General features: G+C 63.4%; 32 protein-coding genes (2 of these 32 running past the window's edge). 21 read left to right on the plus strand and 11 right to left on the minus strand.

What is annotated here, in order from left to right:
* Window positions 1-16, plus strand: the 3' end of a protein-coding gene (locus FPL22_RS03670) for an alpha-amylase family protein (RefSeq protein WP_144228748.1). Its footprint begins 1991 nt before the window's first position; 16 of the gene's 2007 nt are visible here — the last part of the coding sequence; its start codon lies beyond the left edge, outside the window; its stop codon occupies window positions 14-16.
* Between the two features lie 540 nt (window positions 17-556).
* Here the strand turns inward: FPL22_RS03670 and FPL22_RS03675 are convergent.
* Entirely contained in the window at window positions 557-6307 is a 5751-nt protein-coding gene (locus FPL22_RS03675) for a LamG-like jellyroll fold domain-containing protein (RefSeq protein ID WP_144228749.1), read from the minus strand.
* A gap of 164 nt (window positions 6308-6471) precedes the next feature.
* Window positions 6472-7710, minus strand: a complete 1239-nt coding sequence (locus tag FPL22_RS03680) for an MFS transporter (RefSeq protein ID WP_144228750.1) — start codon at window positions 7708-7710, stop codon at window positions 6472-6474.
* Between the two features lie 74 nt (window positions 7711-7784).
* Here FPL22_RS03680 and FPL22_RS03685 point away from each other — a divergent pair, with 74 nt between their 5' ends.
* Window positions 7785-8804 (plus strand): LysR family transcriptional regulator, encoded by a 1020-nt coding sequence (locus tag FPL22_RS03685; RefSeq protein WP_144228751.1) that lies wholly within the window; start codon window positions 7785-7787, stop codon window positions 8802-8804.
* Here FPL22_RS03685 and FPL22_RS03690 read toward each other — a convergent pair.
* Together FPL22_RS03690 and FPL22_RS03695 are read right to left on the minus strand one after the other, a co-directional pair.
* A complete protein-coding gene (locus FPL22_RS03690; RefSeq protein WP_144228752.1) occupies window positions 8801-10249 on the minus strand; it encodes a hypothetical protein in 1449 nt (482 codons plus the stop codon). The genes FPL22_RS03685 and FPL22_RS03690 overlap by 4 nt on opposite strands.
* Window positions 10250-10264: 15 nt before the next feature.
* Window positions 10265-13279, minus strand: a complete 3015-nt coding sequence (locus tag FPL22_RS03695) for a glycoside hydrolase family 2 protein (RefSeq protein ID WP_162525175.1) — start codon at window positions 13277-13279, stop codon at window positions 10265-10267.
* 201 nt (window positions 13280-13480) lie between these two features.
* Here FPL22_RS03695 and FPL22_RS03700 point away from each other — a divergent pair, with 201 nt between their 5' ends.
* The 7 genes from FPL22_RS03700 to FPL22_RS03730 all read left to right on the plus strand — a co-directional run bounded on the left by FPL22_RS03700 (window position 13481) and on the right by FPL22_RS03730 (window position 23356).
* Window positions 13481-14860 carry a hypothetical protein gene (locus FPL22_RS03700; protein WP_144228754.1) on the plus strand — a complete coding sequence of 460 codons (1380 nt, stop codon included), beginning with the start codon at window positions 13481-13483 and terminating at the stop codon, window positions 14858-14860.
* Between the two features lie 31 nt (window positions 14861-14891).
* Window positions 14892-15518 carry a hypothetical protein gene (locus FPL22_RS03705; RefSeq protein WP_144228755.1) on the plus strand — a complete coding sequence of 209 codons (627 nt, stop codon included), beginning with the start codon at window positions 14892-14894 and terminating at the stop codon, window positions 15516-15518.
* A gap of 22 nt (window positions 15519-15540) precedes the next feature.
* Entirely contained in the window at window positions 15541-17697 is a 2157-nt protein-coding gene (locus FPL22_RS03710; RefSeq protein ID WP_144228756.1) for a hypothetical protein, read from the plus strand.
* 37 nt (window positions 17698-17734) lie between these two features.
* Complete coding sequence (locus FPL22_RS03715; protein ID WP_144228757.1) at window positions 17735-18838, plus strand: serine hydrolase domain-containing protein; 1104 nt, start codon at window positions 17735-17737, stop codon at window positions 18836-18838.
* Between the two features lie 129 nt (window positions 18839-18967).
* A complete protein-coding gene (locus FPL22_RS03720; RefSeq protein ID WP_144228758.1) occupies window positions 18968-20914 on the plus strand; it encodes a beta strand repeat-containing protein in 1947 nt (648 codons plus the stop codon).
* A 65-nt stretch (window positions 20915-20979) separates the two neighbouring features.
* Window positions 20980-21759: a prepilin-type N-terminal cleavage/methylation domain-containing protein gene (locus tag FPL22_RS03725; RefSeq protein WP_144228759.1), complete on the plus strand. Its 780-nt coding sequence runs from the start codon at window positions 20980-20982 to the stop codon at window positions 21757-21759.
* Window positions 21760-22207: 448 nt separating this feature from the next.
* Window positions 22208-23356: a PEP-CTERM sorting domain-containing protein gene (locus FPL22_RS03730; protein WP_144228760.1), complete on the plus strand. Its 1149-nt coding sequence runs from the start codon at window positions 22208-22210 to the stop codon at window positions 23354-23356.
* A 233-nt stretch (window positions 23357-23589) separates the two neighbouring features.
* On the opposite strand, the gene FPL22_RS03735 is transcribed toward FPL22_RS03730, so the two are convergent.
* From FPL22_RS03735 to FPL22_RS03745, 3 genes are all read right to left on the minus strand, one after another.
* The gene (locus FPL22_RS03735; RefSeq protein ID WP_144228761.1) at window positions 23590-24999 is read right to left on the minus strand and encodes an MFS transporter; all 1410 of its coding nucleotides are present in this window, start codon (window positions 24997-24999) and stop codon (window positions 23590-23592) included.
* Between the two features lie 102 nt (window positions 25000-25101).
* Window positions 25102-28428: a hypothetical protein gene (locus FPL22_RS03740; RefSeq protein ID WP_144228762.1), complete on the minus strand. Its 3327-nt coding sequence runs from the start codon at window positions 28426-28428 to the stop codon at window positions 25102-25104.
* A gap of 89 nt (window positions 28429-28517) precedes the next feature.
* The gene (locus FPL22_RS03745; protein WP_144228763.1) at window positions 28518-29546 is read right to left on the minus strand and encodes a LacI family DNA-binding transcriptional regulator; all 1029 of its coding nucleotides are present in this window, start codon (window positions 29544-29546) and stop codon (window positions 28518-28520) included.
* 439 nt (window positions 29547-29985) lie between these two features.
* Between FPL22_RS03745 and FPL22_RS03750 the strand changes: the two genes are divergently transcribed.
* From FPL22_RS03750 to FPL22_RS03790, 10 genes are read left to right on the plus strand one after another with little or no spacing between them, the layout of a single operon-like run.
* Window positions 29986-33600, plus strand: a complete 3615-nt coding sequence (locus tag FPL22_RS03750; RefSeq protein ID WP_144228764.1) for a hypothetical protein — start codon at window positions 29986-29988, stop codon at window positions 33598-33600.
* Window positions 33576-34322, plus strand: a complete 747-nt coding sequence (locus FPL22_RS03755) for a hypothetical protein (RefSeq protein WP_144228765.1) — start codon at window positions 33576-33578, stop codon at window positions 34320-34322. Before FPL22_RS03750 ends, FPL22_RS03755 begins: the two co-directional genes overlap by 25 nt.
* Before the next feature lie 50 nt (window positions 34323-34372).
* Window positions 34373-35158 carry an NAD-dependent epimerase/dehydratase family protein gene (locus FPL22_RS03760; RefSeq protein WP_144228766.1) on the plus strand — a complete coding sequence of 262 codons (786 nt, stop codon included), beginning with the start codon at window positions 34373-34375 and terminating at the stop codon, window positions 35156-35158.
* Between the two features lie 10 nt (window positions 35159-35168).
* The gene (locus FPL22_RS03765) at window positions 35169-35990 is read left to right on the plus strand and encodes a sugar phosphate isomerase/epimerase family protein (protein ID WP_144228767.1); all 822 of its coding nucleotides are present in this window, start codon (window positions 35169-35171) and stop codon (window positions 35988-35990) included.
* 15 nt (window positions 35991-36005) lie between these two features.
* Window positions 36006-39554 (plus strand): heparinase II/III domain-containing protein, encoded by a 3549-nt coding sequence (locus tag FPL22_RS03770; RefSeq protein ID WP_144228768.1) that lies wholly within the window; start codon window positions 36006-36008, stop codon window positions 39552-39554.
* 20 nt (window positions 39555-39574) lie between these two features.
* Window positions 39575-40618, plus strand: coding sequence for a serine hydrolase domain-containing protein (locus FPL22_RS03775; RefSeq protein WP_162525176.1), 1044 nt, complete (start codon window positions 39575-39577; stop codon window positions 40616-40618).
* 43 nt (window positions 40619-40661) lie between these two features.
* Complete coding sequence (locus tag FPL22_RS03780; protein WP_162525177.1) at window positions 40662-43073, plus strand: alpha-L-rhamnosidase-related protein; 2412 nt, start codon at window positions 40662-40664, stop codon at window positions 43071-43073.
* 48 nt (window positions 43074-43121) lie between these two features.
* A complete protein-coding gene (locus FPL22_RS03785) occupies window positions 43122-44492 on the plus strand; it encodes a polysaccharide deacetylase family protein (protein WP_144228771.1) in 1371 nt (456 codons plus the stop codon).
* Between the two features lie 12 nt (window positions 44493-44504).
* Window positions 44505-46070 carry a hypothetical protein gene (locus FPL22_RS17645; protein WP_162525178.1) on the plus strand — a complete coding sequence of 522 codons (1566 nt, stop codon included), beginning with the start codon at window positions 44505-44507 and terminating at the stop codon, window positions 46068-46070.
* On the plus strand, window positions 46067-47725 hold the full coding sequence (locus tag FPL22_RS03790) for a sialate O-acetylesterase (RefSeq protein WP_162525179.1): 1659 nt from the start codon (window positions 46067-46069) through the stop codon (window positions 47723-47725). Before FPL22_RS17645 ends, FPL22_RS03790 begins: the two co-directional genes overlap by 4 nt.
* Here the strand turns inward: FPL22_RS03790 and FPL22_RS03795 are convergent.
* Both FPL22_RS03795 and deoC read right to left on the minus strand, forming a co-directional pair.
* Window positions 47674-48237, minus strand: a complete 564-nt coding sequence (locus tag FPL22_RS03795; protein ID WP_162525180.1) for an NUDIX hydrolase — start codon at window positions 48235-48237, stop codon at window positions 47674-47676. The two genes, FPL22_RS03790 and FPL22_RS03795, sit on opposite strands and share 52 nt — an antisense overlap.
* 16 nt (window positions 48238-48253) lie before the next feature.
* The gene (deoC, locus tag FPL22_RS03800) at window positions 48254-49033 is read right to left on the minus strand and encodes a deoxyribose-phosphate aldolase (RefSeq protein WP_144228774.1); all 780 of its coding nucleotides are present in this window, start codon (window positions 49031-49033) and stop codon (window positions 48254-48256) included.
* A 162-nt stretch (window positions 49034-49195) separates the two neighbouring features.
* Here deoC and FPL22_RS03805 point away from each other — a divergent pair, with 162 nt between their 5' ends.
* Entirely contained in the window at window positions 49196-50044 is an 849-nt protein-coding gene (locus FPL22_RS03805; protein WP_144228775.1) for a helix-turn-helix transcriptional regulator, read from the plus strand.
* Window positions 50045-50116: 72 nt separating this feature from the next.
* On the opposite strand, the gene FPL22_RS03810 is transcribed toward FPL22_RS03805, so the two are convergent.
* Together FPL22_RS03810 and FPL22_RS03815 are read right to left on the minus strand one after the other, a co-directional pair.
* Window positions 50117-52261, minus strand: coding sequence for a heparinase II/III domain-containing protein (locus tag FPL22_RS03810; protein ID WP_144228776.1), 2145 nt, complete (start codon window positions 52259-52261; stop codon window positions 50117-50119).
* Window positions 52262-52287: 26 nt separating this feature from the next.
* On the minus strand, window positions 52288-53166 hold the full coding sequence (locus FPL22_RS03815; protein ID WP_144228777.1) for a helix-turn-helix transcriptional regulator: 879 nt from the start codon (window positions 53164-53166) through the stop codon (window positions 52288-52290).
* An 85-nt stretch (window positions 53167-53251) separates the two neighbouring features.
* Here FPL22_RS03815 and FPL22_RS03820 point away from each other — a divergent pair, with 85 nt between their 5' ends.
* A protein-coding gene (locus FPL22_RS03820) for an RCC1 domain-containing protein (protein ID WP_144228778.1) crosses the window boundary here: on the plus strand, window positions 53252-57671 show its 5' portion. Its footprint extends 86 nt past the window's final position; only the first 4420 of its 4506 coding nucleotides appear in the window; its start codon is at window positions 53252-53254; its stop codon lies beyond the right edge, outside the window.

The following is a 57671-nucleotide window of genomic DNA, read 5'->3' on the forward strand; positions in this document are numbered from 1 at the left end:
GCTGAGCTATGCATAACGATCTATTATCCTATTTGACGACTCGCACGACATCATGCGGCACACGTTCATTTCCATGTTCGTCGCCAAGTTCCGCTCCATCGGAGAGGCCGCAATTCAGGAGGGCAATTCCGAGGCCGTCATTCGCAAGCATTATCTCGGCATGAAGAGTCAGACCGAGGCCGAGGTTTTTAACGCGATCATGCGGAAAAGACCGCCGGAGAGCAGGAGCCGAAAGCCCTTTCTGTCGCCGCCTGACAACTTCGCCCGACGCGGTGCCAACGGGCGCGCCACGTCGGGGCAGTGCGACACACATCGTGTCGTTTTTAGCAATCGGCCGCGGGCAGAGTGCCTGCCACTCGCTGCGTTTACACCGGTGCATGGGTATGGAAACGCAACTACCTGCATCGACTCTCCCCACGCTCACCGACATCACCGTCTGCGCATCTCGGGCCCGCTGGAGGAGAAGACCGACATCGGTAAAGCAGGAGATATATCGATTACCACCGGCTACCAGCTAGCTGAATTTGTCTATCTCATGAAGGGACTCGACGAGTCATTAGGGACGGGTAACGCGCAGGCGCATGAAACGCTTCGTCACCGACGAGAGAGATTGGGTGTCGTCCACTTTGACGGTGCCGGGGGCCGAACCGCTGTGCGTGTAGAGCGATGTCCAAGTTCCGTTAAGATCGCTGGTCGCTTCGACAACGTAGGTCACATCCGCGGCCGTTCCCGTAAAAGTATAGCTGAGGTAGTTGCTACCTTCGACCGTCTGCACTTGGAGAATCAGCCCGGCGGAGGCCGCAGTGGCGGGGAGGTTGGGATTTAGGCCGAGTGCATACTTCAGGAGATTGGCCATGCCGTCGTTGGCCGCGCTGGCGTTGTCGGCGCGGTTGCCGGTCGCGTCGGTCGTGCCGAAGTGGGTCATCCGCCACGTGTCGATGCCGGAAGCCGCCACGATGGACGCCGTGGTCTGCGCGTAGGTGGTGACGGCGCCGTCGTTGGCCGTGAGCCGCAGCGTGTAGGCGCCGGCCTGGTTAAAATTCGCCGTGGTGGTGGCGGCCGCCGCGTTGCCGAAGGCCGCGTTGCCGAGACCCGCGGACTTGCTCCAGCCGAGGACCAAGGAAGAGCCGGCCGGATTGCCGTCGTCGATCACCGATCCGGAGAGAGGGAGAAGTTCGCCGGTGTTGCCCGCAATCGCGGTGCCGGCGGAGACGACCGGCCCCATGTTGGCGGGCGTGGCAGCGGCAAGGTCCTGGATCTCCGTGAGGTCCAGCGCACGGTTGTAGATGCGGGCCTCGTCGATCGTGCCGAAGAAATTCCAGGCGTCGTTCGAGCCGATCTTGAGTGGCGCGGTGTTGTTTCGCGGGACGCTCGTCGGGGTAATGGTGCTGAATTTATCGGCGCTGCCGTTGACATAGATCCGGAGGTTGTTGGTGGCCTGCGAGCCGTCGAAAACGACGCAGAGGTGATACCATTGGCCCGCGGCCACAGTGGTGGCGGCCACGAGGGTTGTGCCCCCGGAGATGGTGACGGAGATCGTCGCGTTGCCGGTGCCGCCGCGCAGTTCGACGCGATAGGACTCTTTGTTGAAGGGGCCGATACGCTTGGTGATGATGCCTGCGTAGGCGCTGCCGCCGGAGGGGATGCTGTCGGCTTTGAACCAGAGCGAGATCGTCATCTTGCCGAGGCCGTCGAGCGGATTGGGGTTGGTGGACGAATCGGCCACCTCGACGCGCTGAAATCCGCCGCTGAAAGTGAGCCCGCCGCCGATGCGGCCCGCGGCGTTCCATGCGGGCGATTCGAAGAAGGTGCCGTTGGTGGTGGATGCCACGCCCGAGCTGTCCACGGCGGTGGTGCCGCTCGTCTCGTCGAGCGCGAGGCGCAATTTGAGGGCGCCGTCGGCCGGACCGTTGACGGGGATGGAGAGCACGCGCACCGGGATGTCGCGGCTGGACTGGTCCACGCCGTCGTTGGCCGTCAGGCGGAGGACGTAGTCGCCGGGGGAGCCGAACGTGGCGCCGGTCGAGAGGGAGGTTGCGCTCGTGAAGGTGACGGTGCCCTGACCGGAGACCTTGGTCCATTGCAGCGTGAGCGAGCCGGCGCGGGCCGGCAGCGGAGTGACTGTAGTGCTGATAAGGATACCGGAGCCCGTGTAGATGCACGCCGGGCTCGCGGTGGGAGAGATGACCGCGATGTCGGGGGCGTTGGTGGTTTCAAAAACGATATAGGGCCGTGCCGAACCGTAGGCGTTGGCGGAGCCGACGGTGACGGTCTGCTGTGTCGCGGTGAAGAAACGCAGGCTCATTTTTTTCAACGAGTCGTTGGCGAGGGTTTCGCGAACGTAGGAAGTCACGTCGAACTGCAGGAGCGTGCCGGGGGTGTTGACGCCGGAGTCGGTGAGCGTGGGGACGCCGGCGTTGTAGCTCGTGGGACGCGTGTTGTAGGTCATGCTCGTCGTAGAAACGAAGGCCAGGGCGGGATCGTAGGTCCAGGAGCCGAAGGCAACGGTGAGGAGGTCGAAGTTGTCCGCGTCCACGACGGTGAGCGCGTAGGGACCGTTGGAGGGGGCGCCGGTGCCGGTGAGGCCGGCAAGCGAGACTTGGGTGCCGTTGGTGAAGCCGTGGCCGGCACAGGCGACGCGGGTCTTGCCGGAGCCGTTGTTGCTGACGCCGGTGAAGGGTCGCGAGATGCCGCGGTCGATCCAGCCGTCCTGCGCGTCGGCGATGAGGTTGGCCTGGACGTTGGCGATGACGCCGGCGGCCGTGCCGCTGGTGACGTAGAGATGGAGCGTGGCGCGGACGAAGCTGTTGTTGAGCGCGAGGCCGGAAAGGTCATAGCGCTGGAAGGTCTCGTGCTGGTTGGCGGCGATGTTGGAAATATAGCCGACCTCGTCGGTGCCGTAGGAGCTGGTGGACCTGGCCTTGTCGGTGTAGGTGGTGGCCTCGGGATAGAGGACGGTCGCGCTGGAGGAGTTGACCGTCAGTGTGAAAGCTTGGTTGGCCGTCTGATTGAGCTGATCGGTCACTTGGGCGGTGAACGTGAACGTGCCCGTGACGGTGGGCGCGCCGGAGAGGACGCCGGCGCTGGAGAACGTGAGGCCGGCGGGCAGCGCGCCGGAAGCGAGCGACCAGGCGTATTGGGGCACGCCGCCCTGGGCGTCGAGGGAGACGGAACCGGGCGAATTCCAGTTGAAGGCCGGAAGCGTGGTGGTGGAGATCGCGACGGCGGTGGGCGCAGCGTCGAGGTTGACGGACTGGGTGGCGCCGAGGCTGGCGTTGTAGAAGGTGCCGCCGCCGGTGGTTTCGAGGCGAACGGCCCGCACCATGTAAACGTGACTGCCGGTCGTGACGATAGTGTCGGTGTAGGTGGTGCCCGTGATCGGAGTCGCGGTCAGGCGGGTGAACGGAGCGGAGGCGTGGGCGGCGCGATAAACGTGGTAACCGATGACGCCGGAATCGGGCGAGGCAGTCCAAGTGAGGACGGGGTTGCCGGCGGTCTTGACCACGCTCAGGCCCGTGGGCGGCTCGAACATGAAGAGGCGCAGCGCGGGGTCGCCCATATGGTTCATGTAGAGCGAGCCGTGGTAGTCGCCGTTGTTTTGGGCGTTGAACTTGTAGGTGTAGGGGCCGCCGTCGGAGCCGGTGGTCCAGCCGCGGTTGTTGATGCTCTGTTTCATCATGTCGCCCGCTTCGAGGCCCATGCCCATGCGATGGTAGATGTAGCGCAGGCCCCAGATATTCCACGTGTAGCTCAGCGTGAAACTATCCTCGGAAAGCGACTTCAGCATGATGTTCGCGCTGTTGGTTATCCGGGTGGCCTCATACCAGTAGCCCCAGTGGCTCTGCATGCCGGTCCAGAAAACGGCGCGACCACCGACACCGCTCATCGGTCCGCTGTTGCCTTTGAAGTAAAACAGGTAGGGGCCGTTTTGGATGGTGTAGAGCTGGTCGGCGTCCTCTCCGGTCCTCGTGCGCGGAAGTGCGGCGTTGGTGATGAACTCGACATTGTTCATGCCGACGACGCCGGGCATGGATTGAAGCTGGGCGTCGCGCTCGTTGGCATAGAGCAGGCGATCAACAACGCGACGGCCGGGCCGGAAATCGGGGCTGGCCACCTTGTAGCGGTGGAGCTTCCAGAAGTAAGTGCGCAGGGCCTCGGTCTCGGTCTGGATACCGTGGGAGAGGTCAATGCGGCTGAAGCCGAGCTCGACGCGTCCGTTGGGGCCCACCTCGGAGATCTTGCGTTGGTCGAACTGGCCGTCGCCCGGGATGTTGTTGATGGCGCTCGAGCCGTCGTTGGAGCCGGTGTCGGTCCAACCCATTCCAATCGCCCCGTCGGTGTCGGCGTAGAAGGCGTCGGTGCCGTAGGGGGCGACACTGCCGTGGCCGTCGGCGCCTGCTCCATCGCTCAGGCCGCTGCGGGCGACCGGCACTTTGCCGATCAGGGCGAGATTTTTCAGTTCGCCCGGGTAGGCGTTGTTGACCGCCAGGACGGCGTCACGAATGAGCAGGTGGTAATTGTTGAGTGCGGAACCCGCGGTCGCAGTGGCGCCGCTTCCACCGGATGCGGGCGCGAGCGTGAGCGCCTCGTTCGCGCCGAAGGTGGCGGGCAGGACCACCGAGACGCCGGTGACGGATCCGGCGGGCGCGATGAGCGAACCGGTGGCGGTGGCGCCGCTGGTCGCCCCGGTGATGGTCACGCGGTCGTTGTCGCGATAGCCGGAACCGCCGGCGACAACGTTCACATTCCGGCCCACGCCGGAGTTGTCCACGGTGTTGACCGACACGTTCAGGCCGCCCGAGTTGGTCTGGAGACCGGTCAGGTAGAGGTAGCCGCTGTCGGTGTAGCCCGAGCCGCCCGAGGTGATGGTGATCGAGGTGATGACGCCGTTGGTGACGTTCAGCACGCCTTGAGCGGCGGTGGTTCCGTAGTTGAATCCCACTACGTTTCCGTTTACGTAACCCGAGCCACCGCCGAGGACCTGCACGGATTGAAGCGGCCCGCCTACCGTGGCCGTGAAGGGTCCGACGCCCGAGCCGGCGGAGGCGCCCGACACGGCGATGGCCTCGCCCTCGATGAAGCCGACCTCGCTGGAGGTGACCTCCATGGAAAGGATCACACCGTCGGAATTGACGCCCAGGACCGCCTGGGCGGTCTTGCCGCTGGTGCCGCCCGTCAAGGTGACGGTGTCACCTTCGATGTAACCGGAGCCCGTGGTGTAGATGCCGGCCTGGGTCAGCTTGCCCGTTCCATCAAGGTAGTCCGCGATGATCGTGCCGACACCGGAGCCGGTCGTATTGCCCGTCATGATGAGGCGCTCTTTTTCGATGAAGCCGGCATCGCTGGAATTGATGGTGAGCCAATAGACCGCGCCCGCCGGATAGTTGAAGATCGTGACCTGCGCGGTCTTTCCGCTGACGGCGCCGGTGAGCGTCACGTCCTGGCCTTGGGTGTAACCGGAACCGCCGGTGACTGCTTCGGGAGACCGGAGGGTGAATTGGGCGGTATTGACGCGACCGATCAGCGTGGCGCCGGTTCCGGTCGAGGTGCCTCCCGAGACGGTGAGCGCCTCATTGGCGGAGAAGCCCGTGCCGCCGCCGGCATTCGGAATCGAGACGGAGGAGACGACTCCGTTGGTGGCGGTGATCTTGCCGCGCGCGGTTTTCCCGGAGGCGTTGGTGAGCGTGATGTAGTCGCTGTTCACGTATCCGGAGCCGCCGGCGTTGACCTTGGTCGTGAGGATGTTGCCGTTGCCGAGCGCGGAGTAGTTGGGCGCACGCGGCACGAGGATCTCGTGCACGGTCCAGCCGTCAGCGAAGAGGTCGGCTTTGTATTGCGCGAACTCGGCAGGCAGCGTCGTCAGGACGTCGGAGGCCACGACCACGGCCATGCGGCCTTTGGGCTGCGTGCCGTCAACTTGGATACCGCACAGGATGTAGCCCGAGGGATAAATCGAGTTGGTCGTCGTGCCGGCGGTATTGACGAAACGATACTCGTAAAGCGTGCCGACGGAGACGGTGTTGTCCGTCCACGTGCCCTCGCCCGCGAGCGAGACGCCGGTCGCGACCGCGGCGCCCCAGGAGAGCGCGTCGGGCGATTTGCGGTAGATGCTAAAGGTGCCGGGCGCGTAGGTTTTTATCCGTATCTGCGCGGGACTCGCCTGAACGGCGGCCTCAAGGGGGATGGTCTGGACAGTGCCATCCGAGGCGGTCTGCAAGTTGGCCGGCGTGTAGGCGCGAAGCGTCGAGACCAAAATCGAGAGGCAAAGCAAAGCCGCAACGGCGCGCAGGTAGGGGTGTCTGCTCATATTGAGCAGCCACCTTTCCGGTATTCTTTACGAAAACTCAAGCCGTTAATCAAACATGTGATTAACTGGCAAATATCTTTCGTTTTTGGAACTCGCGACAGCCGTGCTGCCCGCGTTTCTACTCCTCATGCCCGTGCTGTCCGATGGCTTTGGTCAGCCTGAATTTAAGGCCGGCTTCCTCTAGGCAGGCGCAACGCAAACGCGACGGCCGACGACACGGTGGCGAGCGCCATCACGCCCTTCCAGCCCGCAGCCTGCAGCAACACCCCGCCAAGCCCGGCCCCGAGCGACATGCCGGCGAACATCGCCGCGATCAGCACCGCGTTGAGCCGGCTGCGCGCCTCCGCATCGAGTCCGTAGATGATCGTCTGGTGGCCGATGAGCGTTGCCTGCACGCCGAGGTCAAATCCCACCACCGCCAGCGCCATCGCAGCCAGTTGAGCGCGCGGCTCCAGCCAGCAGGCGCCCAGCATTCCGGCAAAGGAGGCGACCGCCAATGCCGAGCAAATCCGCGTCACCCAGGCCGGACCGCGTCTGTCCGCCAGCCGGCCGGCCAGCGGCGCGGCCAACGCGCCCACCGCTCCCGCCAGTCCGAAAGCACCCGCCGCCGCGCTGCCCAACCGGAAAGGCTCCGCGCTCAGCATCAGCGCGAGCGAGGACCAGAAGGCGCTGAAGCCCACCGCGAGCAGCCCCTGCGCCCACGCCGCCCGGCGCAGTTCCGGATGACGCCGCCACAGCCCGCCCAGCGAACGCAACAGCTCGCCGTAGGGCAGCCGCGTAGTGACGCGCAGCGAAGGCAGGAGACGCCACACCGGCACCATCGCCGCCACCATGCCGACCGCCGACAGACCGAGCATCGCACGCCAGCCGAAATATTGCGCCACCAGTCCGCTGACCGCGCGCGAGAGCAGGATGCCCAGCAGCAGCCCCGTCATCACCGAACCCACCACGCGGCCGCGACTGCGCTCCGGCGCCAACGTCGCGGCGGAGGAAACCACGTCCTGCGCCAACGTCGCCGCCAGACCCAGGACAAAGCTCGCGGCCAACAACACCGTAATGCCCTGCGCAAACGCCGCCACCGCGAGCGTGCCGGCCAGCGTCGCCGTCTTCGCGAGAATAATGCGCCTCCGATCAAGCCGGTCGCCCAGCGGGGCAAGCAGGAGAATACCGGCCGCATAGCCGAGTTGCGTCAGCATCGGCACCGCCCCCAGCGCCGCCGGCGAAACCCGCAGGTCCGCCGCCATCACCGCGAGCATCGGCTGCGTGTAGTAGAGCGCCGCCACGCCGAGCCCGGCAACCGCCGCCAGCAGGAAAGTCAGCCCGCCCGTCAGTTCCCCGCCTTCACTGCCCGAAGCGGAGGCGGCGAGGGCCGTATTGTCATGCGTTGATCGAATAGCATTCATGTCGCCATCAGCCTACCCGATCTCATTTTCCAAGGGTAGTGGCCGCGCTCAAATAACGGTCATACGCTAAACGCATGGCCAAATCACGCCCCTCTCGTCCCGCGACCTCCCCTGCCCGCTCCGCTTCGCCTGCGGGCGGAGCCGACCGGCTCGACCTGCTGCAAACCTTCGTGCGCATCGTGGAGACGGGCGGGCTCTCCTCCGCGGCGGCCTCGCTCGGCACCACTCAGCCGACCGTCAGTCGGCGGCTTCAGGAATTGGAGCGGCAGCTCGGCTGTCGGCTCGTGCATCGCTCCACCCACGGCATCCGCCTGGGCGACGAAGGGGAACGTTGCTACCGGCGGGCACTCGAGCTGCTGGCCGGCTGGTCCGAATTTGAAGCGGAGCTGCGCGGGGCCGGAGCCGAGCCCGCCGGCCTGCTGCGCGTGGTGGTGCCCCACGCCTTCGGCCAGCGCCTGCTGATCGGCCCGTTGGCGGATTTTCTACGCAGCCACCCGAAGGTCACGGTTGAATGGCTGCTGCGCGACAACGCGCCGGACTTCGTGGCCGAAGGCGTGGATTGCGCGATCCATGTCGGCGAGGTGCACGACGCCGCCGTCGTCGCCGTGCGCCTGGCCGAGGTGCCTCGCATCGTGGTGGCCGCGCCGTCCGTGACGGAGGGCCGCGCCCTTCCGTCCAGGCCGCGCGAACTCGCCGGCCTGCCCTGGCTCGCGATCAAGACCTACTACCACCGCGAGATCACGCTGCGCCGGCGCAGGGGTGACGAAACCTGCCGCGTCGCCCTGCGTCCGCGCCTCGTCACCGACAATCTCTACGCATTGCGCGAGGCAGCCCTCCAAGGCCTCGGCGTTGCCGTGGTCTCGCGCTGGCTGGTGGCCGAGGACCTCGCCTCCGGCGCGCTCCGGCAACTCACGCCCGAATGGGAGGCCGCACCGCTACCGGTGCATATCGCCTACCCCTACGCCAAAATGTATCCGCCCGCACTGCGCGCCTTCGTCGACGCCATGCGCCGCCTCCTGCCCGCCGCACTCGGCGAGACAGTGCTTCCGCCCCGAGCGAGTAAGCAGTCCGGAAACGGCGTGAACCGAGCCTAAAAAGCGGCGGCAAACGAAACCTGACTCGGCTTGCAGGGCACCTTCACATCCGGCGTGGTGCGCTCGCGATCCAGTTGTTCGTGCAACGCGCGGTTGGGCGGGTTCTCCAGAAAACGCCGGCCGACCCATTCGAAGGACCTGGGGTTTGCTCGGATGCCCGGCGCCACCACGAACTTTTCCCGGACATAGTCCTGCGCATCCGCGCCGCCGAGCCAGGAAGACGCAGCGTTCCGCCCGGCCTCCTCCTCGTGCGGGCCGCGAAACGCCAGGCGCGAAAGGGTCTCGTCGTAGTGGGCGAGTTGATACGAAAGAAAACGGCCGACGGTGAACTTGTTGGCCTGCCCGGAAACCGTGCGGTAGGCGGGACGCTCGGTGTCTCCGTTCCAGCACATCTCTTTTTGGGTGCGCAGGAAGCGGCCGATATCCTCGTCGGTGAAGAGCAGGCCATGCCGGTAAAGGCTGGTGGCGATGGAGACACCGGCCGCATACCATTCGCCCCTCGGGTCCGGAGCCATCCAGCCCACTTTCCACGCGTCCGCGCCGCCGGGTGCCACGTCCCATGGCCCCGCCGGACACCACGAGAGCCATTCGTAGTGACCGTCAACGAGGGACAGGCAGTCTTTGAAACGCGCACCGAGTTGCAGCGCGCGCTTCAGGTAAGAGTCGTTGCCCGTCACACGGTGAAGCGCGAGCAAACCATCCACCACCAGCGCAGTTTTTTCATGCGCGAGCGTCAAAAAACCGTCGGATGGAAAATCCAGTCCGCGATAAACCCCTCGCCCCTCGCCCGTCTCCGCAAAATAACCGCGCTTGTCCCACTTAGGGTAAAGCTGCGACTCCATCAGGTCCAGGTAGGCTTTGATCGTCTCCTGGTTTTGGTCGGCGTAGGACGGGCTGACGCGGGCGAGTTCGATCCAGCGCGAAAGGATGGAGATGGCTCGAAAGCTCATCTGCAGCTCGTCGATTTGCAGCGTGGGATTGTCGGCGGACAGGCGCGAAGGAATCGGCGAGCCCATCCACCCGAGAAAGCCGTCCGAAGCCGGCCGGAGGATGTCGAGATAGAGCCGGAACGTATCGCGGAAGAGATCGAGGTATTGGGTGTCGCCTGTCAGCTCGTAGGAGATGTTCAGGCAGTTCAGGTAGCGAAAATCGACCCACGCGAAAGATTCCGGGCTGCGCGCGCAATCCCGCGAAACGCGCTCGGGATTACGCTGCTTGGCGAACTCAACCGCGTGGCGAATGAACGCGGTTACGATCAGTTTATCCCCTGCGGGCAACGCGTCGTCGGAGGCGGCATAAACCACCTTGGCCTCACCGGACTTGGTATCCGTGCCCTTGGCCTGGCCCGGATGAGGCGCGCCCAGAACGAGAAGAAAAGCTGGAATAAAAGCCGCCAGACCGCGCAGGCCGGACGGCTTGCGAAACAGCGGACGGGAAGGAGCCATCGGATTCAGTCTGGTTTATTTGGTCGCGAGTCGGCGTTTCTCGCTGCGTGCCGATTTCGCGCCCGGAGCGGCGACGGAGACCGCCATGATCTTCGACGCCGTCAAATCCGCGACCAGCGGGTCGATGCAGCGCGACAGCAGTCTCTTCGTATCTGGCTTCCGGATACAGCCCGTCGCGAACTTCGCAAGCGAGGCGAGCACCGCCTCAGCCTCCGGCCTTCCGGCGGCGAGCGCCGGAAGAATCTGCAGATGGCAGACCACCAGCGTTCCGCGGCCGACCGGCAGGGAGTAAACCGACGCGCCATGGAAATAAGCGGCCGGCCGTGTCCACATGTTGAAAGAAAGCGCGCCGGCCAGCACGCGCCCGCCCGCTGCATCGACATCGTCCACACGGTCGTATTTTCCCGGAATCAGCTCCGCCCATGAAAAGTCCATGAGCCCGTTGCCCGCGAGGTCACCAAAGACCTCGTTCGAGACATGGCCGACGGCGCGCATGATGGGCTGCATCCGCACCGCCGCCTCCGGGATCACCTCACGCAGGAGCGCCATTTCGGGGTTGAAGAGCACCGCGCAGCCGCCGATTTGGAGCATCTTCCGCAATTGCCCCATCTCCTCGAACCAGAGCTGACGGCTGGGACAGACGCGCGACTGGTCGAGAAAGACCGGCTGATCGGCCTCGCGACAATTATTGCCGAAGGGCGTGAGCGAAAAACCGAGTTTGCCCAGGGCAGCGCCCAGCACCGAGTCAGGGACGCCGACCACCGCCGCCGTGCGCACGCGCGGGGGACGAGCGACCACGCGCATCTCGTGACGTCCGTGCAGCACGAGGTCCCCGGCCTGTCCCTCCGCACGCCACGTCCAGAGTCCGGCCCGTTTCGGAGCACGCAGTTGTTTCTTCAACAGCACCCGGGGCGTTCCCGAAACGGGTTGAAAACGTCCACGCCAACGCTTCTCCACCACGCCGTCGATGGACAGCTCCAGCGACCAATAGGCCTGTTTGGCCGAGACCTGATCGTCGCCTCCGCCCAGCCAGATCAACTCCAATTCCACCGGCGCACCGGGCGCGGCGACACGCGGAGAGGTGACGATCGCGAGCGTGCCGGCAGCAGAGGCCTCGGTGATCGCCTGCAGGGTCGCCTTCGGACGCCGCCAGACATCGACCGCGCCGAACAGCTCGCCACTGGCATCGGCCAGCTGGCAAAAACAGTAGCCCGCCATACGCGGATTGCAGCGCAACGCGGTCGTGATGGCGTAAACCTCGTCGGCGCGAAGACGGTTGCACTGCTCGATAAAACGACGCGGCGTCCCGCAGGCTTGGACCAACGCGGGGTGCCGGAAATGGCGTTGAAGTGAGTCCGCGAAATCGGCGTGCAAACGGTAATCCTCCAAACCGGCCGCGCGATCCTCGGCGGAGTAACCCTTGATGACTTCATCGAACTGAGGCGGCACCGGAGGCGCGCCGTATTCGCTGATGAAAAACAACGGACCCTCGCGTCCCACCTCGCGGAACCGGCGCAGCATCTCCTCCGGCACGGGGAACTCGTGATAGATGTGCGCGTCGAGCACGGGCTGCGTTCCTGGCACGCCGGGCAGCGTCATGAGCGCCGTTCGACCCTGGCTGGCCGTATCCGGCAGCATGTCCGCGGCACCACCGCCCTCGGCGATGCCGTGTCCGCCGGACACATCGATGACCGGACGCGTCGGATCGAGTTTTTGCAACCGCGCGAGCCATCGCGTGGTCATGCCGATCACGACCTGCGGAGAAAACCCGCGCAGATGAAAGACCTCGTTCATCAGACACCACACGACGACCGAAGCATGGTGCGCGTCACGTTCCACCAAGCCCTTGATTTCCCGCCAGGCGCGCTGCTCGGCCTCGGGCGTGCGTTCCATCCAGCCGATCGGGGGCTCGGCCATGACAAGCAGACCGATCTCGTCGCAGAGATCGAGCCACTCGGGCAGAGCCGGCTGCAAGTGGGCGCGGATGAAGTTGAAGCCGTTTTCCTTCACCAACCGCAACTCGCGCTCCGCAAAGGCGCGGTCCTGCGGACGCACCAGCGACCGCGGATAAGAACCCTGGTGGAGGAAACCCTTCAGCATGACGGGGCGTCCGTTGAGTTCGAAACGCCCGCCGCGCGCGGTGAACTCCCGCATCCCGAAACGCACGCTAGAGCTGTCGCACACGCCCCCGTCGCGACTCACCGTCACCCGCACCGTGTGCAGGAAGGGATCCTCGACCGACCAACGCCGCGCACCGGGCAACGGGATGCGCAGGCTCAGCTGATTGACGCCCAGTCCGAGCCGACGACGAATGCGGGCAACAGGCCACGGGCAAAAACCGTCCGCATCCACAATCTCGCAGGCGATCTCGTAGGAACCCGCTTCAGCCACCAGCCCCACGGCCAGCTTCACGACCACTTCGTCGCGCGCCAGTGAGGGCTCGGGCGTGATCCGTGTGATCGCCAGCCCGTCGGTCGCGATGAGGCTCACACTCTGCCAAAGTCCGCCGAAATTGTAATACCAGCCCGCCTTGCCCACCGGAATCGGGCCTTGGTTGAGCGGCGCTCCGCAACGGAATCCATCGATTTCGCGGTCCATCGGCGGATTCACCACACGCACTACCACGGTATTCTCACCGGCACACACCTTGGAGGAGACATCGAACTCAAACGGCAAAAAGCCGCCCTCATGCGCGCCGAGGCGAACGCCGTTCAGCCAGACTTCGGCGTGATACTGCGCCGCGTCAAAACGCAGCCGCAGCGTGCGATCAACCCAGTCTCCGGGCAGCTCAAATCGACGCAAATACCAGACCACGCCATCGTAGCCCGGCCGCACCAATTCCAAAACGGCGGGCACATCCGCCTCGATCGCTTCTTCGGGAAATACGGCCTGCCAGCCTTGGACCGAACCCTGATTCTCCGGATCAAACGCCAGGTGCCAGCACCCGTCGAGCGAGCGCACTTCCCTCGTCGGGGAAGCGGGGGCAAACGACCGGGAGGCGGGAGCCAGGGAGGAGTTCAGATGCTTCATTGGGGAGATAGAAAGGGAGCATTCCATGCGGCCGATCATTGAGGGGCCGAGTTCAGGGAAATTCTCGTGAATCAAACGAGTGATTTTAGGCGTTGACAGCAAGTCTGTAAAATAACTTTTTTGGCGGTCCTCTTCACCCCCTGCCCGCGTGTCCTCCTCGGGCTGCATGCTGGCATAAGCCTCCCCCTTCCGTCCTCACCGATGCCTGTTCGCATCTTCTGCTTTCTCCTCCTTCTCGTCTCCGGGTTCACGAGCTTGCGGGCCGTCACGTCGGTCACGTCCAACGGTGTTACTTGGACTTTGATGGAATCGCGCCAGACCGGTGCCTTCGTGAACGGAGATCCGTGGGTGATCGGGCCGGTGACCGTGACTTCGATCACGAACACGCTCAGCTCCCCCGACTACACGCCACGACCCGGCCAAAGCGGCTCGATGGTCAACCCCGGGACTGACGCCAAGCAGGGCTACGAGAGCAGCCTCAAAAACTACGTCGCCGCCCTAAACGCCGCCCTGCCCAACGGCCGTCCGCTATCGGTCGACAACCCTCTGGCGTTGCCCCCCGGCACCACGCTCGTCTCCACCGTCAGCTGGCTCTACAACTCGTCCACCGACACCGAGCCCGGCACGCCCCGCTTTAATCCCGCCACCAACACACCGCGCCCCACGTTGCGCTCAGCCGCAGTGCTCACCGTGTTGTCTGCCGTGCCGCCCTCCGACGCCTTCCGCCCGCCGTATTCCGGTGCGGACAAATCCATCAAGTTCCGCGCTTCCCAACTCGACTACAAGAAGCTCCCCCGCCTCGCACTCCCCGCCGGTGTCACGCCGCCCGCCTTCGATGTGCTCGCGAACGCCTTTGCCCGGTCCTGGATCGATCACGTCAACGGCTGGCAGGCGGACTGGACGCATCCCTCGCTCAACATGCCCAACTACGGTCGCGACATGGGCCGTCTCGTCGGCGACGCCACCCTGCGCCTCTTTACCGACGACGACGCGCCCAGAGCCAACCCCGACAAGAATCACCTGATCATCGGCCTCGTCCAATACGGCATCGATTCCGCCGGCATAGCCGACAACGGCGGCGGCTGGCCCGCCGACGGCGGCCACGGCCTCGGCCGCAAGTGGCCCATCCTCTTCGCCGGCGCCTTGATCAAAGACGCACACATGCTTGACGCCGGTCGCTGGCCCACCCGCTTTCAGGAAAACGAGCAGCACTTCTATGTCACCCGTGCCGAGGTCAATCTCACCGGCGGCCTCGATTGGAAACCCGACAAACGAGCCACCCTCGTTCCCTACGCCGAGAAAGACATCGGCACGCCCGAGTGGGGCATCCGCCACGGCACCTACCCGCAATCCGACAACGCCCACTTCACCGCCACCTATCGCGACATCAACGGCGCCGTCAACCCCGCCTTCGCCCTCGCGGCACGCGCCATGGGCCTGAAGCAGGCCTGGAATCACGACGCCTTTTTCGACTACGCCGACCGCTTCATGACCTGGCGGCTCGCCGAGCCCGCGCCCGCCAACCAGCCCTCCCCCTTCCTCGTCGCAATGTGGAATGCCCACCGCCCCAATCTTCGCTAACCTCTCTCCGCCCACACGCCCTTCCCCGCCCATGAAACTCCCCGCCCTCTTCTCCCTGCTCCTCGTCGCCCTGCCCCTGCACGCCTTCACCGTCGTCAAAGACGTCAGCCTGCCACCCGTCGAAAAGATGGTTCTCTTCGACAAAAAAACTCCGCCTGCCGAGATCACCTTTTTCAACAAGGGCAAATACCCCTTCGAGCGCGGCCCGGACGGCTCGCTCGTCGTCCGTATCAGCGGAAATGATACGGTGGACACCGGCTTCGGCTGGGCGGCCAATCCCAAGCTCGCCCCGTCCTTCTCCGTCACCGAGCACGCCGCCGTGCTTATCACCTTCCGCCTCGAAGGCGCCAACCGCTCCACCTTCGGCAACGGCCAGGTCAACTCGCGCCGCGCCGACAACCTCTGGAACGCCTTCATCCTCTATGACGAAAACCAGAAGGAGGTCGCCCGCGCCGGCCTCGCCGACGGCGCCCCCGGCGGCAAGACCCCGTCCGAGACCATCTCCCTGCGCATTCCCATGATCGTGTTCACCTACTGGGGCGTAAATCCGCGCCCGCCCATCCACGGCTTCGGCTTCCAATGGAACGGAACCCCCAACGCCACCAACAACACCCGCGACTACACCCTCATCATCGACCGCGTCGTCGTCGTTGACTAACCCCCCGCCCACCCGTTTTCCCATGCGCCTCCTCCTTTCTTCCCTCGCCCTCCTGCTCGCCGTTCCTGCCTTCGCCGCCAAGGTGGATTACGAGAGCAACCTCTCCCAAATCCCCGCGGCCGATCCCGCCACGCCGGACGCGCCGGCGCTCCTGCCCGCGATGAAGGGCATACATCCGCGCCTGCTCTTCACCGCGCAGGATGTCGCCAAGATGAAGGCCAACGTCGCCGCCTCGCCGCTGCTCAAGCAGACCGCCGACAAAATCATCGCCGACTCCAAACGTTACCGCGCGCCGAAGGAGAACCCGCTCCCGATGGTGATGAACGACACGCCCGCCCTCGCCCAGGCCAGCGGACAGTGGCCTTCCCTCGCCTACGCCTACGCGCTCGAACCCAACCCGCAGACGCTCGAGGCGATCTCCAACGTCCTCAGTCGCATGCTCGAGCAGCCCTACTGGGCCGACACCGTCGAGCTCGATGCCAACATGGGCGCCGCCTGCAACATGTTCGCCGTCGCCGTGCTCTTCGACGCCGCCTACGCCGACCTCAATCCGCAATTCCGCCGCCAGGTCGCCGAACGCCTGCTCGTCCAGTCCCGCCGCATGTTCTACCTCGGCCACAAACAACTCGCCAAAGGCGTCGTGAAATACTGGCAGCAGGACCCCGCCCCCAACCACCGCTGGTATCGCCTGCGCGGACTCGCCGCCGCCGTCCTCGCCATCGCCGACGAGCCGGGCCTCGACACCGCCTACCTGCGCAAGGAACTCAAGGCCGAAGCCGAGTTCATCATGAAATGGTATCCCGAGGAGGGCGACTGCCACGAGGGCTCCGGCTACCAGCAGTTCGGCCTCCGCTCCCTCTACGACGCCGCCGTCATCCTCGACAACGGCTTCGGCACCAAAATGGCCCGCCACCCCGGCTTCGCCGCCACGTGGAAACAACAACTCTATTACTGGGTCCCCGCCGACAACAGCCTCGTGAGTTTCGGCGACGCCCAAAACGCCACGCTCCGCTTCCACTACGATGACGCGCCCTTTTTCGCCGGCCCCCGCCTCTCGCGCGACGCCAACGCCCAGGCCGCCCTGCAACGCCGCATGGAGCTGATGATGGTTCCCGGCGCCGACGGTCGCCCCGTCCTGCCGCCGTGGACGCTTCTCGCCTACTACGATCCCACCCTCACCGGCGGCGATTACCGCGCCATTCCCACCACCCACCTTTTCCCCGACCTCGGCGCCGCCTCCTTCCGCGACTCGTGGGAAAAAGACGCCGTCATCTTCACCTTCAAATGCGGCCCCTACGGCGGCCAGGCGCTCAACGCCTACCGTCACGCCTACGCCGACGACAAGGGCAAGCCCCACTACGTCAATGTCGCCCACGACGATCCCGATGCCAACGCCTTCTCCCTCACCGTCGGCGCGGATAAAATTTTCCACCCCGGCGTTTACTCCACCCACAAACTCACCCGCGACAACAACACGCTCACCATCGGCACCGAAGGCCAGATCATGGACGACGACGAATGGACCCAGCCCGTCGCCGACGGCGACATGCGCGAGCTCTCCTACCTCACCGGCTGGAAACAAGACGCCCAAGGCCGCGCCATCATCGAAGGCGAAACCGGCCCCGCCTATCGCGGCAAGCTCGACCGTTTCCGCCGCACCGCCGTCTGGCTCCCCGGCGACTACATCCTGCTCCTGGATGACGTGCGCCCCACCGCCGCGGCCAAGGAACCTCTCACCTGGCGCGGACTCATCCCCGACGGCCGTTTCGTGAAAGCCGAGGAAGGCCGCGCCAAAGTCGTCGCCGCCTCGGGCCGCGAAGTGCCGCTCCAGTTCCTCGCCGATCGGCCGGTCAACGCCGCGCTCGACGACTGGTTCGTCGGCGGACGCTGGGGTCACCTGCTCGCCCGCCAGTTCCAGTTTTCCCTCGCGCCCGAGCCCGTCCGCTTCGCCGTCCTCATCGACCCGTGGAAACGCGGCGTCAGCCTCGCCACCAAACCCGACGGCGACGCCCTGCTCCTCGCCGTCACCGGCCCCGCCGGCACCGACCTCTGGAAATGGTCGCCCGCGACCGACGCAAAGACGCCTTCCGCCCTGGCCGGCGTTCGCAACGGCCGCCCGTTGATCGCGCTGACCTCCGCCGACAAAGCCCCCGCCGCCCACGTCGCCGACCATCGCTGAGTTAGCGTAGTTTTAAAACGAATACGACGCATCGCCCATGAGTTCCCCGCAAACCCGCATCGAATCTCTCCTCCGCGAACTCGTGGCCGATGGCTCCGAGCGAGGCCTGCAGGTCGCCGTCTATCACCGCGGCCGCCTCGTGGTGGACGCCGTCGCCGGAGTGATGTCGCGCGCGCCCGACGCGCCGTCCGTCACCGCCGACACGCTCTTCCCCGTCTTCTCGACCGGCAAGGGCGTCACCGCCACCGCCGCCCACCTCCTCGTTGAACGCGGGCTCACGACCTACGAGACTCCCGTCGCCGCGGTCTGGCCGGAATTCGCCGCCCACGGCAAAGGCGGCATCACGCTGCGCCACCTGCTCGACCACACCGCCGGCCTCTCCGCCGTGCCGGCGGAAATCGATCACGAGCAATCCCTCGACTGGGACCAAGTCTGCGCCGCTCTCGCCGCCGCCCGGCCCGCCACCGCGCCCGGCACCCACCTAGCCTACCACGCCATGACCTACGGCTGGCTCGTCGGTGAATTCATCCGCCGCGTGGACGGCCGCTCCTTCCCGCGCTTTGTTCGGGAGGAAATCTCCGGCCCGCTCGGCATCGACGACGGGATGTATTTCGGACTGCCCGATTCCGAATCCCCGCACGTCGCCACGCTCGAACAACAGCCCCCGGCCTCGGCCGAGCCGCCGCCCCCGCCCAGTCCCACGGTTCCGCAGTGGCGCGGACTGCTTCACAACTGGATGAACCAACCCGATGTCCGCCGCGCCTGCATGCCCGCCAGCAACGGCATCATGAACGCCCGCGCCATCGCCCGCCACTACGCCGCGCTTCTCCCCGGCGGCGTGGACGGCGTCGAGTTGCTCCCGCCGGCCCGCATTCGCGAGGCGACGACCCTGCAACTGCCCCGCCCCGAGATTCCTCCGGGCAACGTCTTCCTCTTCACCCTCGGCTACATGCAAGGCGGCCCGGCCATCGACATCGGCCCGGAGGAAAGCGCCTTCGGCCACGGCGGCTACGGCGGCTCGCAAGGCTACGCCAACCCCGCTCGAGGCTTCGCCGTCGGCATCACCAAAAACCGTTTCCGCGACGGCGACACCACCCCGGCCCGCATCCTTTCCACCCTCATCGACTGCATCGCCTTGTGAGTTTCACTAAAGCCATTCTTGACAATCCGCCCTTTAATCAAAGGTTGGATACGAATTAAAGCAGCCCCCTTTGCGTGCCGATACTAGTTAGTTTCGCTCACCCCCTAAAAATTGCCCCTCCCCATTGATATGAATATCAGACGTTACCCTTCGCCTTTCGCCGCATTTTCGCTGGTCGCAGCCGCTTTGATCGCCACAACAGCTGAAGCCGCGGATCTCACCAAGTTGAATAACGGCACGGCACTGGGTTTGGCCGGTGCTTGGTCAGAAAACGTCGCTCCGAACGGCACTCAGATTGGTGTATTTACCAGCATTTGGGACGGGACCAACACTCCTATTTACACCGGTTCCACTTTGCTTGGCATCAAACTCCAGAGCGGGGCCGCTCCGGTATCGCTAGCCTCTTCGAGCAACAGCGGAATCATGACATTGGGCACGGAAGGCTTTACACTGGAAAGCGGCACTCAGCTGAGTTTTACGGGCACCAATGGTATCAACGGAACGATCGATTTTGCCGGAGCCCAGACGTGGAATTTGGGATCGGGGTCCACGTTGTTTTTCAACACACAGCGCACGCTCTTTACCGGCGACGCGACCGAAAACATCACCTTAAATGGGACAGGTGCCCTCCACTTAAGTTTCCGCAGTGACAGCACCTCCTTCACGACCACCTTGGGCTCTGGGAGCCTGACTTTTACTGGCGGTCAGCGCTTGATAAGCGGCTCCAACAATATCAACAGTTACGCGATCAATTCAATTGTGACCAACAAGGTGTTCGTCAACGGCGACATCACCATGCAGGCGAACAGTTCGGGAACATTGAATACGGCGGGCTTACTTTTCAGCGGCGGCATGGATCTCGGGGCTAACGATGTGTCGATCAGCCTTTCGATGCCCAACGCCAGCGGCCAGAATCTGAATGCCAACCAAGTCATTCGCCTCAATTCCGCCAATACCAGCACCATGACTGGCAGTGGCACGGTGACCTTCCTCAATGAAAGCAGCGATGCCAACAAGATCGCGGGTATCGCGGTCGAAAACGGCGGCACCTTCGGAGGCGGCTTGGATGTGGTCATGGGCGCCAACACGTTTCTCTCGGTGGCGAATGGCAATGCGCTCACCTCGTCCACGAATCTGACGTTGAATGACGGCGGCTACCTGATTGGACGCTTGAGCGGTAATCTGGCCGCAACCCTAGGCACGCTCTCGGGTGCAGGCTCCGTCACCTACGTGCCGTCCGCCGGCACCACCGTCTTCACGCTCACCCTCGACGGCGGGTCTTCCACCGGCACCACGGAATTTTCGGGCAAGATCGGCAGCGACAGTGCCATTGCCGGCAGCAGCAACGCGATCGCCTTGGTCAAGACTGGCACCAACACCCAGATCCTGTCCGGGACCATGAACTACATTAAGGCCACCACGGTCTCCGGCGGTAAGCTGTTGGTGAACGGGACTCATGCACAGTCCGCCACTAGCAATGGCTACACGGTGGCTTCGGGGGCTGCCTTGGGCGGCTCCGGCCGCATCGCGGGTTTCAACGCCACCAACAACGCCAGCATGATTCTCGTCCAATCCGGCGGCATCCTGGCCCCCGGCGGCGACACCACCTTCGGCACCTTCGTTCTCGACGGAGTAAATATCTCCGGCACCGGTGCACGTGTGCTCAACATGGCCTCCGGAGCCAAATTCAACTTCACGCTCGCCGGCAACGGCGGCTCGTCCGACCAGCTTGCTTTCTGGAACTTCGCCACCGGCGACCTTCTGCTCAATTCCAACGCCATCGACCTGACCCTCTCCGGCCCCCAAGTCGCCGGCACCTACACCGTCAGCCTCTTCAAGTTCTTCAGCGACGCGGGCTCTTCGGTTGTCAGTTCGGGCCTCGCCAGCGGCCTGACCATCGGAACCCTCGGCTCCGGTATCGACAGCGCCAGTATCGCCTACAACGGATTAAACGGATCGATCGACCTCACCTACACCGTCTCCGCCATCCCCGAGCCCGCCACCGCCGCGATGATTCTCGGCGTTCTGGCACTCGGCGGCACGGTCCTGCGTCGCCGCCGCGTCAAGCAGTCCTGAACTACTCTCTCACTGGAGCCGTCGTTTCTTCTACGGCTTCCTTTCTGTTTCACCCCCTCGAAAACATGAAAGCCCTATCCCAAAAAACCTCCGTCGCCGCCTGCAGGCGTGCATTCACTCTGGTCGAGCTCCTTACGGTCGTCGCGATCATCGGCATCCTGGCGGCGATACTCATCCCCGTCGTCGGTGCCGTGCGCGAATCCGCCCGCGCATCCACCTGTGTTTCCAACCTCCGCCAGATCAGCGGTGCCATCCAAATCTTCGCCTCCGAGAACAAAGGTCAGTTCCCCGGCGGGGGGCAACGCTCGCAGGGGGGCTCCTCCGCGTCGTGGCAGGATACGCTTAATGCGATGGTATTCGAGGCCAACCTCAGCGCTCCCCGCCCCCCGCTCCAACGGTGGGGTGACACTCCGGTCAACGGCCAGATCTACTGCCCCTCCATGGAACCCTTCGGCACCACCCCCCGCTATCCTCGTGCCTATGTCATGAACGGCAATACCGGCGACACCAATACCACCAGCAACCCTCCGCTACCCACTTGGGGCCCCTTGTTCAACTACCAGAAAGGGAAACCCCTCGCCATCTTCCAAAATCCGGCGAAAACCGTGCTCTTGCTGGAAAGCGAACGCCCCGGCGACGGCGTGGGGCCTTCCGCACCTTTTGATCAGATTGTCATGGGTGACGGTGCCAGTGCCCCCGCCTGGTCGGCCAACTCCCTCGCCTTCGCCTTCCGTCACAAAGGCCGGATGAACGTCGTATTCATGGACGGTCACATTCAGTCCCTCAGCCAGGACGAAGCAGCGAAGATCAATAATAACGCGCACTTCACGCCCTCCGGGATCTGATCCGCCCATGCGGCTTGCATGTGGTCCGAGCCGATCCCGATCGGCACATGCCCGTCCATGCAATCATCGTTTGTGTGAAGGCAGTGCGCTATGCTTCGTCCGAAATAGCCATCGCAGACCGCGTCCGGTCACCAACGAAGGCAGCCAGCCGAGCGATTGTAGTCTAGATCCTCAAGCAGGCGCTCATCAGTCTTATCCCAAAGACTGCTCAGCTATTTTTGCATACTGCAAAAACCGATGTCATCGCCACTCGTTTTGCATTAAACCTGAGCCCCTGCCTCATGGCCGATCACCGATTGCTCGGCAGAGTCGGATACAAGAAATTTAGGGTTGCAATGACTGCCATCAGTCACACGTTTGATTCAGCTGTGGTATTCACCCCTGATATAGTTGCGGCACATGGGCTACGGCAACGTAGTGGCTGCTTATCCATACCCCTCATTCCAAAATGAAAACCCATACCCTACCAAAACTCATCTCACTCTTGGCGGCTGTTCCGATAATCGGCTTTGCAGCCGACACAACGTGGACCGGAGCCACCAGCACCAACTGGGGCACAAGTTCCAACTGGACGGCCAACGCTCCCGGATTCAATGGCACCGCCGTTTTCTCAGGCACCCCCACGAGCAATATGCCCGACATTTTGGGAACCAGCAAAACTGGTGTGGGACTGGACTTTCAATCTGCAGGCTGGACCATCAACGACTCCGTGGGTGGTGGGCTCCTTCGCATTGATGGAGGAGTGACCAATATCAGCTCGGCCGGTGCCGGTGTTAACACGATTAACACCAAAGTTACCTCTTCAGGATCCGCAACGCTCACAATGACGATTGGTTCGGGCAACACCCTTGTTTCCAGTGGCGACTGGGCGAACGGAGTCAGCAAAACATTCACTGGAGGTGGCACCTTCGTGCTGAATGGAGCCAATACCGCAACGGTGCTTCAGGCGGTATCTTTTACGGCGGCCAATACGATTCTGGCCAATTCGCTGTTTGGTGTAAATTCGTCCACCGTTAACAATGGTGCCAAGATTGGCGGAACCGGCATCGTTTCCGTTATGAATTATGGAACGCTGACCTTTGGTAATACCGCTAAGCTGGCCGCCGGTGGCAATGGAACCTTCGGCTCCGAGATCGGCACCCTAACCTTCAGGTCCGGCATCAATAGCGGGACTGGCATCTCCACGAACCGTGCATCCGTCACTTTGGACGCGGGTAGCATCGCCGAGATGCAAATCGGCTCTGGCGGCGTCGGAAATAATGACAAGGTCGTCCTGAGTCTGAATGCGGGTGCGGGTGGCCGATTGAATATCCTGTCCGGCGCCACGCTGAACATTCTTGGTTCTGTGATCCAAGACGGCACCTACACTCTTTTCGAGAGCACGGATGCCACGTCGACGATTGTTGGCACCTTTTCGAATGTGTTGTTCAACGGTTCCGCGATCAATCCGGCCAATTTCACACTGAACTACTCCGCCACCGCGATCACCTTGGACGTGACCGGATTGGCCTCCATGATACCCGAACCCTCAAGTGTCTCGCTTATCGCCGGTGCGGCCGTCTTCGCTTTTATGAGCGCTCGTCGCCGTCGAGCCTAAGACGCTTTTGGTTCTTACAACTCCGGTTGTCGCAAGTGGACCCGCCTGTGAAAGGCGGGTCTTTTTTTGTGGAACGATCAAAGCCATCCGCTGCAGGGTTTCCTGTTAATTATCGCGCAATTGGGTCACCGCAGTCGGGATGCGTGTTCACGCTTGATCATAGTAAACGCGCATCGTCGCGTGACCCATCGCCTCCCCGGACGTTGTCCCTGTGGCGGAGCGACCTGCCCCCGTCAGATCGCAGCGCGCCGCGCTTCGAGTTGCGCGCGGATCTCGGCCATGCGCTTGCGGTCGAGCGTGTATTTTTTCAGGAAATACAGCGACAACAGCGCGGTGACCAAGGGCACGGCGGCGAAGAGCATCCTCATCTCCCAAAGCGTGTCCGGCGACTGGGCCCCCTTGAGTTCGACGTTGAATCCGGTGACGTCGAGAATCACGCCCGACAACAGATAGGTCAGCGACAGACCAACCTTGGCGATCCATCCACCGACAGAGCCGAACATGCCTTCGCGCCGCGTTCCGTGACGCAGTTCGTCATCGTCGCAAATGTCCGCCTTCATCGAGGTGGTCACCACCCAGAAGCCCGCGGTCGGCGCCTGCAGGAAAAAATAAACGAGCACCAGCCACGGTCTCTCCGGCGTGAACAGCACCAGCGTCATCACTGAGTTGAAAGCGCCCAGCCAGACCGTCGCCTGCATCACCTTCACTTTGCCCCATTTTGACGACAAACGGACGATCAGCGGCGTGAACAGAATTGCGGCCACCGAGAACACGTTGGCCCCGATCGCCGCCATCTCGGCGCCCGCCTTCGTGTCGCCGCCATACATGTGGTAGTAGATGATGTAAGGAGCCAGCGATCCGACCATGCTCGGACCGAAGCTGCTCACCAAAATCACCCCCGTGAGCACCAGGAATTCACGATTCGCAAAGGTCTGCCGCGCGCTGAGCCAGAAGGGTGTTTTCGCCTGTCCTTGGGCGACTTTGTAGTAGCGCTCTTTGACGAAAATCGCGGGCAATATGCCACCCACGATGATCACGCCCGCCAAAATGTAGCTCAGATAACGCATGCCCGCCATGGTGTCTCCGGAGAAGGCTTCAGACTGGGCCAGCCGAAACACCCACGGCAGCAGCAGCGAGAACGCGAAGCTGAACACCATCTTGTAGCCCGAGATCGACGTGCGTTCGTCGTAGTCCGCCGTCATTTCCAGCCCCAGCGTGTGGTAGGGCACGACCTGGATCGTCGCGCAGAAATAAAACAGCAGCATCGTGCACAGGTAATAGATGAACAGAGGCTGCGTCTGCCCCGCCCACGACGCCGGCACCATCCAGATCATCACAAAACCCGCGGCCGCGAGAAACGAACCGACAAAAATGAACGGCCGTCGCCGCCCCCAACGACTGCGCGCGTTGTCCGACCAGCGGCCGATCAGCGGATCGGTAAACGCGTCGAAGATGCGCGAGATCATCAGCACCAAACCGATCAGCGACGGACTCAGCCCGAGCGTGATGTTGTAAATCGGGTTGGCCAGGCTCTTCACGCCGTCGCCGGACAGCTGGTAACTGCCGGAACCGACTCCGTAGAACAGCTTCTCCAGAAGCGGTATCTTGTCTTTGGTGGCGGTCTTATGCTCTGCGTTGTTCATGAGAAGGGCATCTCAATCCTTGCAGCGAGAGACCTAGCACCACCAAGAGTAGGCGGATGCCGAAGATCACGGCGGAGCGCCGTGGGAGGCGACGGAGAACGGTCATGGGCCTTTGAGATAGATGTCGGGTTTGCCCCAGCCGGGAGCGCGGCCGGTTGCGTCGAGGGGCGTGCGGATGAACGACAGGGCCGAAGCCATGCTCTCCACCGCGCGGTAGGCGGGAAGGTTGGCGGGGCGACCGTATTCACCCTGACCGCCGCGGATCACGCGAAAGCTCTCAAAGCTGCCGTCAAAGCTGCCGAACAACGTGACTTCGCCGCGCGGCAGATCCACGTCGGGCGTCCACTGCCAGTCCCAGCGTTTGTCCGCATGCTCGATGTTGTGACGGATGAAACAGCGCGGGCGACCGGAGGCCATTTGCATGACGCTGAAGGCGTTGTTGGCGCCCACCGGCTTGGGCCCTCCGTCGTTCCTCAGCACGGTGCCTGCCTGCACGCCGTCGCGCACCCAGCGCAGGTCGTCGGTCTGCCACGTGGAGGTGCTGTCCACGCCGGGTCCGTCGAGGTGCAGCGTATACCAGCGGCCGGCATCCACGGGGTAGAGATCTCGGCGGAACGCGGGCGTGCTCTTCGGCCCGGAGAAGGGTTTGTCGCGTTGCAGCGAAAAGGTGCGGATAGCGCAAGCGTGAACCGAATCAACGCCGCCGAGCACCGGCTGCCATTCGCCACCGCGCCACTCGAAGAAGCGGTGCTGGCGTGTTGTATCCATCCATACATACAGCTCGTCGGCCTTCGCGGTGAAGCCGGTCGGCGGCCGGTCGGCGGACATGTAGCGGATTTTGCGCACGCCTTCGGCGAAGACGTTGTGAAGCATCGCATAGGGGTAATAGTGTTCGGGCGGCGTGGGAAAATAAGGCGTGTAAACCTGTATCGTCAGGTGGTCTCCGTCCTTGAAGGTGTCGGTGGATTCCACCCGGCTGACCAAACGTCCTTGGCTGTAGAGTTCGAAGCGGACGGTGTCTGCCTCGGTGAGCGCCACGCGGTAGGAGCCGGCGGAGTTCTTTTCGCTGAGCAGCTCGCGCCAGGTGCCGGGTTTTCCGACGGAGCGGAATTTCGCGTGCAACAGGAAGCCGTCGTCGGGCGAACCGGCGCGCCACGGATTCGTCAAAACGGTTTTCTTGGCGGCCACGACGGGACCGGACAACTCGTCGAAGAAGCCTCCCTTGCGCGACGGGTCGCCGAGGAAGGCAGCCAGATCGGTCGGCATGCCGGGGATTTTTTTCAGCTCGGAGAGCGGCGTGAGTCGCGCGGCTCCGCCGGGCGAGGCGACCCAAGCGGGCTTGGGCGCGTAGTCGGTCGGCGACACCCACCCGGAGAGGAACTTGTCTCCGGCGTAGGTGGTGCGCGAGAAGTCGGGTCTGTAGCCGGTCTTCAGTTCGCCGGTGTAGAGAATGGGGCGTTCGTAAACATCCGCGAGCGTCGGCACGTTGGCGCGCCAGCCTTTGCGCGCGTCGGCGTCGGGCCGGCCGTCCACCGTCTGCTTGAAGGGCGCGGGCATGAAGTCGGTATTGGCGATGCCGTAAACGTTCTCGGAGTTGAGCAACTCGAAGAAGGGCTGGCCGATTTTTCCGCCGATCGTGGAGGCGGGCCGGAAATAACCGTAGGGCGGACGGTTGTAGTTGTCCCAACGTTCGAGGAACGCGTTGCCCATGATCGCGAGGTTCTCGATGTAGGTTTTCTGGTCCATTTTCGGGTTCGCGACCACGAAGGCTTTGTCGGGCGCGATCGACATGATGCCGCGATGGCCGCCGGGCGTGATGTTCTGAAACACGTTCCAGTAGATCGCGCTGTTTTTGTAGGCGTCGCCGTCGATGATGAAGTTCTGGACGCCGCCGCCGATTTCCTGCCACGTGGCCGGCCAGTTGTGCCGCCCGAATTGGAAGAAATTGCTGAAGATGTAGAAGCTTTGGGGACGGATGTCGGTCTGGTTCGCCTGCGATTGGAAATCGTCCGAATGCAGATTCGCACCGAGGTGCCAGCTGTCGTCCTCGCGATTGGCGAAACCACTCGCACCGGCGGCGTGGTTGTAGGCAACCACGCAGTCCGTCCAACCACCATACATCTGGAAGGCGTCGTGCCCGCGCTCGAACCAGTTGCGGGCGATGATGGTGGAGACGGCCTGCGTGCCGCCGGGCGTCGTGATCGTGGAACCCGAGGTGGCGAGGAGGTTGTCCAGGATCGTGCATTGGGTGACCTTGCGCACCATGACGGCACCCGAGGCGACGCCGTCCGGGCACTCGACCCAGTTGTTTCTGAAGTCGAGGTTGCGGCCGTCGAGCATCACAACCGTGTCGTATTTGGCTGCCTTCTCCTGGGTGACACCGTCGTCGGCCAACCGGGTGAACCGGCAGAACAAAAAGCCGATATTGTTCACCTCTGAAGTGCGAAGCCACGGAATAGTGGTCTGCGGGTGACCGACCAGCCAAACCTTCCGCCCTTCGCCGAGTTCGGAAACGACCTTGCCCCACTTCGACCACTTGCTGGCTGAGATGCCCAGTCCATCGGCGTCGCTGATCACTCCGGCGGGCAGTTGAATGACATAGGGCCGTCCCGCGATCACGGTCTCGTTGCTAAGATTGGCGGTCATCCAGTCCTTGAGTTGCTCCCAGTTCAGTCCCTTCGCGGCGGCGTCAAAATCGATCTTCAGATCGCCGCGCGAAAGCTTGGCGGGGATGCGCGCCGCCGGGTCCTGCCAAGGCTCGATCAAAAACACCGCGAGCTTGCGCAGGTGGATTTTCCGCCCGTCACCCGTGACCGACTCCGGCGTCGGCATCCACGGACAACCGGGCAAGGGAGCAATAAACTCACGGGCAAACCACGCCGGGTTTTTCCCGTCGGCATCCGTCATCTCGAAAAGAAACAGGAGGCGCCCCGCCGGCGTCCCTGCGAGTCGCACGCCGATGCGGTGAAAGGGTTTGGAGTTAGGCCGCGTCTCATCGGCCACCTTCAGTCCGAGCAGCGCACCGCTCGCGTCACGGTTCAAGGGGACCGGCCGGCGCAGATAAGTCCCGCCGCTTTGCAAGGCCCCCAGGCCGTCGAGGGCGTCCACCATCTCCCGCTGGTCGTCCTTCACCATCTCCCCCGAGGCTGATCTAAACCCCGGATTCAACTGCGCGTCGATCTCCACCTGCGCGGGATCAATCTGCTTCAGAAAATCCACCGCACCCACCACGGCCACCTCAACCCGGCGGCCATCGGCACCCGTCAGCGACACGTTTTTTTTCGTCGTGGCGAGCTGCCACACCGCATCGCCCCGCTGAGCCCAAACTTCGGGTGACGGAACCTGGGCGTCGCACCGCGGGGCGAACAGGCACAAGACCGCAACCAATACACTGCCAGAATAAACACAGGGGTATTTCCAAGGTTTCATAGGAATATATCAAACGTGTGACTAGATAGGTGACATGCGTCAACGCACAAGTGATAATGACGCTACCCGCTTTAAGAAAGCAGTTTACCTTAACTTGAAGCCCTAATCACCAATCGCGGCTCAATGCCCACGGATTCACAGTCGATTCCTTCAAGCCGTTGAAAAAGCAGACGTGCAGTTTCCCGCCCCACCCGCTTCATTTCGGAGGTCGTCGAGGTCAACGGAACCATGCAGGCCGTGCAAAGCACGGAATCGTCCACACCCGTGACGCGCACATCCTCCGGCACGCGCTTTCCCCGGCGAATCAACTCATGCACCGCTCCAAGCGCCTGATGGTCAGACTGGGCCACAATGCCGTCAAAGCCAATGCCGGCATCCAGAAGCACGCCCACCGCGCGTGCGCCGCTTTCAATCCGGTAATCATTACAGTCAAACAACAGGCGTGAATCGACCGAGATTCCGGCATCCTTGTGGGCAGCCAAAAATCCCTGATAGCGGGCGGGCATGGTTCCTTTCAAGTGAACGATGCGACTGCATCCGCGCGCCAAAAGATGGCGTGTGGTCAAATAACACTGCCGCTCCGTGTTTTCAGTTACGTTGGGCACGCCTTCAATCGGCTTTTCTTCGAACGCGGTGACAATCGGCAACCCTCCGCGATTAAGCTCCAGCAACAGATCGTAAATCGAAGGATGCGGCAGACCCACTACGATCAGGCCGTCCACTTCGCTTCGCATACGTTGGTCAAACTGCCGGGTAAAATCCGCGTCCGTCTCAAAAAAGCGCAGCCACATGCGCAGACCATGGTCGTCCAGTTCCGACGAAAGCCCCTCCAAAACATCGTGCGCCAGTTCACTGCCCCGCTCGCCGATCGGATGCACCAGCACGCCAACTGCACCCTTCCGCCCCTGCTTGAGTGCGGTGGCGAGCGGATGCGGGCGATAATTCATCTCCTCGGCCTTTTTGAAAATAGCCTCCTTCACCTCGGGGCGCACCCCCGTATTGCCCAAACGTCCGCTCAGGACTTTCGAGACGAGCGAATAGGAGACACCCAACTCGGCGGCGACGTCCTTGAGGGATACTGCGCGGCGTCCGGTGTAACAGGGACGTAAACTTGACATGCGAGCAGGATGGGAATCGGGCTGGGTTCGTCCATGTAAAATTACAGATCAAACGTTCAATAGCACGATAAGAACCTGACATGGACCATTCAGTAAAACGCGAAGATCATGCCACTCGTGTTTAGCTCCATGCTTTATCGACCCATGAGAGCAAGCTCCACAACAACCGACAAACGCTGAAGGGAGCGCTGCGCACTCTCTTTGAAATCCATCCAAAGCACCTGGTGGATAGATGACCGATTTCTCTATACGCGATTGAACTTGCCTCATTAGTCAAACGAGTGATTAAACTCCCATCAGTCACCCCACGGCCCGCCCCACCCCGCCAAAAAATCACATGCAAGGCATTTTATTACAGCCTGTTGTGCGAAAAAAAGTCCGCACATTCCGAACACAATCGGGCTTTGCCCTGCTTATCACCATAACATTGCTGGCTTTTTTGGTCCTTTTGCTCGTTTCGCTGGCCTCGCTCACACGTGTAGAAACACAGGTCGCTTCGAATAATCAGCAGATCGCCCAAGCCCGTCAAAACGCGCTCACCGCCCTTAACATCGCAATCGGCGAACTCCAGAAATACGCCGGCCCCGACCAACGCACCACCGCCCGGGCCGATCTCGATGCAACCCTGGTCAACGACACGCAGAAAAACGGTCGCTGGACCGGCGTCTACGGCAGCCGCGTGTCCTCCGACTATGGCGATACTCCGACCCAGATCGCCAACAAGATCGCGACCGTGTATGCATCGGCCTCCGGCACCGACGCGGTCACCCAAACCGGATCCCTTCCCCGTAAAGGATCGCAGGCCATTCTGCTCAACTGGTTGGTCAGTGGGAACGAATCCAAAACGGGATTCTCGCCGTCAAGCGATGTAGCCGGGGACGGCCACATCACCCTCACGGAGACACCGGTCACGCCAACCTCCACCTATCACAAACCCGGCGACATGCCTGCCGGCGAAACGCTCGATCTTGCCGCAGTCATGCCCTCCGGCTCCCAGACCCAAGCCCTGCTGGTGGGTGCGGCGACCGCGTCCGCTGGATCGGACCGGGTCAGCGCCCCCTTGGTCAAAATTCAAGTGCCCGACAGCGCGCTCCCCGGTTTCGCCTCTGGCGGTTCCGGCAGTCAGACAGTCGGCCGCTACGCTTGGTGGGTGGGCGACGAGGGCATCAAGGCGCACGTCAATCTGGCGCCCGAAACGGGGACCGCATTGTTGCCGCCCTCATCACCCGCCAATGCATTTATCGCCGCGCAACGCACCGCGATCGAGCTGGTCGACAAAAAAAATCCAGTGGGTTCCACCGCCACGTTCAATAGCGCCGACCTCATCGGCTCGACAGCGTATGACCCGACGGGCCTCGCCATCAATCGGTTGGTGTCGGTGAACCAGCTCTCCGCGCTCAACTCAGGAGTATGGGAAACCGCCCGCAAGCTCCGCTTTCACGACCTCACCACCACGTCCCGGTCCGTGCTGTCCGACACCTACGCAGGCGGTTTGAAGAAGGACCTCTCCTCCATCCTCGCCACCGGCGCGAGCTCGCCGGCGGACAGCGATCTGCTGTTCAAGCCGCCCTCCGGCGCCCTTCCCTACAGCCTGCCGTCCTGGGGCAAGCTGCGCACCTATGTGCAAAACACCGCCGGAGCCTCGGCGAGCAGTCCGCTGGTGCCGCGGCTGCCCACGCCCACCGACCCCGGGCTCTACCCGGTCATGACCTACTCCGACGTCCAGTTCGAATACATCGACACCGGCACCCAGATCGCCCTCGCCGTCATTCCCCGCGTCGTGCTATGGAACCCCTACACCCGCCCGATCAAGGCTGCCCGTTACGAGTTCGGCCTGGTCAACGCCTCAGGGGTTTTCCAACTGATCAAGCGCGTCGATGGCTCCTCAACCTGGGAGATTGTGGACGGTCCCCGCCAAGTGGCTTACAATTGCGAAACCGCACCTCCCACCGGCAGCGGCAAGCCGCATTTCATGCGCTTCATTATCGACGCCTCCGAAGATATACCTCCGGGCGTCAGCTACACCTATGGATTGACCGGTTCATCCGTCTACAGCGCGCCCTACGGCTCGAAACCGACGAACATACTCAGGCGCACCGCCACGCCCGGATACGCGATGATCAGCACGGGCAAAAGCACCGCCCCCAATGAGTTTTACCGCATCAAGGCATCGACCAGCGTCACCGGCATCCAATTTCAATTCCAAGGTGCCGTTTCGACCTACCTTGGCTTGGACCCCGACCTGCACACCAACCGCAGCCCGCTTCCCGTCTGGCCTCCGGACGGAACGACCAACAACCAATGGTATCAAGCCTACATGAACATGGGCTTTTCCGGCTCAATCAGCGCCTACGCGACTCCGGCGCAGCGCTCGATCAACTCCTCGCTGCCCTATCTTCAGAACGATGATGATCCTTATGACGACAACCCTCCCGCCAACAACACCGGCGTAACCCTGCTCTCCACCCCCGGCACCCAAAAGTGGGGCACCGTCGTCTATCACCTGCTGGCCAGCCGCCAACGTTATCTGGTGGTGGCCAACCCCCGGGCCGAAGGTATGGGCGTGCCTCCATTGGGCACCGTGGACGGGCGCCGCGGTAAATCGGTCAACTTCACGCCTGGATATAACGGTGCCGAAAAACTGGCCTCCATGACCGCGTCCGGCGAGGTCTCCTCGATCCGGGACTTCAAGTTGGTCAGCGGCACTCCCGAAAACAGCATTCTTTTCGAGCAGCGGCGCGAAGACCAACCCTTCATGTCCATCGGCCAGCTCCAGCATGCCGAAGTTTCTCCGAGCATGTATCATCCGGCCTACTTGATCGGAAATGCCAACGCGCCCTCCATTCGCTTCACCAGCGCCGTGGATCAAGACCGTCCCCTGCTCCAAACCTACAATTACGACGCCAGCAAAATGAACACCAATGACAGCCTCCGCGCTGGTGATAGCTACGACGTCCAATATCTGGTCAACCGCATACTCTGGGATCGTTACTTCGTTTCCACTGTTCCCAACGACGGCACCAATGCGGCCGGAGTCACGAATATCCCCGACATCCTGCCCAACCCCCGCCACGTCTGGCTGCCCGGCGCCGACACGCTGAGCGATGCCGACAAACGCAACGCCGACCTCGTCGCCGCCCACCTCATGCTCAAGGGCGGCTTCAACATCAACTCCACGTCCGAGCAGGCTTGGCGCGCCGTGCTGGGCGGTCTCAACCGGCTCAACTACAGCAACGCCACGCCCGACAATCCCGCCGGAGCCGCGCTCCCCCGCTTCTCCGATCCACCGCCGTCCTTAGTGCAATTTCCCACCCCTCCGCCCAACCGTTTCGACTGGGCGTTCACAGGCTACCGCGCGCTCACCGACACCCAGATCGCCACGCTCGCCAAGACCATCGTCGCCGAGATACGCAACCGCGGCCCCTTCGTCTCTATGGGCGACTTCGTCAACCGCCGCCTGCGCGACAATCCCGACACCACCGTCACCAGCATCGGCAACGAGCCCCGCTCCGGACTGCCGTTCAACTACCGTGAATCCGTCAAGGGCACTCTGCACGAAGCCCTCGACCGCACTCCCACCTCGGGTGCCGCCTCGATCAACAATAGCATGGGCAAACCTCCCTTCAACACCACCAACTTCAGCAGTATCGACATCGACACCACCTATTCGATCGTTGATGGCGAGGCGATGCGTGGCGGCGATTACGACCGCATCGTGCGGGTCGCTCCCTACAGCAACCTCGAAGCCAACGCCCCGCAGTTCCTGACGCAGGCCGACATCCTATCGGCCATCGGCCCCGGTCTATCGGCGCGTTCCGACACCTTCACTATCCGCACCTACGGAGACGTGCAAAATCCTCTCACCGGAGAGATCACCGGTCGCGCCTGGTGCGAAGCCACCGTCCAACGCACCGTCGAGCCCGTCAACCGCCGGAGCACCAACGCCTCCAACCCCGACTACAACGAACCTGCCGCCGGCACGGCCTCCCAGCCCGACTTTGGCCGACGCTTCAAAATCATCTCCTTCCGATGGCTCTCCTCCAACGAAATCTAATCCTCGGGCTGGTCGCGTTCCTGTGCCTGGCCGTCGCTCCCACCCGGGCTGCCCCGTCCGCGCAATCCTGGCCAAACACCTTCAAGGCCATCATTATTGCCCGCGATCTGACCGTCATCGGAGACCTCTACTACGATGTCGGCAAAACCCAGGTGCTCTTTTCGGCAAGCACCCAGCGGCTATCCCGAGCCTATCCCGTTCCCCCGGATCGCAAGATCGAGATCTATCGTCTGCAACCCGCCGTGCCCCCCGAGATCACGCCGACCAAGGTGCCCGTCGCCGAAATCACATTCACCGAGGGCGGTCCGTGGCTGGTGCTCATGGCCGCCGCCCAAACCGCCGGCGTCACCACTCGGATTCAGCCCCAGGTTATCGACGCCTCACTGAATGCCCATCCGCAGCGAACCGTTCGTATTTATAACTTTTCCCAAGACGCCATGGCCATCAGCGCAGGTGACGAGAGGTTTTCCCTCACACGCGGCCAGGCACGACTGGTTTCCTACCCCAACTCGACGACGCCCGCACTCTGGCTGAAATGCGCGGTGCCCAAGGTGGACGACTGGTCCTTGGAAATCAGCTCTGCCCAAACCATCGTGCCCGGAAACACCCGCGCCCTGTGGCTGCTCTACGACCAGCCGGGCACTCCCGAAAACCCGCAAAGCAGCATCGCCATCCGCAATCTGGTCGAACCGCTGCCCGAGCCCGAAAAAACGGACAAGTAGGACCACTCGCCAAAAGATAACTCCGCGCCCGCCTTTTGTTTTCTCCGTCCATGAACTCACCGGATAAACTCTCCGCCAAACCCCTCGTCCTCATCACCGGCGCCTGCGGCTTCCTCGGCCAGTCGCTGGTCTCCGAATTCCAAGCCGCCGGCTTCGCCGTGCGCGCCTTCGACGTCGTCCCGCCTCCCGCCGGCTGCACGCCGGACGAGTTTCAGGTCGGCGACGTGTCGGACGTCGCCTCGGTCGCCAAGGCCTGCGCCGGCGTGGATGCCCTCGTTCTTTCCCACATGGCTCCCCAGCGCGCCTACGAAACCGCCGCGCTGCCTTTCGACATCAACGTCAAGGGCACCGCCCTCCTCTGCGCCGAGGCCGCCAAACAGGGCATCAAACGCGTCGTCCTCATCTCCAGCATCACCGTGGTGGACGGCTACCGCGCCTCGGGCCAACGATTCCTTCGCAGTCTTCCTCCGCTGCCGATCGGCCTCTACGGACTGACCAAGCACCTCCAGGAACAGATCATCGATTTCCATCAGCGCGCCGGCCACTTCACCGCCGTCTCGCTCCGCCCCGCCTACGTCACCGACGCCGACACGCTCACGGATAAATACCAGCGTCAGAAGCCGTCCGTGAACTGGCAGTTCATCGACCGCCGCGACATCGCCGGCGCCGCCATCGCCGCACTCACCACCGCCCGGAACGCGCAAGGCACGTATTTTATCCACGGCCACCGCGACGGCCCGACTCACATGGAAACGGAACCCACCGCCCGCGAACTCTGCTGGACCCCGCGCTTCGATTTCTCCAACTGGCCCGACGACGCGCCCGCCGCCACCTGATCATTCCAAGATGACAGCCACGACCTCGCGCACCTTCACCCGTGCCTTCTCCACGCTCGGCTGCGCCGACCTCCCGCTGGAAAAGATTTTCGATCTGGCTCAGCGCCACGGTATCCCCTCCGTGGAACTGCGCGCGATGGACGGCACGATCAATCTCACGGAGCGCCTGGAAAACATATTTCTCTTCCACAAGGATTTCGCGGGCCGCATCGAACAAACTCCCGTGCGTATTTGTTCTCTCGATACTTCTTTCCGGCTTTCCGAAAACACCGATGCCGAACGCACCGCCCTGCTCCGATTCGTGCCGTGGGCCGAGGCCGCCGGCATCCCCCGTCTGCGCGTCTTCGACGGCGCGGGGTTCAATGAAAACCCTGGGCTCACGCGCGCGCTCGACACCCTCGACTGGTGGTGCGACCTGCGCTCCGCGCGCGGCTGGAGGGTCGATCTCATGATCGAAACGCACGACTCCCTGCTCCGCGCTCCACTCATTCTCCGCTTCCTCGAACGCGCCCCCACAGGCACCGCGATACTCTGGGATTCCCATCACACCTGGCGGCTGGGCGGTGAAACGCCCACGGACACCTGGCGCGCCATCGGCCCACACGTTGTCCACATCCACGTGAAGGACAGCGTCTCCAAGCGCGACGGGCACAACGCTTACACCTATATTCCGTGCGGACAAGGCGAGTTCCCCATGGCTGATTTGCTCAAAGCGCTGTCGAAGGACGCTTACTCCGGCGTCGTCAGCTTGGAGTGGGAACGCCTGTGGCACCCCGGCATCCCTCCGCTCGAAGAATCCCTTTCCTCTGCTTCAACCCATAACTGGTGGTAAAGCCTCTACCTTCAAATGATACCCCGCTCCTTAACCCTGCCCATTCTCGCTTTCGTCCTTTCGTTGGTCAGCGCCACCTCCGCGTTCAGCCAAACCCTCTACGACGCCGCGCGCCCCGAACTCGGCGCCACCGCCAAGGGCACCAACTCCAGCTTCAACCGTGACTGGCCCGCCGGCCGCGCGCTCGGTATCACCAAGGGCAGCGGCACCATCTTCAACCCATTCGAGGGCGCCACCATCGACGTCCGCCTCGTCATTCCCGTTCAAATCGCCGCCATCGAGATCACCGGCCTCGACTACGCCAGCACCCGCCAAGTCTCGGGCGTCGATGTCTTTATCGACGACAAAAAAGTCGCCTCCGCTCCCCTCCCCGACGCTCCCGGACAACCCACTCGCATCGCCATCCCCGGTTCACCCGTCAGCCAGCGCGTCCGCCTCGTCGCCACCGGCGGACACCCCAATCGCACCGACAAAAACGGCAAAAAAGGCCCCGACTGGGGCGGCTTCGGCAAGATCGCCGTGCTCTCCCCGCTCGATCTCTCGGAGAAGCTCAAGCCCGTGGACAACTACACCGTCACGAGTTCGCCCGCCTTCATCGCCGCCACCACCCAATCCCGCGCCAAGCCCCAAGTGTCCGTTTACGGCGAACCCCGCCAGGCCCAAGGCCATCCCCGCACATTGTGGGACAAGCAGGACGTCGCCCACTTCCGCGCGATGATCAAAACCTCCCCGCTGCTCGCCTCCCAATACGCCGCGCTCAAAAAAGCCATGGACGAGCGCATCGCCTTGCCCATCGCGTTGCCCGTTCCCGTCCAAGGTCCCGACGGAAAATGGACGCACCTCCCCGAAAATCCCAACGGTCGCATCCACAACGAATTTTCCCTGCACATCTCTAACCTCGCCACGATCTACGCCCTGTCCGGCGAGGAAAAATACGCCAACTACGCCCGCCGCTTCCTGCTCGCCTACGCCGACAACTTCGAGAAATACGCGCCCGGCAACCGCCCCGGTTTCGCCCACGACCAGGGCAAGCTCTTCGACCAACGTCTCTCCGACGCCACGTGGCTGATCCCCGTCGCACGCGGCTACGACATCATCTACAACTCTCCTTCGATCACTCCGGAAAACCGCCGTCACATCGAGGACAACCTCCTCAAGGCCTCCGCCAAGTTCATCGCCGCCAACCAACACGTCCTGCGCGGCCCCACCAACTGGTCGGCCATCTGCACCACCGCCGTGCTCATCACCGGTTACGCCACCGATGACGACGCCTTGATCCAGCTCGCCATGTATGGCCCCAACGGAACTCGCGAGAAACCGAACGGCGGCGTCCTGCTCCACTTCAGCGACAAGACCATCGGCTCCGACGGCCTCTGGTCCGAAGGCGCCATCGGCTACCAGTTCATGGCCATGCAATCCGTCATCGCCGACGCCGAGATCCTCTGGCGCAACGGCATCGACATGTATCGTTACCGCGACGGAGCCCTCAAAAAACTCTTCGATTCCGCCATCGCCTACGCCTACCCCGACCTGAAGACGCCCGCCGCCAACGACTCCGGCAGCGCCTCCATCGTGGGCCGCGAATCCTACCTCTACGAATACGGCTATCTTCGTTACCGCGATCCGCGCTACCTGCTCGTGCTCGACCATCCCGAAGCCTCGCCGCGCATCGACGTCCGCTTCCAGCAATTCCCCGTCTCCGTCCTCTACGACCGCGCCGACGACGCCCGCATGCCGCCCGTCGAATGGCTCAGCGAACACTTCAACGACGTCGGCTACGGCATCCTGCGCAACACCTCCGCCAACGGCACCGTCAGCCTCATGCTCGACTACGGTCCCAACCGTTCCCACGGCCATCCCGACAAGCTCAACATCGACTTGTGGACCACCAAGACCGGCATCCTCGCCCCCGACCCCGGCATCGTCTGGTATGAACAACCGCTCTATCGCAACTGGTATCACACGACCGTCGCCCACAACGCCCTCGTGGTGGACGAACAGGACCAGATCCCCAGCGGCGGCTCCCTGCTCGTTTACGGTTTCGGCGACACCTTCGCCATGCAGCGTGCGAACGCCTTGGACGCCGCCCCCGGCGTCGTGCAGGACCGCGCCGTCTTCGTCACCGCCGATTACGTCGCCGACGTGTTCGGCGCCTTCGCCCGCCTGCCGCGCAAGTTCGACCTCGCCTGGCATCTCCTCGGGAATTTCTCGACCGAGCTTCCGCTCAAACCCGTCGAGCTGCCCAAGCCGCGCGAACCCGGTTACTCCGAACTGGCCGCCACCAATTCCGCCCGCACGTCCTCCAGCTGGCAGGCCGCCTTCCAAGTCAAAGATGCGCCCGTCCGTTTCCACGCCGCCGCCGCCGGCGACACCGAGGTCATCACCGGCGACGGCTGGTTTGGCCGCGATCGTCCGAAAGCGCTCATCCAGCGCCGCGAAACCAACCAGACCGTTTACGGCAGCGTAATCGACGTCTCCGCCGCCGCTGAGCCGTTCGTAAAATCAACCACCCTCGACGGCTCGCTCGAAAAAGGCCGCGCGCTTCTCACCGTGGCCACTGCGCGCGGCGAAGACCTGTGCTTCGTCGCGTATCGTCCCGGCAACTACACGGTCGGCGGACTGGAAACCGACGCCCTCCAGGCCTTCGTCCGCCGCGAAGGCAACCACACCACCGGCCTGATGCTCGGCGGTGGCCGCACCCTCAAGACCGCCGACGCCCGCCTGAGCCTGTCCGCCCCCGGCATCGTCGCCCTCGAAAAAGCCGACACCGGCGCCTACGTACTTTCCAACCTTTCCGAGCTCCCGCTGCAGGTCACCCTCGACTTCGCTCCGCTCAAGGCGACTGAGGCCTACCCCATCGACGCCTCCGGCCGCCGCACCGGCGCCGCCACCCCGGTCACCTCCACGATCTCCCTGAACGCCGGACAAAAAATCGAATTCGCTCCTCGCGGCCAGCCGGGCATCCAAGAAACCCGCACCGCCATGCTCCGCCAGCGCCAGGCGGAACAGGCCAACGCGTTGAAAGCCGAGCGTGATGCCGCCGCCGTTCGTTCGCAGGCCCGCGCCCGCGAAGCCGCCGCCCATCCCGCCCCTGCGAAGACCCTCGTGGTCGTGCAAGCCGAGACCTTGGCCAACCAAGGCGAAGGCAAGGTCAACGTGGCCACCAACAAGACCGGCCAGGTCGGCACCTCCTTTGCCGGTTGGAACGACGAAGGCCACTGGCTCGAATGGGAGGTCACCGTTCCCGCCGACGGTTATTACAACGTGTCGCTCGTTTATTGCACGCAGCTCAACAACGGCGAACGCGAGATTCAGGTGAACGGCGTCGTCCAGGAGCCCTACGCTCCGTTCCGTCTTCCCGCCACCGGGGGCTACTCCAACGGCACCGACGACTGGCGTCTCTTCACCGCGCAAGACCCGATCACCAGCACTCCGCTCCTCGTCCAGTTCAAAGCCGGCAAAAACAGCCTTCGTCTCACCAACGCCAACGGGCTCGCCGCCAACCTCGATTACCTCATCGTCTCCAGCCCCGACGTTTCCCCGCAACGTATCTCCCCAAAATGATCCCGGCTTCTTCCCGCCTCATGATCTGCGCCGCCCTGATGCTCGGCAAAGCCGTCGCTGCAGACATCGTCTTCCCAGCTGGCGATTGGGCTCCGCCGCCAGCGGACGCCAAGGTCATCGCCCCGGCCTCGGTGGACCGCGCGGTCGCCGCACTCAAAGACGTCGTCGGTAAAGACGGCGTCTCCGGCGTGCTTGTCATCCAAAACGGATACGTGCTCTGGGCCGGCGACCGCATCGACGAAAAACGCCCCGTCTGGTCCTGCACCAAGTCCGTCCTCAGCACGTGCCTCGGCCTGCTCTGGGACGACGGCAAACTTTCCCCCGACGACCTCGCCTCCAAATATCTGCCTGAACTCGCCGCCGATTATCCCACCGTCACCCTGCGCCACCTCGCCACATTCACGAGCGGCGTTCACGTAAAAGACGGCACGTTGGACATCGGCGCGCCCGACTACGCGCCCGGCACGGCGTTCCACTACTCCGCCCAATCCGATCTGCTCGCGCTCATCCTCACCCGCATCGCCGGCGAACCGCTGAACGATCTCTTCAAGCGCCGCATCGCCGATCCCCTCGGCATGGACCCCACCGGCTGGGAATGGAAAACCATCGGCGAGCGCGACGGTCTCGTCGTCAACGGCGGCGCCGGTTTCCCCGCGAGCGGCCTGCACATGACCGCTCGCAACCTCGCCCGCTTCGGCTGGCTCTACGCGAACGACGGCGTCTGGGACGGCCGCCGTCTCATCAGCCAGCGCTACATCGACTACGCCACGGTCGCGCGCGTGGACGCGTCTCTGCCGCCCCACGACCCCAAGGGTTGGTATACCGACCTGCCGGGCATTTACGGACTCAACTGGTGGACCAACGGAGTCAGCCTCAAGGGCCGTCTCTGGCCCAGCGCGCCCGACCGCACGTTCGCCGCGCAGGGCAACCTCAACAACATCTGCATCGTCATTCCCGAATGGAAACTGGTGCTCGTGCGCACCGGCCTCGACCAGGTCATCGATGTGCGGCTCTACGATGGCGCGCTCAAGCTCTTGGGCGAGGGTTTGCCCGCCACGCGTTGAGACCAACGTCCACCCCTCTATCCAGCTCTTTCCCTCTTCAACCATGTCCGCCCGCGTCTTCATTCCCCCTTCCCGTCTGCATCTTGGCGATGCCAACACGCTCCTACGTCACCCCGCCGACCTAGGCTCGTGGATCTGGCATCCGGCAAAAGCCCCGCAGGAAACCGCCGTGCTGCGTTTCCGGCTTCGGTTCTCGCTGGCCGCGCCCGCCGCGCCGCTCTTCCACGTCACCGCCGACCAGCGCTTCCAACTGCGTTGCGACGGACGCGACCTGACGTTCGGCCCCGACCGCTGCGATATCGAACACTGGACGGTCCACAGCATCCGCCCGGAGTTGCCCGCCGGTGAACATGAGTTGGAAGCCCTCGTCTGGTTCATCACGCCGCCCGCCGTCGCGCTCGGCTCCACAACCGAACCTACTCCGCCGATGGCGCAGATGTCGTGGCGCGGCGGTTTTATGTTTTACGCCGAGGACACGGACGGCGCGCAGTTCAACACCGGCACCGCCCCGTGGCTCGTCGAAGATCTCACGCCCGCCCTCTCGTTCGCCCGCCCGGATCTCCCCGGTTACCACGATGTGGGCCCGACCTTCGCCTTCGATCTCACCTTGTGGAACCAACCCGTCGCCGGAGCTGTTCCCGCCGCAGTCATTCGTCCTCCCATTGCGATCAATCCCCACGGTGTCCGCCGCCCCGGCTGGTGCCTGCATCCCGCCACGCTGGCCGAACAGGAACGCGTCGCCTGGACCGGCGGACGTATCCGCGCGCTCAGGACACACCGCGATGAAACCGTGTGGACGGAGTCCGACACCCGAGCCGCCGGTCTCGCCGATTGGCAGGCGCTGCTCGACAAGGGTGCTCCCGTTACCGTCCCGCCCCACACTACCCTCGTGTTGTTGTGGGATTTTGAAACCTACGTCTGCGGCTACCCCGCCGCCCGCGTTTCCGGCGGCGCCGACGCCCGCCTCGCCTGGAGTTGGGCGGAGTCGCTTTATAACGAAACCTCCCCCGCAGCCGTGACGGGCAACTCCCTCAAGGGCCACCGCGACGAGATTGTCGGCAAGGTCTTCGTGGGCATCGAGGACGCGTGGAAAATCAGCACCGCGCCCACGCACACCACTCCCGCGCTCTGGTGGCGCTGCGGACGCTACGCACGCCTCACCATCGAAACCGCCGACACGCCGCTCATCGTCACCGCACTCGGTCTGACCACCACTGGTTACCCACTCGACCGCACCGGCTCATGGTCCTCGTCCGACGCCGGCTGGGATCGCCTCCTTCCGCTGTTCGAACGCGCCCAACGCCGCGCCGCCCACGAGGTGTGGGTGGACACGCCTTATTACGAGCAGCTCGGCTACATCGGCGACAACGTCCTCATGGCCCTGCACAACTACGCGTGGTTCGGCGACGCCCGCCTGAGCCGCCGCGCCATCGAGGTCTTCGGTTGGTCGCGCCGTGAATCCGGCATGATCGCGGAGCGTTACCCGTCGAACTGGCGTCAGGAAAGCGCGACGTTCGCCCTGCTCTGGCCGACCATGTTGCGCGACTACGCGTGGTGGCGCGACGACGCCGCGTTTATCAAATCCCAACTCCCCGTCCTGCGCAGCCTGCTCGCCGAATTCGAATCGCTGGCCGAAGACGACGGGCTCCTGCATCACATCCCCGGCTGGCGTTTCATCGACTGGGTGCCGGAGTGGGACACCGGCTGCGGCCCCGGCGTGCGCGAGGGCGATTCAAGCATCGTCAATCTCCACTGGGTGCGAGCCCTCCAAGCCGCCGCGCAGATTGAAAACGCCCACGGCAATCCCTTGCTGGCCCAGCTCTGCGACAAGCAGGCCGCCAAGGTATTCGGGCGCGTGCTCGACCGCTACTGGGATGAGAAACGGGCGTTGCTCCTCGACACCGTGGACAACCCTGCCGCCAGCGAACACGCGCAAACCTTCGCCCTTCTCACCGGCCTGCTCCCCGCCGAAAAAACCCAGGCGTGCCTCGCCGCGCTCCGCAGCGAACCGTCCCTCGCCCGCGCCACGATCTACTTCTCGTTCTACGTCATCGAGGCGCTCTACCTGCACGGCGACGAAGCCGAACTGCACCGGCGGCTCACCCCCTGGCGTGCGCTGCCCGAGCTCGGTTTCACGTCCACGCCCGAGACGCCCGAGCCCACCCGCAGCGACGCCCACGCATGGGGTGCGCATCCCGCCTGGCACACCCTCGCGAGCATCGCCGGCGTGCGTCCCGCCTCCGCAGGTTTCCAACACGTGCGCATCGCACCGTGCCTGAACACGCTCAACCAACTCACCTGTGCGGTCGCCCACCCGCAGGGCCTCGTGGAGCTGGACCTGCGTGTCGTCGGCACGAAGGCCGCCGGCACCATCACCCTCCCCGGCACGGTCGGCGGCGAGTTCGTTTGGCGCGGAGACACCACTCCGCTGCACCCCGGCCGCAATGTGCTCTAAGCCGAGCCAGTTCCGCTCCGTTAATCTCATCCCTTTCCATACATCACCATGTCTCGGTTAATTCGTATCTGCCTTCTTACCCTAGCCTTCTTGCCCGGCGCTCTTTTCGCCCAAAGCCCCGTCCCGCCGGTAGCCGCCCCGCTCTCCGCCTGGACAGAGATCGAGGCCGAAGCCGCCAAGGCTCCGCCCACCGGCTACAACGCGTATAAGGCTGCACTCGCGTCCCGTCCCATGTGGAAAAACTACTTCGCGACCTACGCGAACTGGACCGCCCCGGCGCCGCGCGTTCCCGCCGATGGTCGCCTGCCCAACCTTTCCGAAAAGCCCCGCCAGCCGCGCTTCCCGCTCACACCTCGCGTCTGGCCGGCCAAGCCCGGCGAGGCTTCCGTGTGCCTCTGGGAGGACGACAAGGTCGCCGCCGTCAGCTTCGGCATCGATGACAACAACGCCATGGAAGTGCCCATGTGGCTCGAGATCTCCCGCACCTATGGGGGCATTCCCATCACCTGGAATCTTATCACCTCGAATATCGACGGAGTCATCGATCGCGGCCGCGTTGGCTCCGCCGGCACCTGGACTCTCTGGAAATCCGTCCTCGATCAGGGTTACCAGATCCAGTCCCACAGCGTGAGCCACGTCGGCAACCCGGTGCTGGAGGACGGCTGGCCCGGTCCCGACTGGGAGGCCGCCGAATCCATGCGCCAGCTCGACACCAACCTGCCCGGCCAACACACGAAGGTCTTCGTGCCCCCGGGCGCTTCGATCAAGTTCTTCGCCGTGAGCGGCGCCTGGCGCGCCAGCGTCGTCAAATACTACGCCTCCGCCCGCGGCTCCAGCGGCATCCCGATCAATCCAGCCAACCAGACCGACTACTTCGACATCCGCACCACGGCGAATATCGGCCCCTTCGTCGCCGACGAGGTCACACCCGGCACGCCGGCCTGGATCGCCAACAACCAGCTCAAGAGCATCCTCGACCCCGCGCACAAAAACTACCGCGGCTGGGCCACCTTCTTCACCCATGCCCTCAATTTCAAAGACGCCGCGCTCTTAACCACGAAAGACCCCGCGCTCGCCAAGGTCTTCGACTTCTACAACAAAAACCGCGACCAGCTCTGGGTCGGCCAGTTCGCCAACGTCGCCCTCTACGGCCAGCAGCGCGACACCGCCACGATCAAGATCCTCCGCACCGACGCCTCGGGTATCGCCCTCGATCTCACCAGCCGCATGGACCCGGAGGTCTTCGACTATCCGCTCACCGTAAAAGTGCGCCTCCCCGATGCCTGGGCCGCTGTCGCCGCTTCCCAGGCCGGCTCCCCCGTCCCTTGTTCCGTCGTGCGCAACGATGGCGCCACCTACGCTCTCGTGAAGGCCCGCCCCGACCGTGGCGAAATCCTCGTCGCGCCCAAGAAAAACTGAGCCCCTCCAACGATGCGCCCACTCCTCAACACCGCACTCCTCGGTCTTCTCACGCTCGTCTCCGCGCACGCGGAAACCGTGTCACAGGTTTCCCAATACGGCGTCACCTGGACCTTCGACCGTCCGCGCGAGACCGGCCGCTTCGTGACCGGCGACCATTGGGTCGTCGGCCCCGTCACCATCGTTTCCGTGTCACCCGCATCCGGCCCCTCCGCGGACACCTCGCCCGCCACCGAAGCGACCAAGAGCCGTTATGGCGCCGCCGCCCTCGTGGACGACCGCCGCATGCGCAACGGCTCCATGATCGTCGCCGGCCCCGCGCCGCGCGGACCGAAAAACAGCACCGGCTTCGACCAGCAGGGCTACGACTCCCGCGCCATCAACTACGAGCCCGCGCTCTCGCAGTCCTTCCCGTTGCTAGTAAATCCCGGCACCAGTCTTATCTCCACCGTCAGCAATGAGGAGCGCGACGCCTCCGGCAAACTCGCCACGCCTTCCATTCTCGGCCAGTTCCGCTTTTTCCTCACCAAGCCGCTCGAGTCACTCGCCCTGCGCTCGGCCGCCGTCCTCACCGTGCTCGACAAGGCCCCGCCCGCCGACGCGTTTCGTCCCGCCTACGCGGGCAAGGACAAGACGATCTACCGCGCCGGCACCCTTCGCCGCGATCTGCTGCCCAAGCTGCCCCCCGTCGCCTCGACGCCCGACTGGGCCATGATGGAGCGCATCTTTGAGCGTCCTTGGCTCGATCACACCGCGTCCTGGACCAACCAGCACCTGCTGCCCGGCGAAAACCAGCCAAGCTACGGTCGCGAATTCGCCCGTCTCACCTCCATTGCCGCGCTCATGGTGATGCTCGACGTGCCGCCCGAGCGCCGGGAAAAACTTCTGCTCAGCTACATCCAACTCGGCATCGATCTCTCGGCCGTCGCCCGCATGGGCCGCCACTGGTTCCCCGACGGCGGACACTGGCAGGGCCGCAAATGGCCCATCCTCTTCGCCAGCATGATGCTCGACGCACCCGCGCTGCGCGACTTTCCCAAGACCGATCCGGCCGTCCCCGTTTACGGCTACTTCAAAGTCAACCCGAGCCCCGACGGCACCAAGCCCGCGACCCTGTTCCAAGAGGACGTCACCACCTACTACGGCCGCGGTGGCGATGGCCAGAACGTGCTCTGGCAAATCGGCTCGCACACCGGCCCGAAGCAGCCCTACGAGGAAAAATCCCGCGCGAGTTTCGAAAAAGGCGACAATTTCCTTGATGCCTACCGTCCCAACAACGCCTGCTCCTGGATCGGCACCGCCCTAGCCGCGAGCCACATGAAGGCCATCGCACTGTGGAACCACGACGCCTACTTCGACTACATGGACCGCTGGATGAGCCCCGACGAAAAATGGGACCAGCCCAAGTGGCTGCCGAAAGGCGCCACGCGCAGCTTCGACCTCTTCACCGAGGAGATGTGGCGCGCCCACCGCGCTTCCGCGCCGGACCAGCCCCGCGGACGCGACAACCTCAAGTGGGTCTGGGACGCCACCAACCGCTCCGGCTCCCTCGTTCCCAATCCAACCGTCACGCCATGAACATCGCCCGCTCCTTCTTCCTGCTGCTCGCCATCGTCTCCCTCGCTGCTCTGCCAACGCAGGCGCAGCAACCCGCGCCAACACTCCGGCTGCCCGCGATCCTGAGCGACCACATGGTCATCCAACGCGACACGCCCGCGCGCGTCTGGGGCTGGGCCCAACCCGGCGAAACCGTGACCATCACCCTCGGTCAGGCCACCGCCACCGCCAAGGCCGACGACCAAGGCGAATGGTCCGCCACCTTGGCGAAGCTGGCCGCATCCGACGCTTCTCTCGAAATGATCGTCAAGAGTGGTGCCGACACGCTCACCGTGCGCGACATCCTGGTCGGCGACGTCTGGGTGTGTTCGGGTCAATCCAACATGGCGTTCCAACTCGCTAACTGCGCCGACGGCCCGGCGGAACTCGCCAAAGCCCAGCGCCCCGAAATGCGTTTCTTCCAGGTGCCCGGCGTTTCTTCCGGCACGCCCCTCGCCGACACCAAAGGCCAGTGGGTCGTGTGCACCCCGGCGACCGCCAAAGGCTTCTCCGCCGTCGGCTACTACTTCGGCCGCGAGATCCAGCAGTCGCAAAAAGTCCCCGTCGGCTTGATCGGCTCAAACCAAGGCGCCTCTCGCGCCCAAGTCTGGCTGAGCCGCGAGGCCCTCGCCGCCGATCCCGACCTGAACAAAATCTACCTCCAGCCCTTTGCGGCCATTCTGGACAATCCGGAAGAGGCGAAAGCCGCCCATGAAAAGTGGATGAAGGAAGGCGGCGAAAAATATCAGCAAGATCGCAGGGCATGGTTTTCCGAACGCTTCATGGCGGACAAAAAAAAGGAGCCCTTCACGAAACCCATGCCACAGCCGCCGGCGACGCCCGAGCCGCTCAACGTCACGGAACAAACCGGCTTCTCCACCGTGCTCTTCAACGCGCGCATTAATCCCTTGGTCAACTTCCCCATCCGCGGGGCGCTCTGGTATCAGGGCGAGGGCAACGTGAACGACGCCCTTTACGACCGCCTCCTCTCCGCCCTCATCACCGACTGGCGCACGCGTTGGGGCATCGGTGATTTTCCGTTCCTCATCGTCCAACTGCCCAACAAGAGCAAACAGCAGCGCGATCCCGCCGAGCAACTTGGCGGCTGGGCACCCATCCGCGAGCGGCAATTCAAAGTTCACCAGAACCTCGCCAACGTCGGCATCGTCGCGAGCATTGATCTCGGCTCGACGGAAGACCCGATTGAAAACAACAACCTGCACCCGGTTGAAAAAGAGAACATCGGCAAACGCCTCGCCCTCGTCGCCGGACACTACCCCTATGGTGAAAAAGGCGAGTTCAGCGGCCCCATCCTCGGAAAATCGAGCATCGAAGGCGCAAAGATCGAGCTCACCTTTGATCACGCGGCCGACGGCCTGAAGATCGGCACGCCGCCTAAAACCTCGCTCACGCCGCAACCGCCCGTCGACGAGCTGCGCGGTTTCGCGATCGCCGGAGCCGACAAAAAATTCGTCGCCGCCAAGGCGATCATCGTGGCACCGGACCGCGTGTCGGTCTGGAGCGAGTCGGTCCCCAAGCCCGCATTCGTCCGCTACGGCTGGCAGTTAAGCCCCGTGGTCAATCTCTACAACAGCGCCGACCTCCCCGCCTTCCCCTTCCGCACGGACACCGACTGAATTTGAAAGACGGCGAGCGCATGGCGCATGGAATCGAAGGCAAGCTCGCGGGGATCAATTTCCGCTGGCGGACGCAGCAACCAGTCGGAGACCTCATCTCGCTGAAGGATGACGTCGAACGACGCGGCTCGTGCATGAAAAAAAACATCGCATACGGGACGGGTGAGCTCGCGATAAGTGTATCGATTGGGATGCGAGCAGAGATAGCCCACATCGGTGAGCACAAGGCCGATTTCTTCAGTGATTTCCCGTTGGACAGCCTGCTCCAAAGACTCTCCATCATCCACAAAACCGCCCGGCATCGCGAGCAGTCCCAGCCCGGGATTGCGGGCGCGACGAATGAGCAGCAAACGGCCGGACGGATCGAGAATAAGAGCCGCGACGGCGACAATGGGATTATTGAATTCGCGATGGTCGCAGGCGCGACAGTGCCGGCGGCCCTGCGGCTCGCGGGTGTAATCCGGCGAGCCGCAAAGCGGACAATGCGTATAGGAGTCGTTGAGCGTGGGCATGGGCTTGAGCCCTTGGTCAATAGCCGGCAGGCGCGGCGACAGACGAGGAAACTCCTCCCAGATGCGGATTCGGCAAGGCTCCCGCAAAGCCGCGTGCAATGGCCTCATTGAGCATGGCCTTGGTGGCGGTGGCGCCGATTCGGGTGACGCCGAGTTCGCGCACGGCAAGTAATTCGTCAAGCGTGCGAACACCGCCTGCCGCCTTGATCTGAATGTGGGCGGCGGTGTGTTTGCGCATCAGCCGGAGATGCTCGTGGGTGGCACCCTTGTAGTTGTATTGCCCGTCGCTCTGCTTGACGAAACCGTAGCCGGTGGACGTTTTCACGAAGGCGACATTCACCTTGGAACAGATCTCGCACAAACGGATGATCTCCTCGTTGGTCAGGTAGTCGTTTTCGAAGATGACCTTGAGGATCGAGCCGGCGGCTACCGTGGCCTGGTTGATGAGGTCGATCTCTCGCTCCACGTAAGTCCAGTCGCCACTTTTCACTTTGCCGTTGTTGACAACCATATCGATTTCGCGGGCTCCGGCGAGAGCGGCTGCCTCGGCCTCGATCACCTTGATGCCCGTGGTGCTGTTACCGTGAGGAAATCCGATGACGGCGCAGGCCATGACATCGGTGCCCGCGAAAACATCGAGTGCCGCACGAATGGAATACGGTTTAACACAGGCGGTGGCGACGCCGTAGTCGCGGGAAAGCCGGCATCCAGCCAAAACGTCCGCGTCCGACATCGTCGGATGCAGGAGAGAGTGATCGATCATCTTGGCCAGTTGAGTGAGGGTGGGTTGAGTCATAGAGTGACGAACATGGCTCGAAGAGGGAGACGTTCGACATGAACGATCCTATCATGTGGCGACCGTAAAAAACATGCCTGCGCAGGCAAATAGATATCTTTTTAGGCAGTTGTCAGAAGCGTGTTCGGCGGGTAGCCAGATAAAGGTGTCTCCCCTCCTCCCATGCTGAAAAAACAACGTTATCATCGCGTGCATACGGGCCATCGGCGCATGGCGGTTCAGCCGGTTTTTGCCGACTTCCACCGCCTGGAGATGAATGCCTCCCAAGAGTATCCAAGACACCGGCATGCGAATTATGAAGCGATCTTGGTGGAACGCGGGCCTTATCTCTGCGAACTGAACGGACGGGAGCTGCAACTGGAGGCAGGAGAGGTATTGATCATAAAACCGGGCGACTGGCATGCGGACCACCTGAGGGCGGGACAACGGCATTTCGTTTTGCACTTCACTCTGGAGGCGGCCGAAGGAAGACGCGCACCGGATCTATTCACGGCAGGTGCGCGGGCGGAAGATCAGGTGGCGCGCGGGGATTTTAAGCGAGACGCGCGTTTGCTCCATGAGATCCAAGTGGAGGCGGAGGCGGGCGCCGATTATGCGGCGGCAGTGCAAGACGGACTGCTGGCGGCATTATTTTGGCGATGGACACGCGGGTTGCCGGAACGCGGATTAAGCGGACCCTGGCGGGCTTTGCCTGCGGACGAAGCCCGACGCCAAGAAATAGCGGAGCTGCTGGGCAGGCACGTGACCAAAAATCCGACCGTGGCCGAACTGGCTCAGGCATTGGCCATAAGCCCGCGTCAATTTAGCACGCAATGCCGGATGTTACTGGGGACCTCGCCCGCAAAGCTACTGCTCGAACTTAAACTAAGGGAGGCCGAGGCCATGCTCCGTTATCAAGGACGGCGGGTAAGCGAAGTCAGCGAGGCCTTGGGCTTCGCGAACCCATTTCATTTTTCACGCGTGTGCCGACGCGCCTGGGGTCACGCACCGAGTGCGGTGAAAACACGCTGACGCCTTCGGCGGAACACCCGGGCACAAATTTCAAAAAGCCCCTCGCCGCGGCCAAAGCCCGACCCTCAGCGCTCAACGCGGGGCGATTTCCACCGGACCCGTTTCGCTGCTTTTCCCTGGTGTCCAGCCCAGGTCCACTCGCACGCGTTCCGTTCTGCCATCGGGCCATTTCAAACCGAAAGAAATCGTCTTCTCCTCCTGCTTGGCGATGACGCCTTCAACGACTGGCGGCGCCTCGCCTTGGGCGAGCGGCACCAGCAGGTTGACGAACCGTATCGCGACCGCCGGGTCGCGTTGGGTGAGCGCGAGTTGATAACCATGTTTCTCCGCCCGCCCTTTTCCCGGGGCCATGCCGGCCATGACCACCGTGTCGGACGCCTCCGCATTCAACCCCTCGGCGACGGGCGTGAGCGTCAACACCGCGAGGCCGGCCTGCGGAAGACGTGCGATGTGCGAAAACCCGGAAGCAGTCGGCTCCGCCACAAAGGGCGCATCGGCGTGGCAAAGCCACGTGAGCCGGCGCGCCGCCCCGTCTTCCGCGCGGAAATCGTCCGCGACCAGCATCCAGCGGGCGGTCGTCAGAACGCTGCGGCGCAGGTTCACGTTTTTAACTTGGCGCGTGTAGGCGCCCCCAAACTCGCCGGACGCGAAGCCGTAGTCCTTGGTCAAGCTCACGCGGTCGATGCGGGCCCCGTCGAGCTGCTCGTAAGGCACGCCGTGCTCGTTGTGATACGCTCCGTCCATCGCCTGCCCCTTACCGTCCACCAGCAGCGTGTTGTGATCGCGCGTCCATTTCTCCGCCGTGTAGCCGGTGCCAACCGCGAGATAGGCTCCTTTGGCGTAGAGATAAAACGCACCGATGTCGGCGTGGACATGGCCGGCGTTGGGAACCCAGTCCTTGAGCTGGCCGAGCTTGGCCGCGGCGGCGTGCCCCAGCGGCGGACCGCAGCGGAAAAGCATCGCGGTGTCACCCGTGCCCCAGCCCGAGCGCCACGCAACGACGCCGTGGTCCTGGAAATAGTGATACGGCGCGATCTCCGCGAGCGGCCGCGGCTCGTGCCGGTTGTCGAACCAGAGGAAGGCCGACGAGGCGCCGTCCGTCTCGGGCAAGCGCATCCCGAGCAGATCAGCGGCGGCGCGACTCTCGCGCGAACCGGTGGCGCGGGCCACGCTCCAGAGCAGCGAGGAACCGGTCACGCGGATATCGGGGCGTTGATGGTCGCCTTTCCAAAGTCCGGTGTCTCCCACGTCGAAGGCCCAGGGTTTCCCGGGCAGCGAGAGGTGCAGAGCGTAGCGCCAGTTGTCGCGCAGCGCGGGCAGCTCCATCAATTTCTCGCCGGTGGCGCGGCCAAGCAGTTCGGCAGCCCGCACGTGCCAGTGCAGCGCATAAATCCAGTAGCCGACGCCTTCGTAATAATAGCCGTCTTCGCCCAGCACATAGCGGCAGCGGCGCAACACCGCGCGCGCCCGCTCAAGCCACATGTCCGCCGCCGGTTCCTCGCCGAGCAAGGCCAGCGAGGCGGCGATCAGCGCGACGGTCGGCGTATAGGTGTGGTTCTGATCGTAGCGGATCGCCGCCGTCCGTGCGACCGGGTCAAAATCGTCGAAAATCGCCTTCGCGTGCGCAGCGAGCCCCGCGCGAATCACGGTCGCATCGGCTCTACTCATCTCGCCGTGCAACAGATCGTAAGCGACCGAGAGATAGTAGAGATACCACGATGCCTGAAGATCGATATTCGGCCGGAAGTTGGTTCCCCATACCGGTTCGCGGCAGTGCGCCAGCAACCAGCGGATCGCTCCGTCGCGATAGCGTGTCTCGCCGGTGACAAACCAGGCGAGCGCTGCGGACTGCACGCATTCGATGCGCCAATAGGTTTTCCCATGCGTCACGTCCTCCGGAGAGGGTGTGGCGGCGGGATCGAGCACGCGTCGCGCGTTGTTAAGCACCGGCTGCCACAGCGCGGGATTTTCGCGCGCCTTGCGCCGGAGCTCATCGCGATCCATCGCGGAAAACAACAACCGCGGGCGCGCGACGGTATAGCCGGCCGTGACGGGCGTTTGTGGCAGGTCGAGGTCGTCAACCAGCGTCGGCGCAGGAAAACTACCAGTCCACTTCGCACGCGTCGCGCCCGCGCTTCCTGAAGAAAGCTCCGCCGGAAAAACCAGACAGGTGCCGGCCAAAAAAAACGCCACCGCGCGGTAAAAGAAGTATTTCATGGGACGAGGCCGGTGATGTTGCGAAGTTACGCCGGATGAGAGTTATCGTTATTTGCTCCGAAGTGCGGGTTCACCCGCAGGAATTCCTCCTTGAAACTCCTCGGGCTCCACCCGGCGTATTTCTTGAATGCGCTGGAAAAATGAAAAGCGTCACTGAAGCCGAGTTGCTGCGCGATCACCTTGATCGGCAGGTCCGTAGAAGTGAGCAGGCTGCGGGCTCTTTCCATTCTGATCCGGTGGACATAAGCAACCGGCCCCACTCCGGTGTGCCGGGCGAATTCCCTTCGGAATGTGTGCACACCGAGCCCGCAGGCTTCGGCAAGTTCGTTCACCGTCGGCGGTCGTGTCAGATCCGGCGTGTCAATCATGCCCAACGCGGTCGCCAACCACTCCGGCTGATGCGCGACTTTCGCCGGCTGGTCGAATGCCAGATCCTCCAAAAGAGTCTGCAGCCGGATGAGGTGACGGATCGGCTGCTGCCGCTCAAGGCGGTTGGGCACCAGAAGTTCCCGCAGTTCCCGATACCATTTCTCGAACGGTGTGAGGATGTAAGGTTTTTCCAGCGGATGCAGCAGGCCGGTCTGTTGCCAGAGATCGAAAAGCTTTCCGCAAAAACCGATGGCGAGTTCGTCCCACACCTTTCCGTCTTGCGGACCATATTGATGCGCAACGTGCGGCGTCGTCACAAAGAGGTCGCCTTTTTTCACGGCGAAATCCCGCCCCTCCGAATCGCGATAAACGCCTTCGCCTTCGAGGATCAAAACCAGCTGATATTGCGCCCACCGGCGCATCCGGGAAAACCCGGTGCCGGTGCCATTGCGGATGATTACTCCGGACTCGATTCGACCGAGCGGATTCAGAGGTAAATTAAGGTCAAAAAACTGATGGGTGCACGCGCGGTTCATTGCTCAAAGTGAACATGTTTTTGCTCAGCCAGGGTATTCCCGGAATGCGCCCGGGCCTGTTACGGTCGCGCACCCCTAAAACCCCATGAAAATACCCATCTGTTGTGTCCGCTTGCAATCATTCATCCGCCGCCCGCTGTTCGCAGCCGCGATTTTTCTCCAAATCGCCGGCGCATCCCACGCCCTCGCTCAAATCACCACCGGCGGAAACCACACCGTTGTCGTCAACGAAGACACCGGCGCCGTCGTGTCATGGGGATTGAATACAAACGGACAGCTCGGTGACGGCACCACGCTTTCCCGCACCGAGGCCGTTCCGGTTCAAAAAGCATCGGGCCCGCTCACGGGAATTTCCGCCGTCGCCGCCGGCGGCACGCACAGCGTGGCGCTCGCCTCGGACGGCACCGTCTGGACGTGGGGCAGCAATCTCTACGGCCAGTTGGGCAACGGTAACAACACGCAGCAAACCAAGGCCGTCCAAGTGCTCACGAGCAGCGGCACGTTGACCGGCATCAGCGCGATCGCCGCCGGCGAGCAGTTCACCCTCGCGCTGAAAAGCGACGGCACCGTTTGGGCCTGGGGCGTGAATAGCATTGGCCAACTCGGCATTGGCAGCACCCTCAATCAAAACCGCGCGATGCCGACCGGCCTGACCGGAATCACCTCCATCGCGGCCGGCCAGCTGCACGGGCTCGCCCGCAAGAACGACGGCACCGTCTGGGCTTGGGGCCACAACGTCAACGGACAGGTGGGCAACAACACCACGACGCAGCAAAACACGCCGGTGCAGGTCGTAACCGCCACGGGAGCGTTGACCGGTGTCTCCCATGTGGCTGCCGGCTCCGCCCACAGCCTCGCGCTGAAGTCCGACGGAACGGTCTGCGCCTGGGGTTACAACTTGTATGGCGCGGTCGGCGACAACACCGCCACTCAGCGCCTGGTCGCGACTCCAACCCTTTCGCTCACCAACGTCGTCGCTGTATTGGGCGGCGGATACCACAGTGTCGCGATCAAGAGCGACGGAACAGCCTGGAGCTGGGGCTACAATTTCAACGGACAGCTCGGCGACGGCACCCTGACAGATCGCCGCACACCGATCCAGATGACCGGCCTGGCCAGCATCAAGGCGGTCACCGCCCGCGGAAACCGCACGATGGTCATGCTCACCGATGGAAAAATCTACGGCCTCGGCGACAATTCCTATGGCACCTTCGGCACCGGCAGCGGCAGCGCCGGCTCCAGCTGGGCGCCCGTGACCGTTCCCGGCCTCGATAATCTGAAGGCGGTGAGCGCCGGTATGTTTTCAAGCCTCGCGCTCGATGACGACGGCACGCTCTGGGCGTTCGGCCAGAATGTTTACGGCCAGCTCGGCATCAACAGCGTCGTCAACGCCAGTATTCCCACGGTCACGTTGATTCTCACCAACGTGCAGACGATGTCTGCCGGCTCCTATCACGCCACCGCCGTGAAAACCGACGGCACCGTCTGGGGCTGGGGCCTCAACACCAACGGACAGGTCGGCGACGGCACCACCGTGCAGCGCAATCAACCCGTGCAGGTTCTCACCGCGAGCGCACCGTTGACCAACGCCGTAATGGTGGCCGCCGGCGCGTCGCACAGCGCGGCCTTGAAAACCGACGGCACCGTATGGACCTGGGGCGCCAACAACTACGGCCAACTCGGCGACGGCACCACGACCAACCGCACCAGGGCGGCGCAAGTCGCCACCGTCAGCGGACCGCTTACCGGCATTATCGAAATCTCCGCCGGTGCGCACCACACCGTCGCTTTGAAAAACGACGGCACCGTCTGGATCTGGGGCCGCAATAGCAGCGGCCAGCTGGGCAACGGAAACACCACGTCACAAAGCTACGCCATCCAGGTGCCGCTCGCGACCGCCGCCTTGAGTATCGCCGCCGGTGACGGTCACACCGCAGTGATCATGAATGATCGCACCCTGATGGCCTGGGGCGGCAATGCCTTCGGACAGCTCGGTGACAACTCCACCGCCAATCGTCTCTCGCCGGTTGCCGTCAGCACGATCAGCTCGGTGGCATCTCTCTCCGCGCATAACAACCACACTATGGCCGTAAAGCTCGACTCCACCGTGTGGGGCTGGGGCTCAAACGCGTTTGGCGAGATCGGCAACTCGTCGTTCTCCAACGAGCGCATTCCTAAACAGCTCGCCGGCCTCGTGGCCGCGTCCTCCACGACCGCTCCCAACGCCGGCGATTGCGGAGGCAACCACGGCTTGCTGATCAACTCCGACGGCACCCTGTCAGCCTGGGGTTCGAACCTCTACGGCCAGCTTGGCAACGGGCAGTTCGGTTACTCCACGACTCCGGTCCAGGCCACCTTCGTGAGCTTCACGGATACTTCCGGCCTCTGGGTGGATCAAGCCGCGCCTGCCGGCGGCACCGGAACCTACCTCGCGCCGTTCCAGACAATCGCCGCCGCCATCGCCAAATCCAAACTGGTCTCCGACACCAACACCCGCATCACCGTGCGGGCCGGCACCTACAAAGAGGCCGTCTCGCTCAACGGCACCTACGGCGGCGCCAAGTCCGGCACTCCGGCAAATCCGTTTATCTTGCGCGGCATGCCGGGTGAACGCGTGGTCGTCTCCGGTTTCAAGGCGATCACCGGTTGGACGCTGGATTCAGGCGGCGTTTACGTCGCCAATGTCGGCACGTGGAATTCCGCCAGCCCCACTCCTCCCAATAAATACCCCGACACCTTCTATGTCGGCCGCAGCGAGCGGCTCATGGCGCAGGCGCCCAACGTGGGCACGGGCCTGTGGACTTGGCAGTCGAAGACCACGGGCACCGACTCCTCGGGCGCGGCTTATTCCATCATCACCGACACCGCGCACCTGGTCGGAGTCGGCGATCTCGTCGGCGGCTATGTTCAATACTTCAACGGCGACTCCAACGTCGGCGGCATGATCCTCGAGAACGACCCGGTTGCGGGCACGTTGAAGTTCGCGGGATCGGTGACCACCGGCCCGAACGCGCCCTACATCATCAAAAACCGGCGCCAGCTGGTGGATCGCCCCGGCGAGTGGGCCGTCGTCGCCCAACCTGACGGCACCTACAAGGTCTATTATTGGCCGCACAACTTCGCCGAGCTGGCGAACACCCAGTCGCGGAATGGTTATAACAACGGCATTACCGTCTATGGCGTGCACGATGTCGTGGTGATGGGCTTCGAAGTCGAGGGCATCTCCGGCGCAGGCAACGGCATCAACGCCACGAATTGCCAGAACGTCAGCATCCTCTGGAACGTCGTTCACGACAACGGCGGCTACTTGTGGCAGGGCAACCGCGTCGCCGCCATCAACGGCGCCGGCATCTACCTGCGCAACGTCACCGGCGCGAGCGTGGTGGGCAACAATCACGTCACCTTGAATCACTTCGGCATCGTGCTCACCCAGTGCGCGGACACGGTCGTCACCCAAAACGAAATCGCCTACAACCACATCGACGGCATGGACCTCAGCTCCAACGCCAACCTCTCGACTCCGTGCATCAACATTACGATTTCGGAGAACTACATCCACCATCACTTCAACCTGCTGCAGCACGCCGACGGTATCCAAACATATGAGACAGGCGTTCAAAACCTGAACCTCTTGAACAACGTGATCGTGGGCGGTCCGCAGATCATGATCAACGGCCTCGGAGGCGGCACTTTTGCCGGCAACGTCGTCACCCACGCCTACATCAACAACCTCGCGGGCGCGGACCGAGATCTCCACTACTACGAAAACCCGATCATCACCAACAACAACACATTCGCCACCGGGCTAGACTTGATGGGCGCGATGGCGAACTCCTCGATCGAAAACGTGCTGTATGGGCGTCTCACCACCCGCCGGGGCCAATACACGGGCAATCGCAACCTCTTGCAACCCGTGCCGCTCACCGCGACCACCTACGATGCCGGCAGCTTGATCAGCATCAGCTCCACGGGCGTGTGGAGCGCATTCGGTTACGCCAACACCGGCGTCGCCGGGTTCTATTCGCTCACGGGTCAGGACCAGCATTCCGTCATCGGCGACCGCTTCGCGACGCAGTTCATCAACATGCCGACTTCGGTGCGTTACATCAAAGATCCCACCAAGGGCGGGTCCACGACCACCTCCACCACCGTGTGTCTCTATGACAGCGGCGGCAGACCGCTCGCCGATTTCAAGGTGGGCGATCACGTGGAGTTCAACCTGGACGGCGTGGTGCGCACCGTCACCGCCATCGATACAACCGACAAACTCGTCACCTTCACCCCGGCGCTGTATCGGGTCACCCCCGGTGATGGCGAAGGATGGGCCTCGCTTGGCCGTAATGACTTCCTGGAGAACTGGGGCACGCGCACCAACTTCGCGCGCGACAGCCGGCTGGCTCCGGGCAGCCCGGGCCTGACGATGTCGTCCACCGGCGGACCGATCGGCTCGTTGATCAACCTCGCGCATTACCGCGTGTCCGACTTCGACGGCGACGGCGTTCGCG

This window comes from Rariglobus hedericola, assembly GCF_007559335.1.
Lineage (GTDB): Bacteria > Verrucomicrobiota > Verrucomicrobiia > Opitutales > Opitutaceae > Rariglobus > Rariglobus hedericola.

Excerpts from the sequence above, each read along its gene's own strand:
- FPL22_RS03690 (WP_144228752.1), bottom strand. The coding sequence starts at position 10,249 with ATGGCTCCTTCCCGTCCGCTGTTTCGCAAGCCGTCCGGCCTGCGCGGT.
- FPL22_RS03805 (WP_144228775.1), top strand. The coding sequence starts at position 49,196 with ATGCTGAAAAAACAACGTTATCATCGCGTGCATACGGGCCATCGGCGC.
- FPL22_RS03680 (WP_144228750.1), bottom strand. The coding sequence starts at position 7,710 with ATGAATGCTATTCGATCAACGCATGACAATACGGCCCTCGCCGCCTCC.
- FPL22_RS03710 (WP_144228756.1), top strand. The coding sequence starts at position 15,541 with ATGCGCCTCCTCCTTTCTTCCCTCGCCCTCCTGCTCGCCGTTCCTGCC.
- FPL22_RS03760 (WP_144228766.1), top strand. The coding sequence starts at position 34,373 with ATGAACTCACCGGATAAACTCTCCGCCAAACCCCTCGTCCTCATCACC.
- FPL22_RS03770 (WP_144228768.1), top strand. The coding sequence starts at position 36,006 with ATGATACCCCGCTCCTTAACCCTGCCCATTCTCGCTTTCGTCCTTTCG.
- FPL22_RS03730 (WP_144228760.1), top strand. The coding sequence starts at position 22,208 with ATGAAAACCCATACCCTACCAAAACTCATCTCACTCTTGGCGGCTGTT.
- FPL22_RS03675 (WP_144228749.1), bottom strand. The coding sequence starts at position 6,307 with ATGAGCAGACACCCCTACCTGCGCGCCGTTGCGGCTTTGCTTTGCCTC.
- FPL22_RS03790 (WP_162525179.1), top strand. The coding sequence starts at position 46,067 with ATGAACATCGCCCGCTCCTTCTTCCTGCTGCTCGCCATCGTCTCCCTC.
- FPL22_RS03795 (WP_162525180.1), bottom strand. The coding sequence starts at position 48,237 with ATGCCCACGCTCAACGACTCCTATACGCATTGTCCGCTTTGCGGCTCG.
- FPL22_RS03745 (WP_144228763.1), bottom strand. The coding sequence starts at position 29,546 with ATGTCAAGTTTACGTCCCTGTTACACCGGACGCCGCGCAGTATCCCTC.
- FPL22_RS03810 (WP_144228776.1), bottom strand. The coding sequence starts at position 52,261 with ATGAAATACTTCTTTTACCGCGCGGTGGCGTTTTTTTTGGCCGGCACC.
- FPL22_RS03765 (WP_144228767.1), top strand. The coding sequence starts at position 35,169 with ATGACAGCCACGACCTCGCGCACCTTCACCCGTGCCTTCTCCACGCTC.
- FPL22_RS03685 (WP_144228751.1), top strand. The coding sequence starts at position 7,785 with ATGGCCAAATCACGCCCCTCTCGTCCCGCGACCTCCCCTGCCCGCTCC.
- FPL22_RS03705 (WP_144228755.1), top strand. The coding sequence starts at position 14,892 with ATGAAACTCCCCGCCCTCTTCTCCCTGCTCCTCGTCGCCCTGCCCCTG.
- FPL22_RS03775 (WP_162525176.1), top strand. The coding sequence starts at position 39,575 with ATGATCTGCGCCGCCCTGATGCTCGGCAAAGCCGTCGCTGCAGACATC.
- FPL22_RS03695 (WP_162525175.1), bottom strand. The coding sequence starts at position 13,279 with ATGAAGCATCTGAACTCCTCCCTGGCTCCCGCCTCCCGGTCGTTTGCC.
- FPL22_RS03700 (WP_144228754.1), top strand. The coding sequence starts at position 13,481 with ATGCCTGTTCGCATCTTCTGCTTTCTCCTCCTTCTCGTCTCCGGGTTC.
- FPL22_RS17645 (WP_162525178.1), top strand. The coding sequence starts at position 44,505 with ATGCGCCCACTCCTCAACACCGCACTCCTCGGTCTTCTCACGCTCGTC.
- FPL22_RS03785 (WP_144228771.1), top strand. The coding sequence starts at position 43,122 with ATGTCTCGGTTAATTCGTATCTGCCTTCTTACCCTAGCCTTCTTGCCC.
- FPL22_RS03715 (WP_144228757.1), top strand. The coding sequence starts at position 17,735 with ATGAGTTCCCCGCAAACCCGCATCGAATCTCTCCTCCGCGAACTCGTG.
- FPL22_RS03735 (WP_144228761.1), bottom strand. The coding sequence starts at position 24,999 with ATGAACAACGCAGAGCATAAGACCGCCACCAAAGACAAGATACCGCTT.
- deoC (WP_144228774.1), bottom strand. The coding sequence starts at position 49,033 with ATGACTCAACCCACCCTCACTCAACTGGCCAAGATGATCGATCACTCT.
- FPL22_RS03720 (WP_144228758.1), top strand. The coding sequence starts at position 18,968 with ATGAATATCAGACGTTACCCTTCGCCTTTCGCCGCATTTTCGCTGGTC.
- FPL22_RS03755 (WP_144228765.1), top strand. The coding sequence starts at position 33,576 with ATGGCTCTCCTCCAACGAAATCTAATCCTCGGGCTGGTCGCGTTCCTG.
- FPL22_RS03815 (WP_144228777.1), bottom strand. The coding sequence starts at position 53,166 with ATGAACCGCGCGTGCACCCATCAGTTTTTTGACCTTAATTTACCTCTG.
- FPL22_RS03725 (WP_144228759.1), top strand. The coding sequence starts at position 20,980 with ATGAAAGCCCTATCCCAAAAAACCTCCGTCGCCGCCTGCAGGCGTGCA.
- FPL22_RS03780 (WP_162525177.1), top strand. The coding sequence starts at position 40,662 with ATGTCCGCCCGCGTCTTCATTCCCCCTTCCCGTCTGCATCTTGGCGAT.
- FPL22_RS03740 (WP_144228762.1), bottom strand. The coding sequence starts at position 28,428 with ATGAAACCTTGGAAATACCCCTGTGTTTATTCTGGCAGTGTATTGGTT.